Consider the following 55653-nt stretch of genomic DNA (forward strand, 5'->3'; position numbering starts at 1 on the left):
CAATGACCCCGCCCCCGTCGGGACCACTGCCACCGGTGCCCGGCCGGCGGGTCGCGTCGGCGAGCGCGGCGGCGGCCGGCGACGGCGGGGCCGGTGGGGGCGCGTCGAGGCCAAGTGCCCGGGCCACCGTGTCGAAGCGGCCACCCAGGGCCAGCGTGGCCGAGGTGGCCACCACGGTCCGCTCGTCGTAGAGGTGGGTGGCCAGGGTGCCGGCGACCGAGAGCGGCGCCACCACCAGCGCCCGCCGGCCGGTGGCGTCGTTGCGTTCCACCCAGGCCACGTCGTGCTCCACCTCCTCCAGCAGCCGCTGGGCCGTGGTGGAGAGCTCGTCGAGGACGGCCTTGGCCTGCTGCTTGCGTACCGGGTCGGGGTCGTCGGCCTTGATGTCACCGATGCTGTCCAGGGCCGCGCGGGTCGCGGCGTCCAGCAGCGTGCAGGCTTCGCGCAGCGGGTCCGGCAGGCCGCTGGTGATCCGCCCGACCGGTGCCTCGGCCAGCCCGACCGCGAGGGCGTCGCCGGCCGCGGTCAGCGCCTCGGCCGTCTCCGGCCGGAGCAGCGGGCGGGCGCGCCGGGTGGACCGGTCGATCAGCTCCGGGGTCAGCTCGGCCTGCGCCGCCGACGAGACCCGGTCGGCCAGCTCGTGAGCCTCGTCGACGACGAGCAGCCGGTGCGGCGGGACGATGTGCCGCCCGGCGAGCATGTCGACCGCGAGCAGGCTGTGGTTGGTGACGACGAGGTCGGCCTCCCGCGCCCGGGCCCGGGACGCCTCCGCGAAGCACTCCGGGCCGTACGGGCAGCGGGCCGCGCCCACGCACTCCCGGGCCGGCATGGAAACCAGCCGCCACGCCTGGTCGTCGACGCCCGGATCCAGCTCGTCCCGGTCGCCGGTGGCGGTCTCCAGAGCCCAGTCCCGCAGGCGCTGGATCTGCTTGCCGAGCCGGCCCGCCTCGCCGAGCCAGCGGGTGCCGCCGCCGGGCCGCTCGGCCGGAGCGTCGAAGAGAGTGTCCTCCGGCTCGTCCTCCGACGAGTTCTCCAGCCGGGCCAGGCACAGGTAGTGATGCCGGCCCTTGAGCACCGCGAACGTCGGGCGTCGGCCGAGCATCGGCTCGACGGCGTCGGCCAGCCGGGGCAGGTCGTGCTCGACCAGTTGCGCCTGCAACGCCAGGGTGGCGGTGGACACCACCACCGGCCCGTCGACGGTCAGCGCCGGCGCGAGGTACGCCAGGGACTTGCCGGTGCCGGTGCCGGCCTGCACCAGCAGGTGATCGCCGGCGGCCACGCACTCCTCGATCGCCGTGGCCATCTGCTGCTGGCCGGGGCGCGCCGCGCCGCCGGGCACCGCGCCGACCGCCGCGGCCAACAGCTCGGCACCGTCCGGCCGGTCACCCCGACGGCGGGCCTTGTCACGGGTCGGGCCGGTGGCGGTGCGGGGCGGGGTCACCGTGGCACGGTACCCGCCGGGCCCGACGCGAGCCGTACCGATCGGCCGTGTTGCGGCGTCACGGAACGGAATACGTCCCCGCCGTCCGGTAATTTCCCGACGGCGACGCGTGGGCGGAATCGGCTAGGGTGCGAAACATGCCGAGCGATGTGGTCCGCGTGATCTACCGCAAGTTCGACGGCAGCGCCCACCGCGACTACCCGGCCCGTCGGCTGGCCGAGGACGACCTCGGGGTGTGGCTCGGCGTGCCGGCGGGCACCAGCTCGGTCTACCACGGTCGGCCCTCGGTCGAGCAGATCCCGTTCGTGCTTCTGGTGCCGCACCACGCCTGGTGGACCGGCATGTTCAACCCGCCGCCGCGGACCAGCGAGGTCTACTGCGACATCGCCAGCCCGGCCCGCTGGGAGGGCGAGGACACCGTCCACCTGATCGACCTCGACCTGGACGTGGTCCGCCGCCGGGAGACCGGCCTGGTCGAACTGCGCGACGAGGACGAGTTCGCCGAGCATCGGGCCCGCTTCGGCTATCCGGACGACCTGGTGGTGGAGGCCGAGGCGGCGGCCCGGTGGCTGCTCGGCGCGCTGGGCGACGGCACCGAGCCGTTCGCCACCTCGTACCGCAAGTGGCTGGCCCTGGTGGTCTGAGACCGCACGGCCCCGTCCTGATGTCGCCGCGCCGCTCGGCGCCGGCCTGCGGGCGGCCGGTCGGCGGGTGATGATGCACCGATGGTGGACGACGGTGGATTCGACGTGGCGCCGCCGGCCGGCGGCACGGTGCGCGACCTGCTCCGGGCGGCGCCCGGCGGACCGGTGGACCTCGGGGCGATCGGGCCCCGCTCGACCCCCGGGCTGCCCGACCGGCTGGTGACCGGGCCGGACCGCAAGGGCTGGGCCCGCCGGCAGGTCGGTCTGGTGGGTGCCGGGCTGGCCCGCCAGCAGGAGATGCTGTTCGCCGGCGCGAAGGCCGACCCGGACGCCGGGCGGCGCGTGCTGCTGGTGCTCCAGGCGATGGACTGCGGCGGCAAGGACGGCACGATCAAGCGGGTGGTGGGCGCGCTGAACCCGCTCGGTGTGCGCATTCGGGCGTTCGGCCCGCCGACCGCCGAGGAACTGCGCCACCACTTCCTGTGGCGGATCCGGCGGGCCCTGCCGCCGCCCGGCTACCTGGGCGTCTTCAACCGCTCGCACTACGAGGACATCCTGGTGCCCCGGGTGCAGGCGCGGGCGCCGGAGCAGGTCTGGCGGCCGAGGTACGCCGAGATCGAGGACTTCGAGCGGGAGTTGACCGCCGCCGGGGTGGCCGTGGTCAAGATCTTCCTGCACATCTCCAACGCCGAGCAGGCGCGGCGACTGCTGGCCCGCCTCGACGACCCGACCCGACACTGGAAGTACCACCCTTCCGACGTCGACGCCCGGGCCCGCTGGGACGACTACCAGACCGCGTACGCCGAGCTGCTCGGCGGATGTGGCACGGACGCCGCGCCGTGGTACGTGGTGCCGGCGGACCGCAAGTGGTACCGGGACTGGGCGGTGGCGCACCTGCTGCGTGAGACGTTCGACACTCTCGCGCTCGGGTATCCGCCAGCCGACTTCGACATCAGGCGGGAAAGGGAGCGGCTAGTGGCAACTGGGCAGGCGGCGAAGGTGAACGGAAGTTGAACGAGCGGTGAATGACACCTGGCCAGGGGTGGGCCGCCGAATCGTCGGTCGGACGGTTCCCTAGCATTCCCTCAGCAGGGCGCCGGAGCGGCGGCTGCCACCCCTTCCACCGACACGACGAGGTCCTTGCTGTGAGGTTTTCCTTCCGCCCCAACGAGGGCGCCTTCTACGAGCTCTTCACCAGGGCCGCGCAGAACCTGGTCCGGGGTACCGAGCTGCTCAACGAGCTCGCCCTGCCCGATGTCGAGGTGCAGTCGGTCAGCGAGCGGCTCACCGAGGTCGAGCACGACAGCGACCAGATCACCCACGACCTGTTCAAGAAGATCAACTCGACCTTCGTCACTCCCTTCGACCGCGAGGACATCTACCGCCTCGGTTCGCTGCTGGACGACGTGATGGACCACCTGGAGGCGGTGGGCAACCTGCTCTACCTCTACGGGCTGACCAAGTTGCCGTCGCTGCCCCGCGAGATGCACGAGCTGGTGCACGTCCTGGACCAGCAGGCCAAGCTGACCGCCGAGGCGATGCCCCGGCTGAAGTCGATGAAGGACCTCGAGGACTACTGGATCGAGATCAACCGGCTGGAGAACGACGGTGACCAGGCGTACCGGATGCTGCTGGTCCGCCTCTTCTCCGGTGAGTACGACGCGTTGACCGTGCTCAAGATGAAGGAGGTCGCGGACGAGCTGGAGGCCGCCTGCGACGCCTTCGAGCACGTGGCCAACACCGTCGAGACCATCGCGGTCAAGGAGTCCTGATCCTGTGAGTCCCGAGCTCATCGCAGTGTTGGCGGTGATCGGGGTGGCCCTGGTGTTCGACTACACCAACGGCTTCCACGATGCCGCCAACGCGATCGCGACCAGCATCTCCACCCGGGCGCTCACACCCCGGGTCGCCCTGGCCATGGCGGCGGTCGGCAACTTCATCGGCGCCCACTTCGGCGCCAAGGTCGCCAAGACGGTCGGCAGCGGCCTGGTCGAGTTGCCGACCGGCGTGTCCAGCCTCGGCATCGTCTTCGCCGGCGTGATCGGCGCGATCGCCTGGAACCTGATCACCTGGTACTTCGGGCTGCCGTCGTCCTCGTCCCACGCGTTGTTCGGTGGCCTGGTCGGCTCGACGGTCGCCGCGTCGGGGACGGTGCTCTGGGGCGGGATCGGCAAGAGCGTGGTCATCCCGATGATCCTCTCGCCGCTGGTCGGCTTCGTCCTCGGCTACATCGTGATGGTCGCCGTGCAGTGGATCTTCCGCAAGGGGCACCCGGGCAAGCTGAACCGGGGCTTCCGCTGGGCCCAGACCGCCTCCGCGGCGGCCATGTCGGTCGGCCACGGCATGCAGGACGCGGCCAAGACCATCGGCATCGTGGTGCTCGCCCTCTACGTCGGCACCTTCCAGGAAGACCCGACCCACATCCCGGAGTGGGCGTTCTGGACCTCGGCAGCCGTGCTGGCGGCCGGCACGTACGCCGGTGGCTGGCGGATCATCCGGACCCTCGGCCGGAAGATCATCGACCTGCGCCCGCCGGAGGGCTTCGCGGCCGAGACCGTGGCCAGCGGCGTGCTCTACTTCAACGCGCTGGTGCTCGGCGCCCCGATCTCGACCACCCACACGATCACCTCGGCGATCATGGGGGTCGGCGCCACCAAGCGGCTCTCCGCCGTGCGCTGGGGCGTGGCCGGCAACATCGTCGGTGCCTGGATCCTGACCTTCCCGGCCGCCGGCTCGATCGGTGCCCTGATGTACTTCCTGGTCCGCCCCTTCTTCAGCTGACATAAAAGGAAGGGCCCCCTGTCAACGCCTGGCGTTGTACAGGGGGCCCGGCTTAACACTCAGCACCGAGCGCCAGCGGCCATCAGAGGTAGGAGACGCCGATCTGCGCGCGGATGTCGTCGAGCAGGGCCATGATCTCCAGGGTGGCGGCGTGCGGCACCAGGGGACTCTCGGTCAACCCCTCGGCGAGGCAGCGTTGCGCCTCGATGGCCTCGTACTGGTAACCGGAGCCGGCCAGCTCGGCGGTGACCGTCTCCGCCTCGGCGCCGGCCCGGTGCAGGGTGAACGCGCCCGGGCGGAAGAACGGCTCGGGCAGGTCGATCCGGCCGGCCGTGCCGGTGATCGAGGCGGTGAGCCCGGTGGCTCCCACCATGCCGCAGCTCAACGTGGCGACCGCCCCCGAGTCGTACCCGAAGACCAGACCGGTGTTCTCGTCCGTGCCCTCCGGGCCCAGCTTGGCCCACGACCGGACGTGCTGCGGGACGCCGAGCAGCAGGTGGGCCAGGCTCACCGGGTAGATGCCGAGGTCGAGCAGCGCGCCACCGCCCAGCGCGCGGGCCCGCATCCGGTGCTCGGGCGGGAATGGCCCGGCGACGCCGAAGCTGGCCTGCACGCTGGTCACCGTGCCGATCGCACCGTCGGCGATCAGCTCACAGACCCGCAGGATGAGCGGGTTGCACCGCATCCACATCGCCTCCATCAGGAAGACGCCGGCGGCGCGGGCGGTGTCGACCAGCTCGGTGCTGGTGGCCAGGTCGAGGGTGAACGGCTTCTCCAGCAGCACCGGCTTACCGGCGGTCAGGCAGGTCAGCGCCGCCGCGTGGTGCGCGGCGTGCGGGGTGGCGACGTAGATCACATCCACGTCGGTGTCCGCGGCCAGGTCGGCCCAGGAGGCGTACGCCCGGGGTGCGCCGTGCCGCTCGGCGAAGCGCTTCGCGGTCTCGGCGGTTCGTGAGCCGACCGCGACCAGTTCGGCCCCCGGCACCAGCCGGAGATCCTCGGCGAATTGGGCGGCGATGTTGCCGGTGGCCAGGATGCCCCAACGAGTCATGGCGTGACGCTACCGAAGATCACCGGAGGGCTGTACTGGTGATCCACGGGTCGGGAACTAGGCTCGGCGCATGACGATCGACCGCGGGTACCCGGCGCCGCCCGCGCTGGTGGAGCACGCCCGCCGGTTCCAGGCCGCCGGCGGCGTACCGGCGGTGCCCCGGGTGGCGGCCACCGTGCTGCTGCTCCGCCCGGCCGGCGCGGGCTTCGAGGTGTACCTGATCCGCCGCGTCGCGGCGATGGCCTTCGGCGGCATGTACGCCTTTCCCGGCGGCGGCGTCGACCCCTCGGACTCGACCACCCACCTCGACTGGGCGGGACCGGAGCCGGCCGACTGGGGCGTCCGGCTCGGGCAGCCGACGGCCGCCGCGCAGGCGGTCGTGTGCGCGGCGGCTCGTGAGGTCTTCGAGGAGGCCGGGGTGCTGCTCGCCGGCCCGGACGCGAACCGGGTCGTCGGCGACGTCAGCGACGACGGGTGGGAGGCCGCCCGGATCGACCTGGAGCAGCGGCGCACCGGCTTCGCCGACCTGCTCGCCCGTCGCGGGCTCACGCTCCGCTCGGACCTGCTGCTGCCGTGGAGCCGGTGGGTGACCCCGGAGTTCGAGCCGCGCCGGTTCGACACGTACTTCTTCGTGGCGCTGTTGCCGGCGGGGCAGCGGACCCGCGACGTCTCCGGCGAGGCCGACCACACGCTGTGGGTCCGGCCCGCCGACGCGTGCGACCGCGCCGCGGCGGGCGAGCTGACCATGCTGCCGCCGACCCTGGTCACCCTCGGCGAGATCGCCGCCTGCGACGACCTCGCGGCGGTGGTCCGGGCGGCGGCGACCCGGGACGCGGCCACCCCGATCACGCCCTACCTCGACCTGTCCGACGACACCGAGCCCCGGTTCCACCTGCCTCGCCCCGCCGCGTCCTGACCGGCGCCGCGCCCTGACCGGGCGCGCCGGCTGCGTCAGCCCAGCTGGTAGTTGACGTGGGCGGACCAGCGGGCGAAACCGAGCCGCTCGTAGAGCGCCACCGCGCCGGTGTTCGACTCGTCCACGTAGAGCATCACCCGGTCCAGCCCGCGCCGGTCGCGCAGGTACGCCAGCCCCGCCGTGGTCAGCGCCCGACCGAGGCCGCCGCCGTGCGCGGACGGGTCCACCCCCAGCACGTACACCTCGCCGATGCGGGCCGAGCCGGGCCGCTCGTGCACCTTGGTCCAGTGGAAGCCGAGCAGCCGGCCGGTCGTCGAGTCGACGGCGAGCAGGAAGCCGGCCGGGTCGAACCACGGCTCGGCGAGGCGTACCCGTAGGTCGTCGAGGGTCCAGCGGCCCTGCTCGGGATGGTCGGCGAAGGCCCGCGCGTTCAGCGCCAGCCACGCCTCGTCGTCGGCGCCGGGCCGGAACGCGCGCAGGGTGACCCGGTCGGGCAGGCGCGGATCGGTCAGCGGGGCGGTGAGCGGCCGGCGCAGCTGCCAGAGCACGCGCGCGCGGCGGAAGCCGAGGTCGACGGCGATGGCCGCCGCCGAGGGGTGGTCGCCGTGCGCCCACGCCCGCAGCGGCCCGGTGGCGGTCGCCAGCACCCCACGGGCCAGCGCCCGGCCGGTGCCGCGCCGCCGGTACGCCGGGTGGACCACCAGCTCTACCCCGACGCCGGCACCGGGGTCGGTGGTGTCGAGGTGGGCGTACCCGGTGAGCGTCCCGTCGTCGGAGCGGGCCACCAGGTGGGCCGCCGGCGCCTGCGCGTCGCGGAGCCGGAGCAGGACGTGTTCGTCCAGCGGGTCCGCGCCGTCCGCGTCGCCCGCCGTTCCGGCGAGCGTCAGCACCTCCGCGATCTCCGCCGGACCGAGCCGGTCGACGCGGCTCACCTGGTCGCTGGTCGGCTCGCTGCTGCTCATGCCGGCACTCCGCTGCGCTGCGTGCCGTCATGAGGCACCACGGCGCCGAGCCTGATGATTCGCTCGCTGTGCTCGCTCATGCCGGCACTCCGCTGCGCTGCGTGCCGTCATGAGGCACCACGGCGCCGAGCCTGATGATTCGCTCGCTGTGCTCGCTCATGCCGGCACTCCGCTGCGATTTTCGCCCCGCTCGCTCATTGCCGTCACGGTATCCGGATGAACGGGTCGTCGGCGGGACAGGCGGGCGGGATCCCCCTCACATCCCCCGCTTCGGCAGTGCCCGGACGTCGAATCTCGCGGTCAGTTTCGGCAGCATGCGGTACACCGCGTTGACGGTGCCCTGCCGGTCACCGCCCGCGTCATGCATCAGGACGATCGACCCGGGCTGTACGCCGTTCAGCACCGACGCGGTGATCAGGTTCGCCCCCGGCGTACGCCAGTCGGAGGTGTCCAGCGTCCAGTGCAGGGGCATCATGCCGAGTTCCCGGGCGACGGCGATGACCGAGTAGGTCCAGGCGCCCCCGGGTTGCCGGTACCACCCGATCTGCGCGTCGGGCACCGCCGCCCGGATCGCCGCGTTGGTCCGCAGCAGGTCCGCCTGGATCCGCTGCGGCGATCGCGAGCCCAGCGTCACGTCGTGGTCCCAGCTGTGGTTGCACAGCGTGTGGCCCTCGGCCACGATCTGCTGGATGAGCCAGGGGTACGCCTCGGCGTTCTGGCCGACCACGCAGAACGTCGCCGTGACGTGTTCTTCCTTCAGGATCGCGAGGACCTGGGGGGTGTAATCCGGGTTCGGCCCGTCGTCGAAGGTGAGCGCGACCTCGTCGTTGCCGGTGCTCACCCGGGTACCCATCGGGCCGATGTCCGGGTCGTGCCCCGGCCCGTTGCTCGGCGTCGGCTCGGCCGACCCCGGCGGGTGGCTTGAGCCGGTCCCCGGCTCGGCGGACGAAGGCGCGGACTGGTCGGCGTAGTCCGGATGGTCCGCGCCGCCCGCGGTGGCCCTGGAGTCGTGCTGCGGTGGATCGGGCACCATGCTGCGACCGATCAGAAACGTCGCACCGAGCACCGCCGACACCACGAGCGTGATGATCCCGAGCGTCCGTCCCGTGCCCCCGTGGTAAACGCCCACCGCTGCCCCCTCACGTCGGCCAACCCGAAAGTCACCATAAGACTCACGAGTTGCCCAAAAGGGGCATATGGGAGGTGATTAACCCTCGACGGTGAGGGACCGCACCGGCAGCGGCGCGTGCTCGGCCGCCTCGGCGAGCGTCCGCGACGGCGGTACGACGAACTTGTAGCCCACCTGGCGGACGGTGCCGATCATCGACTCGTACTCCGAGCCGAGCTTGGCCCGCAGCCGTCGTACGTGCACGTCGACCGTGCGGGTGCCGCCGAAGTAGTCGTACCCCCAGACCTCACGGAGCAACTGGTCCCGGGTGAACACCCGGCCCGGGTGCTGGGCGAGGAACTTCAGCAGCTCGAACTCCTTGTAGGTCAGGTCGAGCGGGCGGCCCTTGAGCTTCGCGGCGTAGGTGTCCGGGTCGATCATCAGCTCGCCGGCCCGGATCGAGCCGCCTGCACCGGCCGTCGCGTTGCTCAGCCGGCCGACCGCGAGCCGCAGCCGGGCTTCCACCTCGGCCGGGCCGGCGGAGGCGAGGATCACGTCGTCGACGCCCCAGTCGGCGTTCAGCGCGATCAGCCCGGCCTCGGTGACCACCGCCACCAGCGGTACCCCGAGCCCGGTGGCGTGCAGCATCCGGCAGGTGGCCCGGGCCTCGCTCAGCTCGGAGCGGGCGTCGACCAGCACGGCGTCCGGGCTCGGGCCGGCGACCAGGGTGCGGACGTCGCGCGGTGCGGTGCGGACCGAGTGCGGCAGCAGGTCCAGTGCCGGCAGCACTGCGGATGGTTCGCCTGCCCGTGCGGTCACCAACAGCAGGATCTCCACGATCACCTCCGTCCCGGCGGCCTTGTGTGGCCGCGCGCGACCAGCGCACTCCTGCGAATGTGGCGCTGGGAATTTCCGTGGGTCCCGGCGTCGCTGACGGGCGGGGTTTCGGCTTGAGCGTAACCGATTGCCCGAGCCGAGCCCGGGCGAGGTTTCCCGTTTGTCCTTTCTGCCCCTTACCGCGGCTCAGGTTTTAACGTCGCGGAAACCGTGGCACCCGCGTCGGCCGATTGGTCTGGCACGATCGGTGGGTGTTTCCCTCCAACTCGCCCGAGACCGGCCGCGAACCGTGGGCCGACGAGCCGCCGCCGACCGGTGGCTCGGCGCCGCGTACCGGACCGGCCGTGGAAACCGACGAGCGGCGACGCTCCGGCGGCCCACGACGCCTGCGCCGCGGTGGCTCGCCCCGGCGTCCCGAGGACGGGCCGGACGACGACGACGAGGAGGAGCTGGAGCCGCCGGTCGAGGTGCGCCGACAGCTGACGCTCGCCATCGGCGGGTTCGCCGCGCTGCTCGGCATCGGCCTGGTCCTCGCGGCACAGACCTCCGGGCCCGGGCACCGGTTGCCCTTCACCATCGTGGTGCTCACCGTGCAGGTGCTGTTCGTGCTGGCCTGGACGATGGTGACCCGTCCGCCGGCGTTGGCGGTGGTGCTCGGGGCCGGCGTGGTGACCGCGGTAGTGGCCGACACCCTGGCCGTGCGGTCGGCCGAGGCCCGCCTGGGTCCGCTGTTCTTCGTCGCCGTCGGCGGCGTGCTCGTCGCGGTACTCGGTCAGCTGGTCCGCCGGGTGGACCGGGTCCGGGTGACCGACTCGCTGCGGACCACCGCCACCATCGTGTTCGGGGTGGTCGCCTTCGCCACGCTCATCGTGCTCAGCCGGATTCCCGCCGGCACCCAGGCGATCGCCGTCTGCCTCACCGCGAGCGCGGTCGCGCTCACCGTCGCCCGGGTCGCCGACGCCGCCGGCGCCTGGCCGCGGCTCGCTCCCCAGGTGCCCCGGGGAGCCGCGGGCGTGGTCGGCGGGGCTATGGTCGGCACCCTGGTCAGCGCGCTGCTGGGCAGCTACCTGGTCACCCCGTTCACGCCGACCAGGGCCGCGATCATCGGCCTGGTCACGGCCGTGGTGGCCGTCCTGGCCGACCTCGCCGTGGGGTACGCGGAGGCCGGCCGGCTGATGGCGGGCGAGCTGCCGTCCGTGTGGGCGGCCCGGCACATTCAGGGTCCCCTCGGCGGCTTCGCGATGGCGGCGCCGGCCGCGTACCTGATGTGCCGGCTGGTGTTGTGACCGGCTGGTCGGGCGAGCGGCGATTGAGGAAACCGGACTCCGGGTAACACCGGTGCGCGCTGGGCGGCAATCACGTACGACAAGACAGGAGGCGGCGTGGACCACGAGTACACGGACGAACGGCGACCGCGGCGACGGGGACGCAAGGTACTGATCGGGTTCGCTGTCCTGCTGCTCGTCCTCGCCGGGTTGCTCGCCATCGCCGACCGGGTGGCGGCCAGCGTCGCCGAGCGCACCATCGCCGACGAGGTCCGCAAGCAGGTGGTACAGCAGGGCGCGCAGTCCTCGCCGCCGGAGGTCGAGGTGGGTGGTTTCCCGTTCCTCACCCAGGTGCTCGACGGCCGCTACGAGCGCATCTCGATCAGGTTGCGTGACGTGCGGGGCTCGGTGCAGGGTGACGCGGTCGCGCTGCCCAGCCTGGACGTGGACGCCCGCAACGTACGGGCATCGCTGGACACGCTCCGCTCCGGCCGCGGCGAGGTCGTGGCCGAGACGGTCAACGGCACCGGCACCATCAGCTACCAGAGCCTGGCGGCCCTGCTCGACCGGGAGGGCCTGACCCTCGGCGAGCGGGACGGGAAGCTGGCCGTCACCGCGCCGGTGGACATCCTCGGCCAGCGGCTCACGGTCACCGGTACCGCCGACATCGTCATCGGTGAGCAGGGGCAGATCTCGCTGCGGTTCGACAACCTGGACGCCGAAGGGCTGCCCACCGCGCCGCTGGCCCGCACCCTGCTGAACAACTTCGCCCGCAGCATCTCGGTCGCCGTACCCCTGCCGGAGTTGCCGTTCCAACTGACTGTCCGCGAGGTCCTGCCGAAGCCCGAGGGGCTGACGGTGACCGCCGACGCCCGGGACGTACCGATCAACTCGGCCGGCTGACCTCGGGACCCGTGTCCCGGATGCTGGTCGGCCCGGTGGAGATAACTGGGATGGCTGGTAGGCTCGCTGACCATGGGGACGCTCCTCACCAAACGGCGCGCGGTCGACCTGTGCCGCGTGGCCACCTGCCTGTGTCGCCCCGTCATCTGACGGCGGGGCTGTAACGGGCCGCCTAGCGGCCATCGGCACTCGGGGTACGCGTACCTACATCCCGGTGCACCCCACCGGACGCCCGGCAGCGGCGCCGTCGCACGAACCCGTGATCCGTTCCTAGCTATGGGTCCCGCGCGTGGTGCGACACCTCCACATTCTCGACCTCCGCGCGCTGGCTCACCATCCATCCTCACCAGGGAGTGATCTGATGAGTCGCGACACCGCACTGGTCTCGGCCGAGTGGGCCGAGAAGAACCTCGACGCCGCGGGCGTCGTCTTCGTCGAGGTCGACGAGGACACCTCGGCCTACGACACCGGCCACATCGCCGGCGCTATCAAGCTCGACTGGAAGAACGACCTGCAGGACCCGATCCGTCGGGACTTCGTCAACAAGAGCCAGTTCGAGGCGCTGCTGTCCGAGCGGGGCATCAGCAACGACGACACCGTCATCCTCTACGGCGGCAACAACAACTGGTTCGCCGCGTACGCGTACTGGTACTTCAAGCTCTACGGCCACGGCGACGTCAAGCTGCTCGACGGCGGTCGCAAGAAGTGGGAGCTGGACGCCCGGCCGCTGGTCGCCGACGCGGTGACCCGCCCGGCAACCCAGTATGTCGCCCAGGAGCCGGACACCGGCATCCGCGCCTTCCGGGACGAGGTCGTCGCCGCGATCGGCACCAAGAACCTGGTCGACGTGCGCAGCCCCGACGAGTACGCCGGCCGCCTGCTCGCCCCCGCCCACCTGCCGCAGGAGCAGGCCCAGCGCGGTGGCCACATCCCGACCGCGATCAGCGTGCCGTGGTCCAAGGCGGCCAACGAGGACGGCACCTTCAAGTCCGACGACGAGCTTCGCAAGATTTACTCCGAGGCCGGGTTGGACGACGGCAAGGAGACCATCGCCTACTGCCGCATCGGCGAGCGCTCCTCGCACACCTGGTTCGTGCTCCAGGAGCTGCTCGGCCACAGCAACGTGAAGAACTACGACGGATCCTGGACCGAGTACGGCTCGCTGGTCGGTGTGCCGGTGGCGCTGGGCGATGAGCCGGGGGAGGCCTGAGATGACCGCACCCACCGCAGCAAGCGCTGCCACCGCCGCCGGTTGCGCGGCGCCGGACCAGGCCGCGCCGCTGCCCGCCAGCCTCGACCTGGAGAAGGAAACCGTCATCACCGGTGTCGTCCGCTCCGCCGAGGGCGAGGCGGTGCCCGGCGCGTACGTCCGCCTGCTCGACTCGACCGGTGAGTTCACCGCCGAGGTGGTGACCTCGCCGGCCGGCCAGTTCCGGTTCTTCGCCGCGCCCGGCACCTGGACCCTGCGGGCGCTCTCCCGGCACGGCAACGGGGACACCGCCGTGACGGCCGGCCGGGGCATCAACGAGGTGACCGTAACGGTCGTCGACTGACCCACGCTCTGATCGGCCTCGTGGCCCGCGTCCCTCGTTCCGTGGGGGATACGGGCCACGAGCCGTCTGTGACGCACGCGTCCACCTCACCCGCGTCTAGCCGAGCATGTGCGGCGCCGAGCGGCCCGCGGTGGTACGCCTGCTCGATCCCGGATTGAGTGGCCTCCGAGTCGATCTGAGTCCACCCAATCCTGGATCGAGCGTGATCATGGCCGGTGGCCGACGCCGAGCGACGGTCAGTTATTTGTCGATGATCTTGGCGAGGTCCACGCCGGTGAGCGTGATGGTGTTGCCGGGGGCGGACGCCGGGTTCCCGTCCGCATCGAGTTCGTATTTCGCCTGGAGTGGATTCAGTAGCGACGCGGGGGAGTCGGGGTAGGTCTCCAGGAACAGCAGATAGGAGCGTCCGGTCGCGATCGGCGCGCTGTCCGCGTTTTCGTACCGGACCCCGTCGAGGGTGCCGCCCATTTCCTTGACCTCGATGATGTCGCCCGGCTTGACCGGCCCCTTGTGCACCTTCTCGACCGTTGCCCGGTGCACGGTGACGACCGGTCCGGTCCGGTCCTTCAGCTGCTCCTGCTCCGGAACGCCCGCGTTGGGGTTGAGCTGGGGATCGGTGATGTCCGAGGCGTCGGACGGGAACTCCATCTCGACCCGGGGTTCCTCGTTGAATCGTGCCTCGACGATCAGGGTCGCTTGTTGGGCCAGGTCGCCGGCCGTCCCATAGGAGGGATAGTCGGCCTGGTAGACCACGGTGCTCGGCGGGGCCGAAGTCAGGCCGCCGCAGGCGGCCGACAGGAGGAGCGCCGCGGTGCCGATGGCGAGCGAGTTCGACATCCGCCGGAGGTTACGCATGGCCACCGCCCTTTCGCCGATGCTCCTTTCCGATGGTAGGCGTCGATGTCGAGGGACGGTGGCCGCCGGTCCTCAGCGAACCGGCGGCCACCGTTGTTCAGGACGGGTCAGATGCCGGTTGCTCTGGTGCAGGTGGAGGCCGGGTCCAGGGCGAAGTCGAGCGTGCCGACGATGCCCGCCTCGACCTGGTGACGCTTCACCTGCGGTACCCAGCCGTCCTTGGCCACGATCACCTCGTAGCGGCCCTTCGGCAGCCACCAGGCGTACCGACCGTTGGGCTCTGCGGTCAGCGTGGTGCCGGTGCCGGCCGAGATCAGGTTCACCCGGACGGTCGCCGGTATCCCGACGGTCACGCCGCCGCAGGTCGTACCGGTAACGATGCCCTGGATCTTGCCCCAGCTGGCCGGTGGTGACACGTTCATCTCCACCGAGACCGGGGTGACCGGGTACGGGGTGTCCGAGGCGACGGCCAGTTCGCCGGCGTACCGGCCCGGCTGGGCGACGCCCGCCGCCGCCGTGGCGGTGAGCGTGACGGTCACCGTGCGGGACGCGCCCGGGGCGAGGGTGAAGGTGGCCGGGGAGTTGTCCAGCCAGGGCAGGTCCGCCTCGGCCGCGCAGAGTTCCAGACCACCGAGCCGCTCGCTGTCCGCGCTGCCCACGAACGAGCTGGGCGAACCACCGATCTTGTAGGCGCCGCAGGCGGCGGCACCCCGGTAGCGGCCGTACCGGGCGTTGGGCAGGTCACGCCAGGCCCCGGTGGCCGGGTCGAAGGCGACCGTGCGGTTGGTGACCGCCGTCGACCCCGCGGTCACGCCGCCGGCCAGCACCAGCAGCCCGCCGGCCGCCGTGTACTGGGAGCCCCACAGCTCCAGCGGCAACGCCGGCAGCGGACTCCAGCTGTCGCTCGCCGGGTCGTACCGGTAAGCGTCGGTGTACTCGGTGCTGCCGGTGCCACCGGCGCAGTAGACCCCGGCGCCGATGCCGCCGCAGGCCAGCCACGCCACCCGGTGCGGGTAGGCGGCGCCGGTGCGGAAGGCGCCCGCCTTCGGGTCGAACACCACCAGCCGGTCGGTGTCGGTGCAGGTGCTGTCGGCACAGCCGCCCACCAGGTACACCTTCCCGCCGAGCACGGCCGCGCCGGCCGCCGCGACCGGTGCCGGGTTGGTCGCCCCGGGGACGGTGCTCCAGGTTCCGGCGGCCGGGTCGAAGACGTCGACCGTGGCGTTGGTGCCGCTGCTTCCCCAGCCGCCGATCACGTAGAGCTTGCCGTCGACCGCTGCCACGGCCGGCTTGGAGCGTGCGGTCGGCAGGTCGGGCAGGGCCGTCCAGGCGTTGGCTCCCGGGTCGTACGCCCATGCCTTACGCTCGGTGCCGGTGCTGCCGCCACCGCCGACGGAGTAGACCTTGCCGTCCAGCCACGCCGCCGCGTTGTCGTAGATCGCCGCCGGCAGCTTGGCGATCTCGCTCCACGCGTCGTCGGCGGCGGTGCCGGCCTCGGGTGCCGCCCCGCCGTACGCGACTCCGGTCCGCTCCTTGCTGATCCCCTTCATCTTCTGCTCGACCAGCGGCGCGCCACCCTGCTTGAGCAGTTCGAACCGGCCGGATCGTTCCAGCAGTTCCACGGCGGCCGGCGCGCTTCCGGTGTTCTTCACGGTCAGCCGGGTGGTGCGGGTGCTGCCGTACGGCTGGTGCGACACGACCGTCGTCGGGGTGACCGTGAGCCGGCCGGCGCCCAGGGCGAAGTCGGCCCGCTTCACCCCGTCGGCGGCCACCGCGACGTCCTTCGTGGCGGGCTGGTACGGCGTCCGGCTGGCGGTGAACGGGTGGGTGCCGGTCAGGCCGGAGAAGAGCCAGTAGAAACCGTCCGGCTGGTTCGGGTCCTCCGGGGTCGCCGCCGACACCGCCCGGTCGTCCGGCCGGTCGTCGCTGACCACCGTCACCCCGTTGACCGGGGCGCCGGTGTTGCGGTCGGTGGTGGTGCCGACCACCAGCCCACCGGGCACCGGCGTGCAGTCGCGGTTGACCACCTCCACGTCGTCCACCTGCCACCACCAGGCGAAGGTGCCCTTGAAGCGGAAGCGGACCAGCGCGGACGCGGCGTTCGCCGCCGGGGTAAGTGGTACCTCCTCGACCCGCGGGCCGCGCCGGCTGGCCGTCTGATGCCAGACGTTGGTCCAGGTGGCGCCCGCGTCGGTGGAGACGTCGATGTCGGCGGTGTCGGTGATCCCGACCGCCCGCCAGTCGCTGCGGAAGCGCAGCACCGGTGCGGCCGCGCCGGACAGGTCCAGCGGCGGGGCGATCAGATCGGTGTCCTGGGTGTTGCCGGAGCCGAGGGCGTCGCTGTCGATGATGGCGAACCCGCCGGAACCGCCGGTGAGGTTGCCCCGCGAGCGGAGGTCGGTGAAGACCCAGCCGCCGGACGCGGTCCGGTTGGTCACCGTCCAGCCCGACGGCGCGCTGGTGCCGTCGAAGCTCTGGGTCAGCAGCGGCGTGCCGAACCGGCCGGAGTAGCCGGTGGCGGTGCAGGCGGCGTCGACCGGTACGGCCACGTTGACCGTGGCGGCGGCGCCGGCCACCGGCACCTCGCGGGTGACGGTGCGGTAGCCCGGGTACCGGGCGGTGACGCTGAGCCGGTACGAGCTGTTGCCCGGCACGGTGAACGAGTAGCGGCCGGTGACCGGGTCGGTGAAGACGGGCGCACCGGGCCGGCCGGCCACCTCGATCTTCGCGTACAGCGGCCAGCCGTGGCCGGAGCCGTCGGTGACCTTCCCGCTCACGGTGACCGTCGGGTTCGCCACCAGGGCGAAGTTCCTGGTGACAGCGCCACCCTCGGACACCGTGACGGTCGCCGACTGGCCGGCGTAGCCGTACGCGCTCACCGCGAGGGTGGTCTCGCCGGCCGGCACGCTCAGCGCGTACCGTCCGTCGGCCCCGGTGGTCGCGCTGCGGGTGCCGTCGGTAACCGTCGCTCCGGCGACCGGGTCGCCGGCGCCCGCGCCGGTGACCACGCCGCTGATCCGGCCCACCGGGCCCCGGGGAGCGTCCCGCACCGCCGCGTACGCGTCGAGGCGTCCCTCACCGAACACGTTGTTGTCGGCCGGGGTGCCGCCGCAGGCGGTGGCGTCGACGTCGCGGGCCGTACGGTCGAGCAGTTCCTCGGTGGCCGTCACGTCCCCGCGTAGGCTCGGCGCCGCCGCCCAGACCAGCGCCACCGTGCCGGCGACGTGCGGGGCGGCCATCGAGGTGCCGCTGAACGAGGCGTACCCGCCGTTGCGGACGCTGGAGCGGACACTGCTGCCGGGCGCGGCGATGTTCGGCTTGATCAGGGCAGTGCCGGAGCCGCGGCCGGAGAAGCTGGCGATGTTGTTGTTCACGTCGTACGCCCCGACCGCGTACGCGTTCGGGTTGTCGCCGGGCGAGCCGGCGCTGCCGCAGGCCGGGCCGTCGTTGCCGGCGGAGAAGACCGGGAACATCCCGGCGGCCCGCCAGGCGGCGATGGTCTGCTGGTACCACGGGTCGCCGCCGTCGCCGCCCCAGGAGTTGTTGACGATGTCGGGCCGCAGGTCCGGTCGCGGGTTCTGGCCGTTCGCGTCGGTCGGGGCGAGCACCCACTGACCGGCGGCGAGCAGGGACGCGTCGGAGCAGGTGTTCGACTCGCAGCCCTTGGCGGCGATCCACCGGGCGCCCGGGGCGACGCCGATCTGGTTGCCGGCACCGTCGTCGCCGACCATCGTGCCCATCGTGTGGGTGCCGTGGTCGTTGTTGTCACAGGGCGCTGTGCCGGCACAGACGCCGGCCGGGTCGAACCAGTTGTACGCGTGGTCGAAGCTGCCCCCGAGGTTGCCGCGATAGGTGCCGACCAGGGCCGGGTGGTCGTACCGCACGCCGCTGTCGATGTTCGCCACCACGACGCCCTCGCCGCGGTCGCCGAACTCGTCCCAGACCCGGGGCGCGCCGATGTTGGTCAGTCCCCACTCGACGGCGGTGGTGCGGGCCCGCGTGGCGTCGCCGGTGGTGGGCCGGACCAGGGGATAGCTGCGGCTCGGGGCGATCCGTGCCACCTCGGGCCGGCGCGCGATCTCGTCGAGCAGCGCGTGGTCACCCTCCACCCGCACCGCGTTGGCGATCCAGTACGCCGTGTGCGGTGCCTTCCGTTCGTCGAGCAGCGTCCGCAGGTCGCGCTGGGTGCGGGCGGCCGTGCTGGTGAGCAGTTTGTGCACCTCGCTGGCCCGACCGTCGGGGTCACGCAGCTTGCCGGCCTGGGCGAGCGGTGCGGTCTCCCGCAGGTACACCAGGAACGTCGTGGTCGGCGTGGTGCTGAGATGGTCGAGCACGCCCTGGTCGACGGCGGCCCGTTGTGACGCCGGCTCCGGGGTCGGCGCGGCGACCGCGGGTTGGGCGGTGACGCCCAGTACGGCGGCGGTCAGCACCGCCACCGCCCGCCAGCGTGGCGATCGTGCGGATGGTCGTGTGAACAATGTTCCTCCCCACGTCGTCGGTCCCGATCCGTTCGGGGCCCGGACATCCGCGCGCCGGGCTGCGACGCCGCGGAGCGGTCGGGCGATGTGGGTGGCTGGTGGCGGTGCCCGCCCGCTGAGAGCCATGTTTCTTGCCCGTACAGGCAGTGATCAATGGATGGCGTCAGTCAGTACTCGGTCAGTGACGAGGCGCGATCCTGACCGCTAGGCTGAGCGCGACGCTATCGGTGACCATCGTTGTCGATGGGCGGGAAATCGCAGGTCAGCGTGTTTCTGCGGGGAGGAAGTGTGTCCGGTGGAGAGATCCCGATCCTGGTCTGCGTCAGCTCCGACGTCGCCGTCCGTCAACGGGTGGTGCAGCGGCTGGACGATGTCGGCCCGGTGGTGATCTGCGCGGACCTCGCCCAACTCCGCGCGATGTTTCCCGCCCCGGCAGCGGAGGCCGCACCGGGCGGTGCGGACGAGGAGGCGGCGGGTCGCCCGGCGGGACGAGCGGCCAGCTGGGGTGACCTGGTGGTCGACCGGGCCGGGCACCTGGTCACCTGGCGGGGTGTGCCGCTCGGGCTGACGCGTACCGAGCGGGAACTGCTCGCCCGGTTGGTCAGCCCGCCGATCACGCTGTGGAGCTACGAGCAGCTCTTCGCCTCGGTCTGGGGCGGCGCCTACCTCGGCGACACCGCGATCCTGCACTCGGCGGTCAAGCGCCTCCGGCGCAAGCTGCGCGCGCTGTCCGACGGGCCGCAGGTGCAGACCGTGCGCGGTGTCGGCTACCGGCTGGCCGCGCCGCCGCAGCTGGTGGACGGCCGCCGCCCGCCCGCAGGCCCGCCGGATAGCGCCGACGGCGAGGGCTGACGCCGGGCGGTGGCGACGGCGAGGTGTACCGCGCGTGACACCATGGCCCGGTGAGCGGTGCAGTCCAGACGGGGTACGTCCCACCCACAGGTCCCCCACCACCGGAGTCCGGCTACCGGTGGCCGCGTTGGTTGGTGGCGTTGACCGTGGCCTGGGTGGTGCTGTTGGCCGGTCTCACCTGGATGTCGGCGCGCAACGACCCGCCGACGGTCCGCGAGCAGCGCACCCTGGTCCAGGCCGGGCCGGTGGTCGACGGCGCGATCGGCGAGCTGGTCGCGGCGGCCTCCGGTGCCGTGCCCGCACTGGTCCCGCCCGAGGTCGACCGCGGCTGCCGGGTCACCCCGTTCACCGACGGGGCGACGCTGAAGCGCCAGGTCGAGCTGGCCGTGCCCGGGGGTGAGGAGCGGGCCCTGCTGGAGCGGATCGCCGATCGGCTGCCCCCGGCGTGGCGGGCCGGCGTCCGGGTCACCTCCGACGGGCCCCGGCTGCGCGCCGACGCGGGCGAGTTCGTCACCGTACAGGGGCGGCCGGTCGCGGACGGCCGGGTCCGGTTGACCGTCGACACCGGTTGCCGGCTGATCGGCAACGATTACGTCGCTTCCGCGTTGGGCGCCGCGGGCACCGAGGTCCAGGCGCTGACCGAGGCGCTGCGCGCCCTCGGTGCCTCGGCGACGGACTCCGAGGTGCTGGTCACCGCGCCCTGCCCCGGCGGCGGGGTGGCCCGTACCGTCCGGTCCGCCGCCGGTTCGGTGTCGACGTCGCCGCAGGCCGCGCTCGCGCCGCTGGCGGGCGGCACGCCGGTGGTCGAAACCCCCGAGGTGTACGCCTACCGGCGCGACGGCGTGGCGGTGCTGGTCGACCTCCACCCGGACGAGATGCTGCTCTCCGCCACCACCGGCTGCGCCGGCTGACCGCCCCGGGTCACCTACTGGCTCGACTCGTCCTCGCGGGTGCGGCTGCGGCCCAGCGCGTCCACCCGGCCCCACCGGCCGGGAATGTCCAGCAGCTCCACCCGCCCCATCCCGGGCGGCACGTACGGGTCGATGATCAGGTGCTCGCCCTGCGGTTCGAGTCCGAGCATGACCCGCAGCAGCAGCAGTGGGGTGCCCGCCGACCAGGCCTGCGGGCTGCACGCGGTCGGATACTGCACCGGATACTCGGTGAGGTCGCGCTCGTAGCCGGCGAAGGCCTCCGGCAGTCGGCCGTCGAAGTAGCGGGACGCGGCCAGCATCGCCTCGCAGATCCGGCCGGCCTCCGCCCGGAAGCCGTACTTCCACAGCCCCCAGGCGATGATCGAGTTGTCGAACGGCCAGACCGTGCCGACGTGGTAGCCGATCGGGTTGTAGCGCCCCTGGTCGTCGGCGAGGGTCCGGACGCCCCAGCCGGAGAAGAGCCGCGGGTTCAGCAGTTGCTCGGCGACCCGGGGGGCCCGCGACTCGTCGACGATGCCGCTCCACAGCAGGTGCCCGATGTTGGAGCTGAGCGCGTCCACCGGGCGCCCGTCGGCGTCCAGGGCGAGCGCGTAGTACTCCTTCTCCGGCAGCCAGAAGTCCCGGTTGAATCGCTCCTTCAGCTCGGCGGCCTCCCGTTCGAGCCGCTCGGCGTACTGCGGGTCGTTCCAGACCTGCCGGGCCAGCCGGGCGCCGCGCAGCTTGGCGTCGTAGGCGTAGCCCTGCGTCTCACAGGTGGCCCGGGGAAAGCTCGGCAGGCGGCCGTCGGAGTAGGAGATCGCGTCCCAGGAGTCCTTCCAGCACTGGTTCTCCAGCCCGTTGCGCGGGTTGCGGGTCTGGTACCAGAGGTACCCGGTGCCGAGCAGGTCGCCGTACGTGTCGATCCAGGTCAGCGCGGCCCGGGCGGCGAACTCCAGCCGCTTGACGAGTTGGGCGTCGCCGGTCCACCGCTCGTACTCGTCGAGCAGGATCACGAACAGCGGGGTGGAGTCGACCGCGCCGTAGTAGGGCGAGTGCGGCTGTTCCTCGAAGCCGGCGGCCTCGCCGTAGCGCAGCTCGTGCAGGATCTTGCCCGGTTCCTCGTCGCGGAAGTCGTCCAGCCGGACACCCTGGAGGCCGGCCAGCATCGTCAACGTCGGCGGGATCAGCTCCGGCAGGAACGGCAGTACCTGGAGCGAGGTGATGATGCTGTCCCGACCGAACAGCGTCATGAACCAGGGCAGCCCGGCGGCCATCAGCCGGACGCCGAGCGAGATCGACTCGTACCGCAACGCGGCCAGGTCGCTGAGGCTGCGCCGGTACGCGCCGGCCAGCGGCTCGCAGTCGCAGCCGAGCTTCGGTGCCTTGGCGACGAACTCGGCGTGCTCGGCCTGGATGGCCGCCGTCGTCCGGCTGCCGCCGAGTGGTAGTTGGGTGCGGGCGTCCTCGCCCCGGGCGCCGTAGATGATGGTGGAGACCGTCAGCCGGGTGGTCCACTCGCCGTGCGGCCCGATCCGGATCGGAAAGGTCATCCCGGTCTTGTCGATCTCCGAGGGTTCGCTGCTGCGGATCACCGTCTCGCGGTGGAACGCCTCCCGGCGATACGCCAGGCGAAGCGCGTTCGCCTCGACCTTGACGGTGTGGTGGCCCTTCTTGCGCTGGGGGTCCTTGATCTCGAAGAGGTCCCCGAAGTCGGCGGCCATCTCGACCCGGACGGTGAAGGTCGCTTCCTGCCCGGAGTGGTTGAGCACGGTCAGTTCCTCGTCGAAGCCGCCGCCGATGGCCCGACTCCTGATCACCGAGACCTTCGTGTCGAGAAAGTGGGTGGGCTCGCCCGGCACCAGGAAGTAGCGGGTCCGGTAGGACTCGGCGTCGTCGATGGAGAGGGCGCTGAGCCGCTGACCGTCGAGGAGCAGCAGCCAGGCGGAGAGGAAGCGGGTGTCGAAGGTGAACAGCCCGGTGGGGAAGTCCAGCGACGGTTCGATGTCCCCGCGGCGGTCGCTGACCAGGAAGGTGTTGCCGTCCAGGATGCTGACCAGTTCCTTCACCGCTTCTGCCTGACGTGCTCGCGGGCCACGTCACGCGGGTCCCGGGTGCCGGGCGGGGGTGGGAAGAAGCGCCGGAAGGCGAGCAACAGCACCACGTTTCCGGTGTAGGTGCTCTCGTTGCGGAACAGCGCGGCCAGTGCCTGTGCCCGGCCGGTGACCAGCCGGTCGAAGAGGTCCACGCTGCAATACCACACGGCGTCGGCCGGTTCCGGGTCCTGGCTGACCTCGGCCGTGCCGGGGCCCATCCGGACCAGCCAGTGCTCGGTGCGGTGGCCGTCGGAGAGTTCGATCCGCAGCGCGCCGCCGATCGGGGTACGCAGGATCTCCGGGGCGCGGGCGGGCAAGGACGCAAAGAACTGCTCGGTCGCCTCGGTCACATCCGAATCGTAGGCATTGGCCCGACTTGCCGGGCGGGTTCGGCTCCCTTGCCCTGACCTGCCCAAACCCTCAGTAGACGAGCGCCTGCGCGCCCTCCGCCATCGTCTCCTCGACGAAGACCGCGGCGCCGGCGATCCGGACGCCCGGGATCACGTCGCCCGAGCCGATGTCCCGGCGGGCGGCGCACTGGGTGCACGCGGTCACCGTGCCGGTGGCGAGGATCACGTGCAGCAGCTCGGCCAGCGGCGCCGAGTGCGGCAGCTCGAAATCCTGGGCCCGGCCGGGCAGGGCGAACCAGGTCGATTCGCCGGTCAGCCAGAGCGAGACGTGCACCCCGGCGGCGGCGGCCGTGGCCGCCACGGTGAACGCCTGGGCGCAACGCTCGGGCGAGTCCATGCCGGCGGTGGCCTTGACGACGAGAGTGCGGGCCATGCCGCCCAGCATAGGATGACCCGGATGGTCACCGAGATCGGGTTCGTCAGCCTGCTGGTCGCTGGCCTGGGCGCGCTCGCCGGTGGCCTGGTCTACCTGGCTGTCCGCATTTCGAGAGGTAAGTGGTGAGCGCGTGAGTGACGACAATCCGCTGGCACCGCCGCCGTGGCTGAACGCGCCGCCGGTCGACCCGTACCCGTTCGAGGAGAGCCACGACCTGCGGGTCGGCCCGAAGCTGCACCCGGCGCTGGACGGACTGCTGCCGTACATCGGCGTGTGGCGGGGTCGGGGCCGGGGTGGCTTCCCCACCATCGAGGACTTCGACTTCGCCCAGGAGATCCGGATCAGCCACGACGGCCGGCCGTTCCTGCACTACGAGTCGCGGGCCTGGATCCTCGACGAGCAGAGCCGTCCGGTACGCCCGGCGGGCCGGGAGGTCGGCTGGTGGCGGCCGGTGCTGGACGGTGACCGGGTCACCGACGAGCTGGAAGCCCTGCTGACCGTCCCCACCGGCGTGATGGAGTTGCACGTCGGCCGGCGCAAGGGCACCCAGATCGAGTTCGTCACCGACGCCGTGGTGCGTACCGCCACCGCCAAGGAGGTCACCGCCGGGCACCGGCTGTTCGGCATCGTCGAGGGCGCCCTGCTGTACGCCCAGGACATGGCCGCCGTGGGCCACCCGTTGTCCCCGCACCTGTCCGCCCGCCTGACCCGGGTGGCCGGCTGAGCCGGCGTCCCCGGCCCGGGCTCAGGGCAGCGGGAAGGCGAGCAGTTCCTGGAGCGCGCTGGTCCGCAGGGTGCGCGGCAGCGGCTCGCCGTCGAGGGTGCGCACCTCCACCAGACCACGTACGGACGAGGTGAGCCAGACGCCGTCGGCGTCGCGCAGCCCGGCCGGGGTGACCATGCGTTCGGCGGCGACGCAGCCCACCTCGGGGGCGTGGGCGAGCAGCCAGGCGACGGTGGTGCCGGGCAGGATGCCGGTGCGCCGGGCCGGCACCGTGCAGAGCGTGTCGCCGTCCAACCAGACCACGTTGGCGGTCGGCCCCTCCAGCGCGTACCCGTCGGAGGAGACCCAGAGCACGTCGTCCACGCCGACCCGGGCCGCCCAGCGGCGGGCGGCGGTGCTTGCCCCGTACGACGTCGACTTGATGCCCACCGGGAGCCAGCCCAGCTCCGGGCGGGCCTCGGCGGGCACGCCCAGCGAAAGGGTGGCCACGCTCACCCCGTCGCGCCGGGCCTGCCGGGCCGCCGGAGTGACCTCCGACAGGGTGGCGTAGACGGTGGGCGGCCCGCCGCCCGCCGGCCCTCGGGTGCAGACCAGCCGCAGCGCCCCCTCGACCTCGGCCGGCCACCCGGCGGCGACGCCGTCCAGCAGCTCGACCAGGGCCGCGTCCGCCGGCAGGGTCAGCTCCACGGTCGCGGCGCCGGCCCGCAGCCGGGTCAGGTGCTGCTCGCGCAGCCAGGGCCGCCCGCCGCGCAGGTGCATGGTCTCGAACAGCCCGTCGCCGCGCAGCACGCCGAGGTCGTCCCCGCGCAGCACCGGCTCCCCGGCCGGCAGCAGGCCCCGGCCCAGCACGCCGATCCGCGACGCCACCATGACGGCCGAGCATAGTGCGCACCGGTCGCGCCGTGAGGCGCGCGGATTACCGAACTATGATCGGTGGGTGTCCGAATCCTCCCTCGCGGAACTGCTCCGCGCCCGTGGGCTGCGGCTGACGGCGCAGCGGCAGTTGATCCTCCAGGCGGTGCTGGACCTGGGGCACGCCACCCCTGAGCAGGTGCACAACGCGGTACGCGAGGTGGCCGCCGGGGTCAACATCACCACCATCTACCGCACGCTGGAGCTGCTGGAGCGGCTCGGCCTGGTCACCCACACCCATCTGTCGCACGGTTCGCCGACCTACCACGCGGCCGGCGAGGATCAGCACGTCCACCTCGTCTGCCGGGAGTGCGGCGCGATCGACGAGATGGATCCCGAACTGCTGCGCCCGCTGGCCGACCAGTTGGCGCGCGAGCGGGGCTTCCGGGTGGACATCGGCCACGTCTCCTTCTTCGGCCTGTGCGAACGTTGCGGAAACGGGGACCAGAAATGATCGACATCGCGGGTGCGGTGGCAGTGGAGAGCATCGACGAGGCCAGCCGCGACCAGCCGGAGCCGGCCCACGCGGCGGCCGGGGTGCGCGGAGTGGCCGCCCACTACGGCGACCCGATGCGTGAGCAGCGCCTGCTGGACACCGAGGTCGGCCTGGTGGACCGCTCCCACCGGGGCGTCGTCGCGGTGCCGGGTGAGGAACGGATCTCCTGGCTGCACACCCTCACCACGCAGCACCTGGCCCAGCTGAGCGCCGGGCAGGGCACCGAGCTGCTGGTGCTCTCCCCGCACGGGCACGTCGAACAGCACGCCATGGTCGCCGAGGACGGCATCACCACCTGGCTGGACACCGAGCCGGGGGCCACCGAGGGCCTGCTGACCTACCTGGAGAAGATGCGCTTCTTCAGTCGGGTCGAGCCCCGCGACGCCACCGCCGATTACGCGCTGTTGTCGCTGGTCGGGCCGAAGGCGGCCGAGGCGGTGGCCGCGCTCGACGTGCCCGCGCTGGCCGAGCCGGACGTGGTCGGTCTGCCGGGGCCGAAGTTCCGGTCCGGTGAGCTGCCACCCCGTCCGACCGCCCGGTACGACGTCAAGCCGTTGCCGGTCGGCGGATGGGCCCGGCGCGGGCCGCTGGGGGTGGACCTGCTGGTGCCCCGGGCAGCGATGGACCAGGTGGTCACCCAACTGCGCGGCAACGGGGTGCCCCCGGTCGGGCTGTGGGCGTACGAGGCGGTGCGGGTGGCCGCCCGGCGGGCCCGGGTCGGCGTCGACACCGACCACCGGACGATCCCCGCCGAGGTGGACCTGATCGCCCCGGCCGTGCACCTGGACAAGGGGTGCTATCGGGGGCAGGAGACGGTCGCCCGGGTGCACAACATGGGCCGCCCGCCGCGCCGGCTGGTCCTGCTGCACCTGGACGGCGTGAGCACCGATCAACTGCCCGCCGCCGGCACTCCGGTCACCCTCGACGGCCGGACCGTCGGCTTCGTCGGCACCGCCGTGCACCACTACGAGCTGGGTCAGGTCGCGCTCGCCGTGGTCAAGCGATCCGTGCCCGACGACGCCGCCCTCCGCGTCGCCGACAGCGCCGCCGCCATCGACCCGTCGTGAGGAAGGACCCCTTCTTAACGCCTCCGGTAGAGGAAGGGCCCCCTGTTAACGCCGGTGCCCGGACCGGGCGTTCTAGGATCGCCGGCATGACAACAGGGACGTTGATCACGGTTGCCCCCACCGGCGCGGAGTCGGCCAAGACGGAGGTGCCGGCGCTGCCGGTGACCCTTGACGAGCTGCTGCTCACCGCGAAGGAGTGCGAGGCGCTGGGCGCCTCCGTGATCCACGTACACATCCGGGACGACGAGGCGCGGCCCACCCTGGACCAGGGTCGGCTCCGCGCGACCGTGGCGGCGTTGCGGGAGAGCACCGACCTGATCGTGCAGCTGTCCACCGGCGGCGCGGTCACCGACCCGGAGGCTGACCGGCTCGCCGTGCTGGACGCGGGGCCGGACATGGCCTCGTGCACGATGGGCACGGTCAACTTCGGCGAGGACGTCTTCCTCAACCGCTGGGAGTTCATCGTCGACCTGCACACCCGGATGCAGGAGCGCGGCATCGTGCCGGAGTACGAGATCTTCGACCTCGGCCACCTGACCGCGTTGCAGCGCCTGCTCGGCAAGTACGGTCTGCCGCACGGCGGCCACGTCCACGTCGACTTCGTCATGGGTGTGCCCGGCGGGATGCCGGGCACCACGGCGACCCTCGTCGCGGCCCAGCAGATGCTGCGCGACCTGCCGGAGGGCACCACCTTCTCGGCGACCGGCATCGGCCGCACCAGCATCCCGGTGATGCTCGCCTCGCTGTCCGCCAGCGGTCACCTGCGGGTCGGGATGGAGGACACGGTGACGTACGCCAAGGGCCGTCCGGTGGAATCCAACATGCAGCTGGTCGCCCGGGCGGTCGGTTTCGCCCAGCTGGCCCAGCGTCCGCCGCTGAACACCACCGAGGCCCGAGAGCTGCTCGGGCTGTAAGGGCTATCTCACCCGACACCCCTGTACACCCGGAGGTTGAATCCCTGTTCACCCCGGCGGCGGCCGGGTCCGGTGCATCGGTACCGTCCACGTCGTGGGAAAGACGTACCAGGGCGGCGCGCCGCTCGCCGAGGTGGTCCGGTCCGGCTTCGTGGAGGGTGTGCACCGAGGCTCGGTGGTGGTGCTGGACGCCACCGGCGCGGTGCTGGCCGCGGCGGGTGACGTAACCTCGCCGGTCTTCCCCCGCTCCTCGAACAAGCCGATGCAGGCGGTCGGGATGATCCGTGCCGGGCTGCCGCTGACCGGGTCCGCCGACCTGGCCCTGGTGGCGGCCAGCCACGCGGGGGAGGAGTTCCACCTGGCCCGGGTCGGTGGGCTGCTCGCCGGTGCCGGGCTCGGTGAGGACGACCTGCACTGCCCGCCGGAGCTGCCGGTCGGCGAGGAGGCGCGGGTGGCGGTGTTGCGGGCCGGTGGTGGCCCCACCCGGATCCAGATGAACTGTTCCGGCAAGCACGCCGGGATGCTGTTGACCTGCCGCTCCGCCGGCTGGCCGGTGGACGGGTACTGGCGGCCCGAGCACCCGCTCCAGCAACGACTGCGGGACGCGGTCGAGGAGTTCACCGGCGAGCAGGCAGCGGCGGTCGGCGTCGACGGCTGCGGAGCCCCGGTGCTGGCCGCGTCGTTGACCGGGCTGGCCGGGGCGTACCTCCGGCTGGTCACGGCCGAGCCCGATACGGCGCCGCGCGCCGTGGCCGACGCGATGCGGGCGCACCCGGAGATCGTCGGCGGTACGCAGGCCGACGACACCCGGCTGATGCGCGGCGTACCCGGGCTGTTGGCGAAGGTGGGCGCGGAGGGTGTCATCGCCACGGCGCTGCCCGGCGTCGGCGCCGTGGCCCTGAAGATCGACGACGGAGCGGGCCGGGCCCGGATGCCGGTGCTGGTCTCCGCGCTGCGCCGGCTCGCGGTCGACGCGCCGGTGCTGGAGGAGTTCGCGGAGGTGCCGCTCTTCGGCGGCGGCCTACCGGTCGGTGCCGTACGCCCGCTCTGGTGACCATCCGCGCTGCCCGCCCGCGAACCCGGATGTCCTGCCGGCCTGGCCCGGCCGGTGGCCCAGACGGATCGCGGGCGGGTCGATCCTCGACCGGTCGATTCCGGCAGATGCTCAGGGCAGGAAGTCGAGCAGCGCGGCGTTGACCGGGGCCGGGCGCTCCAGCGGCAGTAGGTGGGCGGCGTCCGGTACGTCGGGCAGCCGCACCGCCTGTGGTGCCTCGGCCGCGATGCGATCGGCCAGTTGCCGGATGTCGGGTACGTCCGCCGCGCCGACGCCGACCAGCACGGGAATGCCCAGCTCGCCGAGCCGGTCGACGGCCGGCGGGTCCAGTTCGGTGATGTCCACCGCGCTGAGCGCCAGCTCGGCGGCGAGCGCCCGTTCGTCCATCGCAGTGGCGAAGGCGATCAGTTGCGGGTCGACGTCCTCCGGGCTGCGCTCCGGGCCGACCACCCAGAACCGCACCTCGCCCGCGGCGGTGGCGGCGAAGTCCTCCGGGTCGACCTCGCCGACCAGCGTCTCCCACAGGTCGTTCGTCTGCTCGGACCATTCGTGGCCGGACACGGCGGTGCCGAGCAGGGCGAGCGCGCTCACCCGATCCGGGTGAGCGAGGGCGGTGTCGATCGCCACCGCCCCACCGAACGAGCAGCCGACCAGGGCGGCACGGGTCAGGCCGAGCGCGTCGAGCAGGCCGGCCACGTCGTGGTGGTGGGCGAAGGGGGTGGGCGGCAGTTCGGACTCGCCGTAGCCACGCAGGTCAAGGGCGATCACCCGGTGCCGGGTAGCGAGCGCGTCGATCTGCTCCCGCCACATCCGGCGGTCGGCGATGCCGGCATGGAGCAGGACGACCGGGGATCCGCTGCCAACCTCTTCGTACGCCAGCAGGGCGCCATTTACTTCGATCATGGTCACCGCAGGACGGTACGACCGGGTACGAGTGGCGCGCAACCGGACAGTGAGACCGTGCTAACTCCGGCTAGCGTTCCGCTTGCAGTTGCTAGCAGGCCGCGCTAGCGTTGAGTCATGGCCACTCCCAAAGACCTTCCCGACGTCGGCGGGTTCATTCGTGATCTGCGGCGAAACGCGAAGATCTCGCTGCGGCAGCTCGCCGAGCAGGCCGGAGTCAGCAACCCCTACCTCAGTCAGATCGAGCGCGGCCTGCGCCGGCCCAGCGCCGAGGTGCTCCAGCAGCTCGCCAGCGCGCTGCGGGTCTCCACCCCGGCGATGTACCTGCGGGCGGGGCTGCTCGACGACAAGGAGGGCCAGGGTGTGTTGGCGGCCATCGCGGTCGACCCGGACCTGACCATGGCCCAGAAGCAGTCCCTGACCCAGATCTACGAGACGTTCCGCCGGGAGAACGCCCGGCTCGCCGAAGCGACCGCCGCCGCTGCCGCGAGCGAGGCCGCCGCCGGTCAGGGCCCGGGCCCTGCCGATACGGGCACCGCAACCGCCACCGACGTCACCGCGCCCGACGTCACCGCGCCCGACGTGGCGAACCTGGCCGCGACCGGGCCCACCACCGTTGAGGGATCGCCGACCGAGGCCGTCCTTGAGTCGGTCGCCGTGACCGAGGCGGGTGCGGCCGCCGCGCCGACCCGTACCCCTGCCAGGAAGGCCGCCCGCAAGGTGGTCCGCAAGGCCGCCGCCGCGGCCGAAGAGGAGAAGTCATGACCCAGCCGAAGACCAACCGCATTCCCGCTCCGATCTACGCCGCTGCCGGTGCGGGCGAACTGGCCCTGGAGCAACTGCGCAAGCTGCCCGCCGTGGTCGGTGAGCTGCGCGACCGGGTCGTCGCCGACGGTGGCCGGGTCGTCAACGACCTCGGTGGCAAGGCCGTCGTCACCGGCTTCGAGCTGCGCCAGAAGGCCAACGACGCGCTGCGCAACGCCAACCTGACCGCCGAGTCGCTCCGGCAGAAGGCCGCCCCGGCCGCCGACTTCGACAAGCTCCGCGAGGCCGCCGATTTCAACAAGCTCCGCGAGTCCGCCGACCTGGCGAAGCTCCGCGAGGCCGCGGACTTCAACCGGCTCCGTGAGGCCGCCGACTTCGACAAGCTCCGTGAGGCCGCCGACCTGGACCGGCTGCGCGAGGCGGCGACCCGCAACGCCGCCGTAATCGTCGCCGGCGCCCAGGCCGCGCAGGAGCGGGCGCTGGCCGCGTACGGCGCGCTGGTCGCGCGGGGCGAGCGGGTGGTTGGCGCGGGCGTGCTGGAGGCCGCCGACACGGTGAACGCCGACATCGAGGCCACCGAGGCGCCCGAGGCGATCGCCCCGGCCGCAGTGACCACCGAGCCGGCCGCGCAGCCCAAGCCGGCCGCGCAGCCCAAGGTAGCGAGCAAGCCGGCCGCGCAGGCCAAGCCGGCCAAGCAGGCCAAGGCGCCGAGCCCGGCGGAGGTGGCCGAGGTCGCGGCGGCCAAGCCGGCTGCTGCCAGGAAGAACACTCGCGCCAAGGCGACCACCCGGGAGGCCGCCGCCAAGCGGACCGCCACCCCGTCGGCGAAGCTGCCCCGAGCCACCAAGCGGAGCCGCCCGGCCGCCGAGTGACGGTCCGGCTCAACTGCCGGCGATCCCGGTCACCGTCCTGTCGGACGAATCCGGGGTCGCCGGCATAAGCTTGCCGGCATGGCCAACGCCGCGCCGATCTTCGCCTTCGATGTCCGCTACGTGATCGACCTGATCCTGTTCGTCTTCGCTCTGGTCGTGCAGGGGGTGGCCCTCGTGCACGCCATCACGCAGCGCTCGGACGCCTTCCCCGCCATCGGCACCCTGCCGAAGGGTGGCTGGATCGCCATTCTCGCGGTCACCCTCCTGCTGACCCTGCTCACCCAGAGCACGCTCAGCATCTTCGGGCTGATCGGCATCGCGGCCGCGCTCATCTACCTGCTCGACGTCCGGGTCGGCCTGCGCGACCTGGGCGACAACAGAGGGTCGTGGTGAGGGCCTTCCGCTGGCCACCACCACCGGACGGCGGACCTCGGACCTGGGGTCCCGGCCCGGGCGGGCCGCGTAGCGGCCGACCGCCGCTGCCCGAACCGGAGACCGAGCTGGTCGCCACGCCACACGGGGTACGCCTGGAGCGGCTGGTCACCGGCACCGGTGATCCGGTCACCGTGTTCGCCCACGGGCTGGGCAACGGCATCGCCACCACCCGCCCCTTCGGCAGCGGTGTCACCGGTCGCAAGGTCTTCTTCCAGTTCCGTGGCCACGGTCGCTCCGACGCACCCGACGGCCGGTGGGACTACCTCGATCTCGCCCGGGACCTGCGAGCGATCGCGGACCTCGGCGGGGCGACCCGGGCCTTCGGGGTCAGCCTCGGCGCGGGCGCGCTGTGCCGCCTGCTCATCGAGAGCCCGGAGCGCTTCGAGCGGCTCGTCTTCTTCCTGCCCGCCGCGCTGGACCAGCCCCGCGGGCCGGTGGCCCGGGCGCGGCTGACCGAGCTGCTGGAGGCGGTGGAGAGCGGGGACGCCTCGGCGGTGGCCGACGTCGTGGCGGCCGAGCTGCCGCCGGCCGTACGCAACACCCCGGCCGGGTGGGCGTACCTGCGGCAGCGGCTGGACCACCTGCTGCGGGACGGGCTCGCCTTCGGGTTGGCCGACCTGCCGGAGCAGGCACCGCTGGTCGACGCCGGTGCGCTCGCTGCGGTGACCGCGCCAGCCCTGGTCATCGCCGCCGAAGGGGACGACCTGCATCCGGTGGAGGTCGCCGAGCAGCTCGCCGCGGCGTTGCCGGGGGCGACCCTGCACCGGTACGCCCGCCCAGGTGTGCTGTGGACGGAACGCGCCGACCTGCGTGGCCGCATTTCCGAGTTCCTCAACGGGTAGCCTGCGCTGTCATGGGCGTCACACATCACGGCCGTACGCACCGTCTGGACCTGGCCGACCCGACTCTGCGGGAGTGGGAGTGCACGGTCCTGCACAGCGACCCCGAGCAGGGCATCGTGCTGGACCGCTCGGCGTTCTACCCGGGCGGTGGCGGCCAGCCGCCGGACCACGGCGTCCTGCTCTGGCAGGGGGTGCAGACCCGGATCGTGGGCACCCGCAAGGCCGACGACCTGTGGCTGATCCCCGCCGAGGATGACCCGCTGCCGCCGGCCGGCACCACGGTCACCGGCGCGGTCGAGGACGAGCGGCGCACCCAGCTGATGCGTACCCACTCCGGGTTGCACGTGCTCTGCGGGGTGGTGTTCCGCGACTTCGGCGCGCTGGTCACCGGTGGCAACATGGAACCGGGCGAGGCCAGGATGGACTTCAACCTGCCCGAGGTGCCGACCGACTTCAAGACCCGCATCGAGGAGCTGGTCAACGCCGAGGTGGCCGCAGACCGGTCGGTCGCCACCCGAGTGCTGCCGCGGGCGGAGGCGCTGGCCCTGCCGGACATCATCCGTACCCAGTCGAACCTGATCCCGGTCGACGAGGCGGAGGTCCGCATCGTCGACATCGTCGGGCTGGACGTGCAGGCCGACGGGGGGACGCACGTCGCGTCGACCGCGCAGATCGGCAAGGTGCGGGTGGTCAAGGTGGAGAGCAAGGGCCGGGCGAACCGCCGGGTCCGCATCCGCCTCGCCGACTAGCCGCCGGTCAGTCGGCGCCGGTCGGTTTCTGGCGGGCGCGGATGGCGCGTACCTTCTGTCGGTTGCCGCAGCGTTCCATCGCGCACCAGCGGCGGCGACCGGGCCGCGAGGTGTCCACGAAGATCAGGTAGCAGTACCCCGCGCACTCGCGGATCCGGTCGGCGTACGGGCCGGAGAAGAGGTCCACGGCGTCGCGCGCGATCGTGGCGAGTGCCGAGGTGCCCGTCGCCGGCAGCGCCCAGGAGTGGACGGTGTCGGCGCCCGTGCCGGCGGTCAGGCGCGGCACGAGCGGAGCGGGCCCGGCGAGGTCGTTGACCGTCGCGAGGTCGGCGGCCGGGGTGGACTGGCCGGCGACCCGGGCGCGGGCGAACCGCCAGAGCGCGTCGCGCAGCCGCCGGGCGGCGGCCAGCTCGTCCGCGCTCACGGTCACCTGGGCCGGGTCGAGCCGTAGCTGGGACTGGGCGAGCCAGGCGGCCAGGTCGCCGGGTTGATGCAGGACGTCCCACCGAGCCAGTTCGCCCGGCCCGCCGGTGGTGAGGAATTCCAGGCAGAGCGCGCCGGGGTCGAAGAAGAACCGGGATCCGTCGTGGGAGACCAGGGTGAGTCCGCTTGCCCGCGCCGCCATGTAACCACTATAACTGGTTACAGGATGGTCGACGGCGAGGAGGATTCGATGGCCGTGCAGTGGAAGCTCGTGGTGGACTGCGCCGACCCGCACGCCCAGGCGCGGTTCTGGTCGGCAGCCCTCGGCTACCAGGTCGAGGACAACAGCGTCCTGATCGAAGGGCTGCTCGGCGCCGGCGTGATCGGCCCGGAGGCGTGCGTCGAGTTCGACGGGCGGAAGGCGTTCCGCGAGCTGATCGCGGTGCGCCACCCCGACGACCCGGTCGACCCGGCCAGCGGCACCGGTCTGGGGCGTCGGCTGCTGTTCCAACTCGTGCCGGAGCCCAAGACCGTGAAGAACCGGCTCCACCTCGACCTGCACTTCGGTCCGGAGGCCCGGGAGGCGGAGGTCAAGCGCCTGGAAGGGCTCGGCGCGACCATCCTGCGCGAGGTCGCCGATCCGGGCAGCCGGCACACCACCATGACCGACCCGGAAGGCAACGAGTTCGACGTGCAGTGAGCCACCGTCAGCCCGCTGCCGGCGGCAGGTGGGCGGCGCGCACGTCGAGCAGCCAGCGCTCCACCCGCGCCTCGTCCGGGCGGTCCGGCAGCGGGGTGCGGGTGCGGTCGAAGTCGCGCTCCACCTCCGCCAGCAGCGTCCGGGCCTCGGTCAACCGGCCGTCGGCCACCCGCTCGCCGAAGGCCCGGAACCAGCCCGGGTCGGCGAGTCGGATCTCCAGCACGCCGGTCGCGTAGAGCAGCCGGCCCTGGTGCACCAGCCGGGCCAGGTGCCGGGCGTGCTTCGCGGTGCGCCGCCGGGTGTCCGAGGAGAACGTGCCGTCGCTACGCGACTCCAGCTTGCGGAACTGCTGTCCGGCGTACCCCAGGTAGGCGTCGCGGACCCGGGGCGCGCTGAGGAACGCGGACCGGATGGCGATCAGCCGCTCACCGAACTCGGTCCGGGTCTCGTAGCAGTCGTCCGGCAGCCAGGCCAGTTCGGTGGCGGTCGGGTTGCCGCTCAACGCCAGCCGACACCATTTGCGCGCCTCGTGCAGCGTGGTGTCCGGGTCGGTGGTCACCACCGACTCCGTCGGCGGGTGCAGGCCGTGGAAGGCGACCGTGGGCGCGGCGAAGACGCCGATCCGGTCGACGTCCGAGCTCGGGCCGGCCAGCCCGTACGCGACCGAGCCGACGATGCCGGAGAGCAGCAGATGCATGCCGGCGAGCATGACCGATGACACGTTGCCGCGAAACCTGACTTCGATTGTCGGGTATCGCTGGCAGCGTGAGGTCCATGACGAAATCGCTGACAGGGAAGGTGGCGCTGGTCGCCGGGGCGACCCGGGGTGCCGGCCGGCAGATCGCGGTGCAACTCGGGGCGGCGGGTGCCACGGTCTACGCCACCGGCCGGAGCAGCCGGGCCGGCCGCTCCGAACTGGACCGGCCGGAGACCATCGAGGAGACCGCCGAGCTGGTGACCGCGGCCGGCGGCACCGGAATCGCGGTCCGGGTCGACCACCTGGTGCCCGACGAGGTGAAGGCCCTCGTCGAGCGGATCGACGCCGAGCAGGGCCGGCTCGACGTGTTGGTCAACGACGTCTGGGGCGCCGACCGGCTGATCGCCTGGGAGAAGCCGGTCTGGGAACAACCGCTGGACGCCGGCTTCCGCACGCTGCGGCTGGCGGTCGACACCCACGTCATCACCAGCCACTTCGCGCTGCCGCTGCTGATCCGTCGCCCCGGTGGCCTGGTCGTGGAGATCGGCGACGGCACCAAGGCGTACAACGACGACAACTATCGGCTGTCGGTCTTCTACGACCTGGCCAAGACCTCGGTCAACCGGCTCGCCTTCACCTGGGCCCACGAGCTGAAGCCGTACGGCGGCACCGCCGTCGCGCTCAGCCCAGGGTGGCTGCGGTCCGAGGCGATGCTGGAACACTTCGGCGTCACCGAGGAGAACTGGCGCGACGGCGCCGTCAAGGACCCCCATTTTCTGATCTCCGAGACTCCGGCGTTCGTCGGGCGGGCGGTCGCCGCGCTCGCCGCCGACGAGGACCGCAACCGCTGGAGCGGCCAGTCGGTCTCCGCCGGTGACCTGGCCAAGGTGTACGGCTTCACCGACGTCGACGGCAGCCAGCCGGACGCCTACCGCTACATCATCGAGGTGGTCGACGCCGGCAGGCCCGCCGACGTCACCGGTTACCGCTGACCGTCACGGCGGTCGCCCGCGTTCCCGCCGGAGTCGGTAACCGCGGTGTCGGCGTCGCTGGCGCTGGCGGCGTAGAGCGCGGCGGCGCGGGTGGCCGCGTCGGCCAGCAAAGCCCGCAACTCGGGCGGGTCGAGCACCTCCGCCTCCGGACCCAGCCCGAGCAGTTGGGTGTACGCCACCTCGACGGACTCGACGGGCAGCCGGGTCGTCACCCAGCCCTGCCCGTCAGGTCCGGTCGCGGCGGCGACCGCCTCCTCGTACCCGAACGGGGTGTCGGCCAGGTGTCGGAGCTGGCGCAGGCCGGTGGGGCTCAGCCGGAGCGTCACCTCGGCCCGCAGCATGCTCCGCAGAAACGACTCGGCCTGTGCCCGCCAGTGGTCCGCCAGGTCGAAGCCGGGTTCCCGGTCGAAGGTCTCCTCGTGCGGCTCGACCGCGGTCACTCGGTCCACCCGGTAGGTGCGCAGGTCCTCGCCGACCCGGCCGACCAGATACCAGATCCCGCTCTTGAGGACCAGGCCGTACGGGCAGACCCGCCGGGTGACCTCGCGGTCGCCGCGTCGGTAGTGGATCGTGACCACCCCGTCCCGCCAGACCGCGCCGGCCAGCTCGGCCAGCCACGGCGGAGGCGCGGTCTGCCGGTACCAGCCCGGCACGTCCAGGTGGAACCGCTGCCCGGTGCGCGCGGGCGCGTCGCGCAGGCTCGGCGGCAATGCCGCGAGGACCTTCAGTTCCGCCGCCGCCACCGCGTCGGCCAGCCCCATGTCACCGGCCGGGCCGGGCAGCCCGGCCAGGAACAGGGCTTCCGCCTCGTCCCGGGTCATCCCGGTCAGCCGGGTCCGGTAGCCGCCGAGCAGCCGGTAGCCGCCGGCCCGACCTCGATCGGCGTAGACCGGCACCCCGGCGGCGGAGAGCGCCAGCACGTCCCGGTACACCGTCCGCTCGGAGACCTCCAGCTCCCGGGCCAGCTCCGCCGCCGTCATCATTTCCCGCGCCTGCAACAGCAGCAGCAACGAGATCAACCGCGACGCCCGCACCCGCTCACCTACCGCCGGGGGTGAGCAGACCCCGGTCGTACGCGGCGGCCACCGCCGCGGCCCGGTCGTTGACCCCGAGCTTGGCGTAGACGTGCAGCAGGTGGGTCTTGACCGTGGCCTCGCTGATGAACAGCCGGGCGGCGGCCTCCCGGTTCGACGAGCCGCGGGCCACCAGGGTGAGCACCTCCAGTTCGCGCTGGCTGAGCGGCTCCTCGGCCGGCTGGCGGGGTGCGCGCAGGCGGCCCATCAGCCGGCCGGCCACGCTGGGCGAGAGGACCGACTCGCCCCGGGCGGCGGCCCGTACCGCCCGGACCAGTTCCTCGCGGGGAGCGTCCTTGAGCAGGTAGCCGGTGGCGCCGGCCTCGATCGCCGGCAGTACGTCGGCGTCCGTGTCGTACGTGGTCAGCACCAGCACCTTCGCCGGGCTGCCCGAGCGGGCCAGCCGGCCGATCGCGGTCACCCCGTCCATCCCGGGCATCCGCAGGTCCATCAGCACCACGTCCGGGTGCAGCGTCGCGGCCAGGGCCAGCGCCTCGGCACCGTCCGCCGCCTCGCCGACCACCTCGAACCCGGGGTCGCCGGTGAACATGCCGCGCAGACCGTCCCGCACCACCGGGTGGTCGTCGACGATCAGCAGGCGTACCAGCTCGGTCACCCGGCACCTCCGGGAAGCGCGGGCACGGACGCCGAGACGGCGGTGCCGCCGCCCGGCTCGGACTCGACATCCAGCTGACCGCCGACCCGGCTCACCCGCTGCCGCATGGCGGTCAGGCCGTAGCCGCCGTCCGGCTCCCGGGCCGCCGGCGCATTGGCGACGTCGAAGCCCGTCCCGTCGTCGCGGACGTCCAGGGTCACCACGTCCTCCATGTACGACAGGGTCAGCCCGACCCGGCTCGCCGCGGCGTGCCGGGCCACGTTGGACAGCGCCTCCTGGGCCGCCCGGAGCAGGGTCACCTCGATCTCCGGGTGCAGCGGGCGGGGCGTGCCGGTGGTGCTGACGTTGGCCCGTACCCCGTGCAGGGCCGACCAGCGCCCGCCCAGCTCGGTGAGCGCGTCCGGCAACCGGGCGGTTTCCAGCGGCTCCGGGCGGACCGCCCGCACCGACCGGCGTGCCTCGGTGAGGCTCTCCCGGGCCAGGCTCAGCGCGTTGTCCACGTGCCGGCGCCAGTCGGCCGAGCGGTCCCGGGTCTGCTCGGCCGCCTCCAGCTGGGTGATGATGCCGGTCAGCCCCTGGGCCAGGGTGTCGTGGATCTCCCGGGCCATCCGCTGGCGCTCGTCCAGCACACCGGCCTCCCGGGCCTGGGTGATCAGCTGGGCGTGCAGCCCCTCGTTCTCGCGTACCGTCTCGGCGAGCTGGCGATTGGCCGTGGCGAGCTCCTCCACCAGCAGCTTGCGGTGCGCGCTCTGCTGTTCGGTGACCAGGCGGAACCAGCTCACGCCGCTTGCTACCAGCACGTTGAACAGCACCAGCACCAGCCAGAGTGGCCAGTTCGCCGCGGCGCTGGCCAGGCCGCCGCCCTGTGCGGTGGCGACCAGGACGGCGGTCGCGACCACCCCGGCGAACGCCCACCTGCCGGGCAGCACCAGGAAGGCGTGCAGGAAACCCACCCAGGCGAAGAAGGCGTACCACGGGTTGGCGATCACCAGGGCGGTGGCGAACGCGAGCAGCCCGACGTAGTAGACCACCATCAGCCCACGCCGGCTCTGCCACTCCGGGTGCAGGGTGAGGAACCAGGCGACCCAGCACCCGGCCGCCGCGGCGATGGCCAGGGTGGGCATCGCCGGGAGGCCGCTGGGGGCCGGGGTGACGGTGGCCAGCAGCGTCCCGACGGCCAGCCCTCCGTAGGGCAGCACCCGGTACAGGCTCGCCTCCCGCGCCTGCCAACTGTCCAGCCGGTCGGCCTCGTTGCAGCTGCTGGTCATCCCGACCCCCGCTCACTCCCAGCGGAACAGTTTCGCCGCGCCGGCGCTGGCCGCCACGGCGATCACCGCCATTATCCCCAGGTGCAGCGGGTGCGGCGCGGTGCCGGTCCAGGCGTCGAGCAGCGCCTGCACACCGGGCGGGGTGTAGGCGCCGATCTCGGCCAGGAAATCGGGCAGCAGGAACCGCGGCAGGTAGACCCCGCCGAAGAACATGACCACCATGAACAGGGGTACGGCCAACGCCTGGGCCGACTTGGCCGTCGGGGCGACCGCCGCGACCAGCAGCCCCAGCGCGAGCAGTGCCGCCGTGCCCAGGACGAGGGCCGCCGCGAATCCAAGCGGGCGCTGCGGTAGCGGGGAGCCGAACGCGAGTCGGGCGACCAGGGCGAGCAGTACCGCGCTGGTCAGGATGGCGACGAGGGCGAGCACGAGCTGAGCGGCCAGCAGCGCCGCCGGGCTGGCCGGAGTGGTGGCCAGCCGCCGCAGGATGCCCCTTTCCCGATACGTGGCCAGCACGGTGGGCAGGGCGTTCACCCCGACCATCGCCAGCGTCAGCACCAGCAGCGACGGGGTGAAGTACGTGACGAAGGACTGCCCGTCGAAGTTCGGGTCGGGCTGGCGGAGCGTGGGGATGAGCCCGAGCACCACCAGGATCAGGGTGGGCAGTCCGATGGTGAGCACCAGCGTCGGAATGTCCCGCAGGTAGAGCTTCGCCTCAGTCTTGAGGATCTGGCCGAAGGCGTGCATCGTGAGTCCCCTCAGTCGGTGAGCCGGTGCCCGGTCAGCTCGACGAACGCGTCGTCCAGCGTGGCCTGCTCCAGCCGTAGCTCGGCGGCGATGATCTGGTTGCGGGCGAGCACCGAGGTCACCGCGTGCAGCACGTCGCCGGTGCCGGTCACCACCACCTGGGCGCCGCTGCGGGTTACGGCGGTCACCTGCGGCAGGTCGGTGAGGAGCCGGTCGTCCAACGGCGTCGACGGGCGGAACCTGATCCGCTGCTCCGGCGCGACGGACGTCACCAGCCCGGCCGGGCTGTCCAGCGCCACCACCCGCCCCTGGTTGATCAGCGCCAACCGGTCGCAGAGCCGCTCGGCCTCCTCCATGAAGTGGGTGACCAGCACGATCGTCACGCCGCTGTCGCGTACCCGTTCGATGAGACTCCAGGTGTCCCGCCGGGCCTGCGGGTCGAGTCCGGTGGTCAGCTCGTCCAGGATGGCGATCTTCGGGTTGCCGACCAGCGCCAGCGCGATCGACAGTCGCTGCTTCTGACCGCCGGAGAGCTTGTCGTACGGGGTGTTCCGCTTCTGCCCCAGGCCCAGTTCGTCGATCAGCCGGGCTGGGTCGGCCGGGTCGCGGTAGAACGACGCGTACAGTTCCAGCGCCTCCGCGACCCGGAGCCGGTCCGGCAGTTGGCTCTCCTGGAGCTGCACCCCCACCAGTTGGCGGAGTCGGTTGGCGTCCCGGCGGGGGTCGAGCCCGAGGACCGACACCCCGCCCCCGTCTGGGACGCGGAGCCCGGCGACACACTCCACGGTGGTGGTCTTGCCAGCGCCGTTCTGGCCGAGCACACCGAAGATCTCGCCGGCTTCGACGGTGAACGACACGTCGTCCACGGCCACCGTCTCGCCGTACCGCTTGTGCAGGTTGGTCACCTCGATGACCGGCATGGCGTCGCCTTTCGCCGTCGGTGTTTCGCGTACCTGTCCAGGGTCGCGGTGGCGGCCCGGCGGCGAATCGACCAGCCGTCGGTGATCACGGTGGCCCCGGTTGACTCCGGTGATCCGTCAACCGGTTGATGCGGCAACGGGTGACTAGGCTCTCCGACGTGGACGCATCCGGGATCCCGGGCACCGCCGTGAGCGCCGCATGCCGGTTCGCCGGTGGGGCTGCGCTGCTGCTCCGCGGCGTCGGCCTCTACGTACGCAGCCCTGGGCTGATGCTGCTCGGCGTCGTACCGGCACTGATCTCCGGGGTGATCTTCGTCGCCGCGTACGCCACCCTGGTGTTCTTCGTCGGCGACCTGGCCGCCGCGGTGACCCCGTTCGCCGACGACTGGCCGGCGGTGGCGCGGAGCCTGGTCCGGGGGATCGCCGCGCTGGCCTTCCTCGGCCTCGGCGGCCTGCTCACGGTGCTCACCTTCACGGCGGTCACGCTGGTCATCGGCGACCCGTTCTACGAGAAGATCTCGGAGCGGGTGGAGGAACGGTACGGCGGCGCCGCCGACGCGGTCGAGGTGCCGTTCTGGCCGTCGCTGCGGCGCAGCACCGCCGACTCGATCCGCCTGGTGGCCCTGGCCGCGCTGGTCGGCATCCCGCTGTTCGCCGCCGGCTTCATCCCGCTGGTCGGGCAGACCGTGGTTCCGGTGATCGGTGCCACGGTGGGCGGCTGGCTGCTCGCCGTGGAACTGGTGGGCGCGCCGTTCTACCGCCGGGGCAAGCGGCTGCCGGACCGCCGGGCGGCCTTGAAGGCGGACCGACCCACCGCGCTCGGCTTCGGGGTGGCGGTCTTCGTCTGCTTCCTGATCCCGCTCGGGGCGGTGCTGCTCATGCCGGCGGCGGTGGCCGGCGCCACCCTGCTGGCCCGCCGTACGCTCGGCCAGCCGATCACGGAGGACTGACGTGGACATCACCCTGGTCGAGGGAGACCTCACCGCCGAGCGGGTGGACGTGGTGGTCAACGCCGCGAACTCGTCGCTGCTCGGCGGCGGCGGAGTGGACGGCGCGATCCACCGCCGGGGCGGGCCGGCGATCCTCGAAGAGTGCCGCGCGTTGCGCGCCTCCCGGTACGGCCGGGGCCTGCCGACCGGGCAGGCGGTGGCGACCACCGCGGGTGACCTGCCGGCGCGCTGGGTGGTGCACACGGTCGGCCCGGTCTGGTCGGCCACCGAGGACCGCTCGGCGCTGCTGCGCGACTGTTACGCCAACAGCCTCACCGTCGCCGACGGGCTCGGCGCGGCCACCGTCGCCTTCCCGCTGATCTCCGCCGGAATCTACGGCTGGCCGGTCGAGGACGCGGTGGCCCAGGCGCTGTCGGTGCTGCGCGCGGCAGCCCCGCTGAGCGTCACCGAGGCCCGACTGGTGCTGTTCGGTGCCGACACCTTCGCCACCGCCGAGCGGGTGTACGCGGGCGGCTGACCTCGCGCCGCACGGGCCGGCTCAGCCGGCCGGCCGCAGCTCGCGTACGCAGGACCACTGGCTGGCCACCGGCCGGTAGCCGAGCCCGGTGTTGACCGCCAACATCGGTGCGTTCGCCGCGTCGTTCCCGGTGAACGCGACGGTGATCCCGCGATCCACCGCCCGGTGCAGCGCGGCCAGCTTCACCAACCGGGCCAGCCCCCGCCCCCGGTGCGCCGGCACGGTGCCTGTGTAGTCCGACCACATCCGCTCACCGTCCCGCTTCACCAGGCTGATCGCGGCCAGCTCGCCGTCGACCTCGGCGCCCATGCTGGCCTCCCGGTCCAGGCCGACGTTGTCCCAGGTGTCGGCGCACCAGTCGGCGTAGCCGATCGCGCCGCAGAGCACGTCGCCCGGCTCGTCGGCGCTGGCCGCCACCTCCACCCGGTGCACGTGGCGCGGATCGACCTGGGTCAACGGCACCAGCCGTACGTCCGCCGGGGCCTCCGGCAGGGGTGGCAACGAGCGCAGCTCCAGCATCGAGAAGCGCTCCTCACGGCTCGGCACGAAGCCGTGCCGGCGGGCGAACGGCAGCGCATCCGGCAGCGCGCGCCCGCGCAGCCGGCGCAGCCCGAGCGGGGCGAGGTGTTCCAGCGCGTTCGCCAGTAGCGCACTGCCGATCCCGCGCCTCGTGTGGTCGGGGTGTACGTGCAGCAGCGAGACCTCGCCGATCGGCTCGTCGGTGTGGACATTGCGCGAAGCCGAAACCCAGCCGACCACCTCCCCGTCGACCTCGGCGACGAAGGCGGCCCAGTGCACACCCGGCGACGGCGTGGTGATCATCTGCCGGGTCGACGCGACACCGCGGACCAGGAAGGGCAGCACGAGCGTACGCAGCGCCACCACCGCCGGCGCATCGTCAGGGCGAGCAGTGCGGATGAGCACAGGCGACGTAGCCGGACCGATCATGCGCCGCAGGCTAGCCCCTGCCGCCCCCTCCCGCCTCGCCTTTTCCACCGCCCCTTCCGGTGGCTCACCGACTGACTGACGCGCTCACCGCGCGGCGGGGCACTGACGCGCTCTCCGCGCGGCGGGGCGAGGTCGTGCGGCTCAGGCGGATTCGCGGATGACCAGCTCGGTGGGGAGGATGAGGGCCGGCTCGACGGCCTCGCCGGCGGCGAGGCGGAGCAGTAGCCGGGTGCCCTGCCGGCCGAGTTCCAGTATCGGCTGCCGGACGGTGGTCAACGGCGGGTCGGTGTACGCGGCGGTCTCGATGTCGTCGAAACCGATCACCGCCACGTCGTCCGGCACCCGCCGCCCTGCCTCGCGCAGCGTACGGAGGGCGGCGTGGGCCATCAGGTCCGACGCGGCGAAGACGGCGTCCAGGTCGGGGTGGGCGGCGAGCAGCTCGCGCATCGCCGCGGCCCCGGACTCCCGGGTGAAGTCGCCGACCGCCACCATCTCGGGCAGCCCGGCGGCGGCCACCGTGTCCCGGTAGCCGGCCAGCCGCTCGATCCCGGCGACCATGTCCTGTGGACCGGCGATGGTGGCGATCCGGCGGCGCCCGCCCTCGATCAGGTGTCGCACCGCCCGGGTCACCCCGCCGACCTGGTCGACGTCGATGTACGGCACGTCCGAACCGTCCAGCGGCCGGCCGCTGCACACCACCGGGATGCCCAGCGCGGCGAGTTTGGCGGGCAGCGGGTCGGCGCCGTGCAGCGAGGCGAACAGCACCCCGTCGACGTGCCGGCCGGTGGTGTACCGCTCGACCCGCTCGTGCCCGGCCGGCGAGCCGGCGAGCATCAGCACCAGCTGCTTGTCGGCGGCCTCCAACTCCTGCGCGGCGCCCCGGATGATGCCCGGGAAGACCTGGTCGTCGGAGAAGACCCGGGTGGCCTCTTCGGGCATGACCAGCGCGATCGAGTCGGTCCGCTGGGTGACGAGGGTACGGGCGGCCAGGTTCGGCACGTACCCCAGTTCGGCCACCGCCTGGCGAACCGCCTCCCGGATCGGCTCGGCGACCGTGGTCGAGCCGTTGACCACCCGGGAGACGGTGGCTCGGGACACCCCGGCCCGTCGTGCCACCGCTTCCAGAGTGGGCCGCTGCGCCCCCGTCATCGGAGATACCACCTCGCCGTCAAAGCCCGTTCCGGGAGATCACCTCCTGGTACCACCGGGCACTGGATTTCGGTGTACGCCGCTGAGTGAGGTAGTCGACGTGCACGATGCCGAACCGCTTGCGATACCCCTCGGCCCACTCGAAGTTGTCCAGCAATGACCATACGAGATAGCCGCGCAGGTCGACGCCCCGGGCGATGGCCTCGTGCGCGGCGCGCAGGTGGCCGTCGAGGTACGCGATCCGGTCGGCGTCCTGCAACGGGCTGGTCACGTCGGCGGCGGTCTTGTCCGGGAAGGCCGCACCGTTCTCGGTGATCAGCAGCGGCACGGCCGGATAGTCGGTGGCGATGCGCTCCAGCAGGCGGGTCAGCCCGGCCGGCTCGATCATCCAGCCCATGTCGGTCAGCGGTCCGACGGGCGGCAGGAACTCCACCGCGCCCTCGGTGCCCGGGTACGCGCCGCCACCGGCGCCGTCCGGCCGCCCGGCGACGTAGGTCGGCGCATAGTAGTTGACCCCGAGCAGGTCGATCGGCGCCGCGATGATCTTCTCGTCGCCGTCCTGGACGAACGTCGGCTCGACGATCCGGGCGACGTGCTCTCGGACGTCGTCCGGGTACCCGCCGAGCAGCAGCGGGTCGAGGAAGATCCGATTGTGCAGGCCGTCGACCAGGCGTACCGCGGCGGCGTCGGCCGCACTGCTCGCGTCGGCGGGGCGTACGTCGGCCGGGTTCAGGGTGATGCCGACCCGGCCGGCGCCGCCCGCGCGCAGCGCCTGGGCGGCCAGGCCGTGCGCGAGCAGCAGATGGTGTACGGCCGAGAAGGCCGCGCCCGGATCCTGCACGCCGGGAGCGTGCACCCCGTTGCCGTAGCCCAGGTACGCCGAGCACCACGGCTCGTTGAGCGTCGTCCAGGTGCCGATCCGGTCGCCGAGCCGGGCGTACATGGCGGACGCGTAGGTGGCGAAGTGCTCGGCGGTCTCCCGGGCGGTCCACCCGCCCCGGTCCTGCAAGGTCTGCGGCAGGTCCCAGTGGTAGAGGGTGATGATCGGGTCGATCCCCCGGCCCAGCAGCGCGTCCGTCAGCCGGTCGTAGAAGTCCAGGCCGCGCGGGTTGACCGGGCCGGTGCCGTCCGGCTGGATCCGGGGCCAGGACGCCGAGAAGCGGTACGCCTGGAGGCCCAGCTCGGCCATCATCGCCACGTCGTCGGCGTACCGGTGGTAGTGGTCGCAGGCGACGTCGCCGGTGTGCCCGGCGTGGACCTTGCCGGGGGTGCGGCTGAAGGTGTCCCAGATCGACTCGCCGCGCCCGTCGTCGCGGGCCGCGCCCTCGATCTGGTACGCCGCGGTGGCCGCGCCCCAGAGAAAGTTGTCAGGAAATCGAAGCTCAGTCACGCCTTGACCGCACCTTCCATGATCCCGCCGATGATCTGGCGGCCGAACAGGACGAACACCAGCAGCAGTGGCAGCGTGGCGATGGCCGTACCGGTGAACACCTGGGACATGTCCTGGTAGTAGCCGTCGGACAGGGCCCGCAACGACAGCTGCACGGTGGGATTCTCCGGGTCGTTCAGCACCGCGTACGGCCACAGGAAGTCGTTCCAGGTGGTCATGAAGGTGAGCAGGCCGAGCACCGCGGCGGCCGGACGCAACGCGGGCAGCACCACGTTCCAGTAGATCCGCGCGGTGCCGCAGCCGTCCACCCGGGCCGCCTCGATCAGCTCGTTGCTGACCGCCTGGCCGGCGTACTGGCGCATCATGAACACCCCGAATCCGGTGACCAACGCGGGCATGATCACCGCCGGCAGCCGATCGTTCAGGTTCAGCTTCGTCATCAGCATGTACAACGGGATGATGCCGAGTTGGGTCGGCACCATCATCGTCGCGATGATGACCATCAGCAACGCGTTGCTGCCCCGGAAGCGCAGCTTGGCGAAGGCGAACCCGGCCAGGCTGGAGAAGAACACCACCGAGACGGTGACCGTGGTCGCCACGATCGCCGAGTTGATCAGGCCGGTCAGGAAGTACGCGTCGGCGTTGGCGAACAACCGGGAGATGTTGGCGCCCAGGTTGCCCCCGGGGGTGACCGGCGGCGGCAGCTGTCCCATCGCGTCGCTGGAGCGGCTGGCCACCACGAACATCCAGTAGATCGGGAAGACCGACAGGACCGCGGCGGCGATCAGCGCGCCGTACGTCAGCGGGCTGGCCCGCCACAGCCGGCTCATCGGGAGCCTCCCTTCCTGCCGGTGTCCGGCTTGGCGCCGGCGCCGAGTCGCCGGATGATCAGTACGTTGATCGCCGCCACGATGGCGATCAGGGCGAAGAGCAGCCACGCCACGGCCGAGCCGTAGCCGAAGTTGTAGTAGGGCGCGAAGGCGTTCTCGAACATGTACATGGTCACCGTCTGCGACTCGCGCAGCGTTCCGCCCCGGATCGGGTTGGTGCCGGAGTGGAACAGCCGGGGCTCGGTGAACAGCTGGAGCCCGCCGATGGTGGAGATGATGACGCAGAAGATGATCGTCGGCTTGAGCAGCGGCACGGTGATGGTCCAGAACTGCCGGGCCCGGTTCGCTCCGTCGATCGCCGCCGCCTCGTACAGGTCACGGGGGATGGCCTGCATGGCGGCCAGGAAGATCAGCGCGTTGTAGCCGGTCCACCGCCAGTCGACCATGGCCGAGATGGCCACCCAGGAGGCGAACCGGTTGGACTTCCACCCGATCGGGTCGACACTAACCAGGTCGAGCAGCCAGTTGATCATGCCGAACTCGCGGCCGAACAGCACCCCGAACACGATCGCCACGGCGGCGGTGGAGGTGACGTTGGGGACCAGCACCGCCATTCGCCAGCCGGTGCGGAACCGCAGCTGCCGGTTGAGCATGTTGGCCAGCCAGAGCGCCAGGAGCAGCTGCGGCACCGTGCTGATGACGAAGATGCCGAGGGTGTTGACCACCGAGTGCCAGAAGTCGCTGTCGGCCAGCAGTTGGGTGTAGTTGTCCGCACCGATGAAGGTGGGGTTGCTGCCGAGCAGGTCCCAGTCGTGCAGCGAGACCCAGAGGGTGTAGGCCAGTGGCCACGCCCCGAAGACCGCGAAGACCAGGAAGAACGGGGCGATGTAGAGGTAGGGCGAGTACTTCGCGTCGATCCGGCTCAGCCGGCCGGCCCGCCGCAGGCGGGTGTCGCGCGGTCCCGGTGTGGCCGGCGGTCGCGCGTCGAGCTGCAACGCCATGACCCGTTGACTCCTTTCCACGCCCCCGCCCCGCGCCGATCCAGGGCTGGTCGCCGCGCGCGTCCGGTGGAGGCGGCGGGTCCTGGATCGGCGGCGGGGTGGGGCCCGTCGGGCCGGTTACTTGGCGGCGGCCTTCTTGGCGTTCGCGATCGCGTCCTGCCAGCCCTGGTCGGGGGTGCGCTGTCCCAGCTCGACGGTGCGCACGGCGTTCTCCACCTCGGTACGGACGGCCTGGTTCTTCGGGCCCATGTAGACCGGCTTCAGGGTCTTCGCGCCGGCGGCGAAGATCGTGCCGATCGGGGCGTCGGAGAAGTACGGGTTGGTGGCCTCGGCGATGGCCGGGTCGTCCAGCGCCTGCGGCGAGGACGGCAGCGGGCCCTTGGCCTTGAAGGCGCCGATCTGGCCCTGCGGGCTGGTCAGGAACTTGGCCAGCTTGATCGCCTCTGCCTGGTGCTTGCTCTGCGTCGGCACAGCCAGGTGCGTACCACCCCAGTTACCGCCGTCGCCCGGCACCCGGGCGATGTCCCACTTGCCCTTGGCCTCCGGCCCGGCGTTGCCCTCGATCACGCCGGTCATCCAGGCCGGGCAGGCGATGGTGGCGAACTTGGCCTGCTTGAAGGCCGAGACCCACTCCTCCGACCAGGAGCCGTACTTGCCGGACAGACCGGCGTTGATGATGCGCATGGTGGTGTCCCAGGCCTGCTTCACCGCCGGGTTGCTGTCCACCACGAGGTTGTTGCTGGTGTCGTAGTAGTGGTAGCCCTGCGCGTTGCCGGCGGTCTGCAGCACGATGGTGTTGAACGTGTTGGTGGCCGCGTCCAGGAACGAGGCGCCGGTGTTCGCGGCCTTGAACTTCTCGCCGGTGGCGATGTAGTCCGGCCAGGTCGGCCAGAGCTTGGAGACCTCGTCGCGGTCGGTGGGCAGCCCCGCCTTCTCGAAGAGGTCGGTGCGGTAGCACATGGCCATGCCGCCCACGTCGGTGCCGAGCCCGATCAGCTTCTGGCCGTCGGCGGTGAGCCCCTGGTTCCACTTCCACTCGAGGAAGTTGCCCTTGAGTTCGGCGGCGCCGTGGTCGAGCAGGTTGACGAAGTTGTCCGGGTTGGCCTTGTACTCGACCATCAGACCCTCTTCGATGGCCACGATGTCGCCGGCGCCCTTGCCCGCGGCGAGCCATTGGGTCAGCTTCGGCGAGTACTCGTCGAGGTTGCCGCCGGTGCCCCGCTCGACGATCTTCACGCCGGGGTTGGCGTCCTCGTACTCGCGGTAGAGCTGCTCGTAGCCGAGCTGCCCGAAGACGTCGACGGTGAGCGTTATGTCGCCGTCTCCGGCGTCGTCGCTGCCACCGCAGCCGCTGGTGACGAGCAACGCGCCGGCGGCGGCCAGGGCGACCGCCGCGAGGCGGTGGCGCGGGAAAGTGCCCATTGTCTGGTGACCCCTCTCAGGTAAGGGTGGTGGTGGATGGGTCTGAGAGCGCTCTCACGTAGCCTGCGGTCCACCCCGGACCGGTGTCAAGAGAGCGCTCTCTCGGGGAGGGTCACAGAATGGCCACGAGCGGCCCTCCCGATCGGAAAGGCCGCTCGTGGTGGATCGTCGGGCTCAGCCGGTACGCACCCCGTCGAGCAGGGCGCGGTCGCCGGCGACCGTCAGGGTGTCGAAACTGACCCGCCCCCACAGCGCCAGCAGCAGATCGCTCGCCGTGCCGCTGACGTGCACCCGGGCATGGTGGTCGTCGTGGTCGAAGATGGTGCCGGTGTCCAGCAGGGCCACCCCCTCGCCGCGCAGCCGCAGGAACCACTCATGTGCCGCGTCGGTCGCGCTCAGCCGGACCACCCCGTGCCACTGCCCGGTCGCCTTCCGCCGGCCGGCCGGCAGCCAGGTGTCGAGCACCTCGCTCACCCCGTCGGCCGCGAGCTTCGACTCGATCGGCTCACCGGCGGCGATGGCGAGCTGGGCGTCCCAGCGGTGCACCGCCGTCTCGTGCGCCATCCGGCGTGGCCAGAAGGCCGCCTTCTTCGGCTGCGGGGCCCAGTTCCACGCCGGTGCCTCCGGGTCGAGGGTGTCGAACAGGGCCATCAACTCGTCGTACGCCTGCTGCCACTGCTGCGCGACGGTGACCCCCGGCGCCGGCTCGGCCGGCTGCGACCGGCTCTGCTGCGGCGCGGTGGACTCGCCGGAGCCGGCGACGGAGCGTACCCACTGGTAGATGCCGGCGAGGTGCAGGGCCAGGTCGGTTACCGTCCAGCCGGGGCAGGACAGCACAGGTGTCTCGGGCGGAGCCTCGGCCACCGCCGCGGCGAAGGCCGGGCCCTCCGCCCGCAGTGCCCCGATCCAGAAGTCTTTGGTGCCATGCAATCTGCTCATCGCCATCCTCCCGGGGGTGACCGGGCCACCAGTGGGTGCCGCGGCTGTCCCTCAGCCTAGGGTGAAAGGCGTGTCTGACGTCTACGCCCAGCCGGCAGCCGCCGCTCAACCCGTCACCACGGGTGATCTGTCGCAATACACCACATTACGCCTCGGTGGACCGGCTGGACGGATAGTTACCGCTACCAGTGCGGAGGAGATTGTCGCCCGGGTACGCGAGGCGGGGGAGGAGATCCTCCTGCTCGCCGGCGGCAGCAACGTGGTGATCGGCGACGTCGGCTTCCCGGGCACCGTGGTCCTCGTCCGCTCCCGGGGCCTGCGGGTACTGGCCGAGGACGAGCAGACCGTGACGGTACGGGTCGAGGCCGGCGAGCCGTGGGACGACCTGGTCGCCGCGACCGTGCAGAACGGCTGGTCCGGGCTGGAGTGCCTGTCCGGCATCCCCGGCTCGACCGGGGCCACCCCGATCCAGAACGTCGGGGCGTACGGGCAGGAGGTCGCCGAGACCATCACCGGCGTGCAGGTCTACGACCGGGACGCCGGCGCGGTCGGGCGGGTCGCCGCGGTGGACTGCGGCTTCGCCTACCGGTCCAGCATCTTCAAGTACAGCGAGCGGTGGGTGGTGCTCTCGGTCGACTTCCGGCTGGCCCGCTCGCCGCTGTCCGGCCCGGTCCGCTACGCCGAGCTGGCCCGGGCCCTGGACGTCGGAGTCGGCGACCGGGTGCCGTTGGCGCAGGCGCGGGCAACCGTGCGGCGGCTGCGCGCCGGCAAGGGCATGGTGCTCGACCCGGCCGACCCGGACACCCGCTCGGTCGGCTCCTTCTTCACCAACCCGGTGCTGGACGGCGCCGGGTACGAGCTGCTGCGCCAGCGGGCCGCCGATGTCGGGGAGCCGCCGGCCTGGCCGGGCGCCGGTGACATGGTCAAGGTCAGCGCGGCCTGGTTGATCGACAAGGCCGGCTTCGGCAAGGGCCACGCCGGCCCCGAGGGCGTCGCCATCTCCAGCAAGCACACCCTGGCCCTGACCAACCCCACCGGCACCGCCAGCACCCAGGCCCTGATCACTCTCGCCCGCGACATCCGCGACACCGTCCACGCCCGCTTCGGGGTAACCCTCCACCCCGAACCCGTGCTGATCAACTGCACCGTCTAGCCCACCTCACCCACGATCAACGGGGCTGGGTGGGCGAGATGGTGGGCCACGGGAGGGTTAGTTCGCCCAGGCGCCAACGGCGGGGACGGTCGAGGATGGGCCAGCCCTGGGCGCGGATGGTGGCCACCGCGTGCAGCCAGCGTTGGCGGGGACCGAAGGGGGCGTAGCTGGCGGCGGCGCGCCAGGCGTCGTCCAGGGCTCGGATCAGGTCGTGGATGGGTTCGCCGGGGACGTTGCGGTGGATCAGCGCCTTGGGTAGCCGTTCGGCCAGCTCGGCCGGGCTGTCGAGGGTCGCCAGCCGGGCGGCCAGGGTCAGCGAGCGCGGGCCGGCGGCGTCGAGCAGCACCCAGCCGCCGAGGCGGCCCAACTCGTCGCAGGTGCCCTCCACCAGCAGCCCGCCGGGTGCCAGCCCGGCCGTGATCGTGGCCCAGGCGCCGGCCACCTCGCCCTCGTCGTACTGACGTAGCACGTTGAACGCGCGGACCAGGGCGGGACGATGGCCGGCCAGCTCGAAGCCGCCCCGGGCGAAGGTGAGCCCGGGCGGGTCGGCGGCGGGCTGGGCGTCCGCGACGCGTACCGGATCGATCTCCAGCCCGACCACCCGCACGTCGGCGCGGACCCCGGCGGCGAGCCGGGCGCGCAGCTCCACCGCGGTGACCGGGGTCGCGCCGTAGCCGAGGTCGACCACCAGCGGATCCGGCGCGGCCCGCAGCACGTCGGCGCAGGTCTCCACGATCCAGTTGTCCACCCGGCGTAGCCGGTTGGGATTGGTGGTGCCCCGGGTCACCACACCGAGGGGCCGGGACGCCCGTGTCGCCATCGCGCGATCCCGGCTCAGCTCGCCCGGTGCACCTTGTGCTGGGCGGCCTGGGCCAGCGGCCGGACGACGAGCCGGTCCACGTTGACGTGTTGCGGGCGGGTCGCGCACCAGGCGATGCAGTCGGCGACGTCCTCGGCGACCAGCGGTTCGGCGACCCCGGCGTAGACGGCCGCGGCCAGGTCGGCGTCGCCGCGGTACCGGACCAGTCCGAACTCGTCGGTCTTCACCATCCCGGGGTCGATCTCGATCACCCGGACCGGGCGGCCGCAGAGCTCCAGCCGTAGCGTGCCGGCGATCGCGGTCTGCGCGTGCTTCGCGGCGGTGTAGCCGCCGCCGCCCTCGTACACCGTGAAGCCGGCGGTCGACGAGACGACGACGATGGTGCCGGCGCCGGAGGTCTCCAGGGCCGGCAGCAGCGCCTGGGTGACCCGCAACGTGCCGAGCACGTTCACGTCGTACATCCACTGCCAGTCGCCGATGGCACCGGACTCGACCGGGTCCAGCCCGCGTGCCCCACCGGCGTTGTTCACCAGCAGCGTCACCGGCCCGGGAGCCTGCTGTGCGGCCTGCGCGAGACCCGCCACCGACTCGTCCGAGGTGACGTCGCAGGCCACCGCGGTGGCGGCGCCACCGGCGGCGGTGATCTCCGCGACCAGGTCGGCCAACCGGTCGGTACGCCGCGCCGCGGCCACGACGTGGAAACCCTCGCTGGCGAGCCGCCGGGCGGTGGCGGCGCCGATCCCGCTGGACGCTCCGGTGACGATGGCGACAGGACTCATCGGGCCATTCTCGCCCCCGCTCACGGCCGTCGGGCACCGCCCTCGTGATGAGGTCGGTCACGCCGGCGGGGCTGGCCGACGTATTTCCCGCGGGCGATCGGGAAGATGACATCCGGCGTCGAGGTTGACGCAGGAGCGCCGGTCGTGCGGGACGGCATCAACCGTGGCAAAGGGAGCGGACGTGGCGGAAATGCACTCCGGTGTCGGTCGTCAGCGAGGTTCCCTGCCGTGGCCGCGGCCCCGGCGGATCGCGACGCTCTCGGTGCACACCTCGCCGCTGCACCAGCCGGGCACCGGCGACGCGGGCGGCATGAACGTCTACATCCTGGAGGTCGCCCGGCGACTGGCCGAGGCGGACGTCGAGGTGGAAATCTTCACCCGGGCCACCTCGGGCGATCTGCCGCCGGTGGTCGAGGTGGCTCCCGGGGTGCACGTGCGGCACGTGATGGCCGGTCCGCTTGAGGGGCTGACCAAGGAGGAACTGCCCGGCCAGCTCTGCGCGTTCACCGCCGGCGTGCTGCGCGCCGAGGCGGCCCGGCCGCCGGGCCACTACGACCTCATCCACTCCCACTACTGGCTCTCCGGGCAGGTCGGCTGGCTGGCCAAGGACCGCTGGGGGGTGCCGCTGGTGCACACCGCGCACACCCTGGCCAAGGTGAAGAACGCGCAGCTCGCCGCCGGGGACCGGCCGGAACCCAAGGCCCGGGTGATCGGCGAGGAGCAGGTGGTCGCCGAGGCGGACCGGCTGGTCGCGAACACCCGGGTCGAGGCACGGGACCTGGTCGGCCGGTACGACGCCGACCCGACCCTGGTCGCGGTGGTCGAGCCGGGGGTGGACCTGGACCGGTTCCGCCCGGCCTCCGGCGACCGGGACGCCGCGACCACTGCCGCCCGGGTCCGGCTGGGCCTGCCCACCCGCGGTCACCTGGTGGCCTTCGTCGGGCGGATCCAGCCGTTGAAGGCCCCGGACGTGCTGATCCGTGCGATCGCCGCATTGCGTGACCGGGATCCGGTGCTGGCCCGCGAGGTCGGCGTGGTGATCTGCGGCGGCCCGAGCGGCACCGGGCTGGACCGGCCCACCGCCCTGATCGAGCTGGCCGCCTCGCTCGGTGTCGCCGACCGGGTGCACTTCCTGCCGCCGCAGACCGGCACCGACCTGCCCCTGCTGTACCAGGCGGCCGACCTGGTCGCGGTGCCGTCGTACAACGAATCCTTCGGCCTGGTCGCGCTGGAGGCCCAGGCGTGCGGTACGCCCGTGGTGGCCGCCGCCGTCGGCGGCCTGGTGACCGCGGTACGCGACCAGGTCAGCGGGGTTCTGGTGCGCGGCCACGACCCGGTCGACTGGGCCCGTACGCTGGGCCGCCTGCTGCCCGACCGGGGCCGCTTGGCGGAGCTGTCCGTCGGTGCCGCCCGGCATGCACGCAACTTCTCCTGGCACCGTACGGCCGACGGCCTGCTCACCGTCTACGGCGAGGCGATCGCCGCCCACCGGGCCCGTCTCACCTCCGAGCTGGCCGGCTCCCGTTGCTGGTGACCGGTGCGGCGCTCATCAGCGGCGGTGCGGAGGCAGCGGCCGTAGAGTTGACCCGATGAGCGACCTTGGGGCCCTGATCGAGTCGGTCTGCGCCGAACGGGAGCTCGCCTGCGAGCGCACCGGCCCGGGGTCGTACGCGGTGACCCTGCCCGGCACGCACAAGCTCAAGACGATCTGCAACCTGATCGTCGGTGAGCACGCGCTACGGGTCGAGGCGTTCGTGATGCGCCAGCCGGACGAGCGGCGCGAGGAGCTGTGGGCCTGGCTGTTGCAACGCAACGCCCGGATGTACGCCGTGTCGTTCTCCGTCGACGCGGTCGGCGACATCTACCTCACCGGCCGGGTCAACCCCGCCGGAGTCGACGCCGACGAGTTGGACCGGCTGCTCGGCGCGGTGCTGACCTACGCCGACGAGTCCTTCGACACCATGCTGGAGATTGGTTTCGGCAGCTCGATCCGCCGGGAGTGGGAGTGGCGGGTCAAGCGGGGTGAGTCCACCGCGAACCTCGCGGCCTTCGCGCACCTTTTCGAGCCGTCGGGCGGCGCGGGCGGTCCGGGCCAGACCTGAAACGGGGTCCGTTGACCGGCGGGACGGTTCAGAGCGCTATTGCTGGGTAAGCCGCACCACGCGGTGCGGCGTTGGGACCCGCCGCGTGCCGAGACTGAGTGTCGAGGAGCGTGAGCGTCCATGGCTCAGCGAAACAGCTCGGGTCGCGGCGGGACCGCGACCAGGACCAAGCGGCAGGCCGGCAACCGGACCCCGAACACGCCACAGATCTCCGAGTCGGAGATCTCCCGGATGCGGGTGGACGACATCCGCGGACAGTTGCGCCGGTACGGGGTCTCCGGCATCTCCGCCCTGCGCAAGCCGGAACTGGTGAAGACCCTGGTGAAGACGCTTCGGTCGGGCGGTGCCGCCCGCCGGAGCACCGGTCCGGCCGGCCGCGCCAGCGCCACGAAGGCGGCCGGGACGAGACAGGCGGCGGCGGGTCGGACCGCCCCGGGCCGGGCAAAGGCGGCGCCGGCGAAACGGGCCGTATCGGCGCGGAAGGCGGCGGGCGGCACCGCGCGCAAGACGACCACCAGTGCCGCGCGCAAGACGACCGGTGCGGCGCGGAAGACGACGACTAGTGCCGCGCGCAAGACGACCGGGGCGGCGCGGAAGACGACGGCCAGCGCGGCGCGGAAGACGACGCCGGGCACGGCGCGAAAGGCCGCGACGGGCACCGGGGCGAGGAAGGTCGCTCCGCGGAAGGCGGCGGCGAAGAGCACGGCGGCGCGGAAGACCACGGCGGCCAGAAAGACCACGACCGCGGGTAAGGCCGGCACTGCGGCTCGCAAGTCGACGGCGGGGCGGGCCACAGCGGCACGTGGAGCGGCCAAGGCGGCACCGGCGCAGGGTGCGGCCAGGGCGGCACCGGTCGGCAGTTCAGCGGTGCGGACCGGGCGGGGGACCGCGCGGTCGTCCCGGTCGTCGCAGGTGATCGCCACGATCCAGGACCAGCCGGAGCGCCCCGGCCGTAGTCTGGTGACCACCAACCACGACGTCATCCGGCGGTGGGCCCGCGAGCGTGGCGCCAAGCCGGCGACGATCACCGGCACCGAGCGGGACGGCC

58 protein-coding genes and 1 pseudogene (1 of these 59 only partly in view) are annotated in these 55653 nt (G+C 72.5%); 31 read left to right on the plus strand and 28 right to left on the minus strand.

The genetic code is table 11. The annotated features are described in order from the left end of the window. The coding region (locus C1I95_RS01705; protein WP_438941270.1) for an ATP-dependent DNA helicase at positions 1–1513 on the minus strand (1513 nt) is incomplete at its 3' end. Between the two features lie 65 nt (positions 1514–1578). On the opposite strand from C1I95_RS01705, the gene C1I95_RS01710 reads away from it, so the two are divergent. The 4 genes from C1I95_RS01710 to C1I95_RS01725 all read left to right on the plus strand — a co-directional run bounded on the left by C1I95_RS01710 (position 1579) and on the right by C1I95_RS01725 (position 4866). After that, on the plus strand, positions 1579–2085 hold the full coding sequence (locus tag C1I95_RS01710) for a ribonuclease FAU-1 family protein (RefSeq protein WP_111211961.1): 507 nt from the start codon (positions 1579–1581) through the stop codon (positions 2083–2085). A gap of 81 nt (positions 2086–2166) precedes the next feature. Further along, complete coding sequence (locus C1I95_RS01715) at positions 2167–3099, plus strand: PPK2 family polyphosphate kinase (RefSeq protein WP_111211962.1); 933 nt, start codon at positions 2167–2169, stop codon at positions 3097–3099. 131 nt (positions 3100–3230) lie between these two features. Further along, entirely contained in the window at positions 3231–3857 is a 627-nt protein-coding gene (locus C1I95_RS01720) for a DUF47 domain-containing protein (protein WP_111211963.1), read from the plus strand. 4 nt (positions 3858–3861) lie between these two features. Next, positions 3862–4866, plus strand: a complete 1005-nt coding sequence (locus tag C1I95_RS01725; RefSeq protein WP_111211964.1) for an inorganic phosphate transporter — start codon at positions 3862–3864, stop codon at positions 4864–4866. An 82-nt stretch (positions 4867–4948) separates the two neighbouring features. On the opposite strand, the gene C1I95_RS01730 is transcribed toward C1I95_RS01725, so the two are convergent. Then, complete coding sequence (locus C1I95_RS01730) at positions 4949–5917, minus strand: Gfo/Idh/MocA family protein (RefSeq protein WP_111211965.1); 969 nt, start codon at positions 5915–5917, stop codon at positions 4949–4951. 70 nt (positions 5918–5987) lie between these two features. Here C1I95_RS01730 and C1I95_RS01735 point away from each other — a divergent pair, with 70 nt between their 5' ends. Continuing rightward, a complete protein-coding gene (locus C1I95_RS01735; protein ID WP_111211966.1) occupies positions 5988–6833 on the plus strand; it encodes an NUDIX hydrolase in 846 nt (281 codons plus the stop codon). 35 nt (positions 6834–6868) lie between these two features. Here the strand turns inward: C1I95_RS01735 and mshD are convergent, their stop codons facing one another. The 3 genes from mshD to C1I95_RS01750 all read right to left on the minus strand — a co-directional run bounded on the left by mshD (position 6869) and on the right by C1I95_RS01750 (position 9746). Beyond that, positions 6869–7795: a mycothiol synthase gene (gene mshD / locus C1I95_RS01740; RefSeq protein ID WP_111211967.1), complete on the minus strand. Its 927-nt coding sequence runs from the start codon at positions 7793–7795 to the stop codon at positions 6869–6871. A 256-nt stretch (positions 7796–8051) separates the two neighbouring features. Continuing rightward, positions 8052–8924 (minus strand): polysaccharide deacetylase family protein, encoded by an 873-nt coding sequence (locus C1I95_RS01745; protein ID WP_233513239.1) that lies wholly within the window; start codon positions 8922–8924, stop codon positions 8052–8054. Between the two features lie 78 nt (positions 8925–9002). After that, positions 9003–9746, minus strand: a complete 744-nt coding sequence (locus C1I95_RS01750; protein ID WP_199523555.1) for a winged helix-turn-helix transcriptional regulator — start codon at positions 9744–9746, stop codon at positions 9003–9005. Between the two features lie 245 nt (positions 9747–9991). Here C1I95_RS01750 and C1I95_RS01755 point away from each other — a divergent pair, with 245 nt between their 5' ends. The 5 genes from C1I95_RS01755 (at position 9992) to C1I95_RS01770 (ending at position 13461) form a co-directional block, all read left to right on the plus strand. Then, positions 9992–11026, plus strand: coding sequence for a hypothetical protein (locus tag C1I95_RS01755; RefSeq protein ID WP_111212027.1), 1035 nt, complete (start codon positions 9992–9994; stop codon positions 11024–11026). Positions 11027–11122: 96 nt separating this feature from the next. Further along, complete coding sequence (locus C1I95_RS01760) at positions 11123–11908, plus strand: LmeA family phospholipid-binding protein (protein ID WP_111211968.1); 786 nt, start codon at positions 11123–11125, stop codon at positions 11906–11908. Positions 11909–11980: 72 nt separating this feature from the next. Then, a complete protein-coding gene (locus C1I95_RS37025; RefSeq protein ID WP_311202345.1) occupies positions 11981–12058 on the plus strand; it encodes an Ms5788A family Cys-rich leader peptide in 78 nt (25 codons plus the stop codon). 211 nt (positions 12059–12269) lie between these two features. Beyond that, entirely contained in the window at positions 12270–13118 is an 849-nt protein-coding gene (locus tag C1I95_RS01765; RefSeq protein WP_111211969.1) for a sulfurtransferase, read from the plus strand. Between the two features lies 1 nt (position 13119). Further along, positions 13120–13461 (plus strand): DUF1416 domain-containing protein, encoded by a 342-nt coding sequence (locus tag C1I95_RS01770; protein ID WP_111211970.1) that lies wholly within the window; start codon positions 13120–13122, stop codon positions 13459–13461. A 240-nt stretch (positions 13462–13701) separates the two neighbouring features. On the opposite strand, the gene C1I95_RS01775 is transcribed toward C1I95_RS01770, so the two are convergent. Beyond that, positions 13702–14298: a hypothetical protein gene (locus C1I95_RS01775; protein ID WP_111211971.1), complete on the minus strand. Its 597-nt coding sequence runs from the start codon at positions 14296–14298 to the stop codon at positions 13702–13704. Between the two features lie 125 nt (positions 14299–14423). Beyond that, on the minus strand, positions 14424–18794 hold the full coding sequence (locus C1I95_RS01780) for a S8 family serine peptidase (protein WP_111211972.1): 4371 nt from the start codon (positions 18792–18794) through the stop codon (positions 14424–14426). A 288-nt stretch (positions 18795–19082) separates the two neighbouring features. On the opposite strand from C1I95_RS01780, the gene C1I95_RS01785 reads away from it, so the two are divergent. Both C1I95_RS01785 and C1I95_RS01790 read left to right on the plus strand, forming a co-directional pair. Beyond that, on the plus strand, positions 19083–19646 hold the full coding sequence (locus C1I95_RS01785; RefSeq protein ID WP_111211973.1) for a winged helix-turn-helix domain-containing protein: 564 nt from the start codon (positions 19083–19085) through the stop codon (positions 19644–19646). Between the two features lie 146 nt (positions 19647–19792). Further along, positions 19793–20557, plus strand: coding sequence for a hypothetical protein (locus tag C1I95_RS01790; RefSeq protein ID WP_233513279.1), 765 nt, complete (start codon positions 19793–19795; stop codon positions 20555–20557). Between the two features lie 14 nt (positions 20558–20571). Here the strand turns inward: C1I95_RS01790 and C1I95_RS01795 are convergent, their stop codons facing one another. The 3 genes from C1I95_RS01795 to C1I95_RS01805 form a co-directional block, all read right to left on the minus strand. Next, positions 20572–22623, minus strand: coding sequence for an amylo-alpha-1,6-glucosidase (locus C1I95_RS01795; RefSeq protein ID WP_111211975.1), 2052 nt, complete (start codon positions 22621–22623; stop codon positions 20572–20574). Further along, the gene (locus C1I95_RS01800; RefSeq protein WP_111211976.1) at positions 22620–23000 is read right to left on the minus strand and encodes an SCP2 sterol-binding domain-containing protein; all 381 of its coding nucleotides are present in this window, start codon (positions 22998–23000) and stop codon (positions 22620–22622) included. Before C1I95_RS01800 ends, C1I95_RS01795 begins: the two co-directional genes overlap by 4 nt. 70 nt (positions 23001–23070) lie before the next feature. Continuing rightward, positions 23071–23445, minus strand: a complete 375-nt coding sequence (locus C1I95_RS01805; protein ID WP_111211977.1) for a DsrE family protein — start codon at positions 23443–23445, stop codon at positions 23071–23073. A gap of 12 nt (positions 23446–23457) precedes the next feature. On the opposite strand from C1I95_RS01805, the gene mtfM reads away from it, so the two are divergent. Continuing rightward, the gene (gene mtfM, locus C1I95_RS36870) at positions 23458–23562 is read left to right on the plus strand and encodes a small membrane protein MtfM (protein WP_046570768.1); all 105 of its coding nucleotides are present in this window, start codon (positions 23458–23460) and stop codon (positions 23560–23562) included. Positions 23563–23566: 4 nt separating this feature from the next. Further along, positions 23567–24160, plus strand: coding sequence for a heme-binding beta-barrel domain-containing protein (locus C1I95_RS01810; RefSeq protein ID WP_111211978.1), 594 nt, complete (start codon positions 23567–23569; stop codon positions 24158–24160). A gap of 21 nt (positions 24161–24181) precedes the next feature. Here C1I95_RS01810 and C1I95_RS01815 read toward each other — a convergent pair whose 3' ends face one another. After that, positions 24182–25030 (minus strand): aminotransferase class IV, encoded by an 849-nt coding sequence (locus tag C1I95_RS01815; protein WP_111211979.1) that lies wholly within the window; start codon positions 25028–25030, stop codon positions 24182–24184. A gap of 67 nt (positions 25031–25097) precedes the next feature. Between C1I95_RS01815 and C1I95_RS01820 the strand changes: the two genes are divergently transcribed. The 4 genes from C1I95_RS01820 to C1I95_RS01835 all read left to right on the plus strand — a co-directional run bounded on the left by C1I95_RS01820 (position 25098) and on the right by C1I95_RS01835 (position 28603). Continuing rightward, positions 25098–25526: a Fur family transcriptional regulator gene (locus C1I95_RS01820; protein WP_111211980.1), complete on the plus strand. Its 429-nt coding sequence runs from the start codon at positions 25098–25100 to the stop codon at positions 25524–25526. Further along, a complete protein-coding gene (gene ygfZ / locus C1I95_RS01825; RefSeq protein ID WP_111211981.1) occupies positions 25523–26635 on the plus strand; it encodes a CAF17-like 4Fe-4S cluster assembly/insertion protein YgfZ in 1113 nt (370 codons plus the stop codon). Before C1I95_RS01820 ends, ygfZ begins: the two co-directional genes overlap by 4 nt. A gap of 86 nt (positions 26636–26721) precedes the next feature. Next, a complete protein-coding gene (locus tag C1I95_RS01830; RefSeq protein ID WP_111211982.1) occupies positions 26722–27549 on the plus strand; it encodes a beta-keto acid cleavage family enzyme in 828 nt (275 codons plus the stop codon). A 94-nt stretch (positions 27550–27643) separates the two neighbouring features. After that, the gene (locus C1I95_RS01835; protein WP_111211983.1) at positions 27644–28603 is read left to right on the plus strand and encodes an asparaginase; all 960 of its coding nucleotides are present in this window, start codon (positions 27644–27646) and stop codon (positions 28601–28603) included. 111 nt (positions 28604–28714) lie between these two features. Here C1I95_RS01835 and C1I95_RS01840 read toward each other — a convergent pair whose 3' ends face one another. Next, positions 28715–29506: an alpha/beta fold hydrolase gene (locus tag C1I95_RS01840; RefSeq protein WP_111212028.1), complete on the minus strand. Its 792-nt coding sequence runs from the start codon at positions 29504–29506 to the stop codon at positions 28715–28717. 117 nt (positions 29507–29623) lie between these two features. Between C1I95_RS01840 and C1I95_RS01845 the strand changes: the two genes are divergently transcribed. The 5 genes from C1I95_RS01845 (at position 29624) to C1I95_RS01865 (ending at position 33169) form a co-directional block, all read left to right on the plus strand. After that, positions 29624–30271 (plus strand): helix-turn-helix domain-containing protein, encoded by a 648-nt coding sequence (locus C1I95_RS01845; protein WP_111211984.1) that lies wholly within the window; start codon positions 29624–29626, stop codon positions 30269–30271. Beyond that, entirely contained in the window at positions 30268–31143 is an 876-nt protein-coding gene (locus C1I95_RS01850; protein WP_111211985.1) for a hypothetical protein, read from the plus strand. The genes C1I95_RS01845 and C1I95_RS01850 overlap by 4 nt, the downstream gene beginning before the upstream one ends. 78 nt (positions 31144–31221) lie before the next feature. Further along, entirely contained in the window at positions 31222–31536 is a 315-nt protein-coding gene (locus C1I95_RS01855; RefSeq protein ID WP_111211986.1) for a DUF2516 family protein, read from the plus strand. After that, positions 31533–32420, plus strand: coding sequence for an alpha/beta fold hydrolase (locus tag C1I95_RS01860; RefSeq protein WP_111212029.1), 888 nt, complete (start codon positions 31533–31535; stop codon positions 32418–32420). Before C1I95_RS01855 ends, C1I95_RS01860 begins: the two co-directional genes overlap by 4 nt. Before the next feature lie 11 nt (positions 32421–32431). After that, positions 32432–33169, plus strand: coding sequence for an alanyl-tRNA editing protein (locus tag C1I95_RS01865; protein WP_111211987.1), 738 nt, complete (start codon positions 32432–32434; stop codon positions 33167–33169). 7 nt (positions 33170–33176) lie between these two features. On the opposite strand, the gene C1I95_RS01870 is transcribed toward C1I95_RS01865, so the two are convergent. After that, positions 33177–33794: a CGNR zinc finger domain-containing protein gene (locus C1I95_RS01870; protein WP_111211988.1), complete on the minus strand. Its 618-nt coding sequence runs from the start codon at positions 33792–33794 to the stop codon at positions 33177–33179. Positions 33795–33842: 48 nt separating this feature from the next. Here C1I95_RS01870 and C1I95_RS01875 point away from each other — a divergent pair, with 48 nt between their 5' ends. Then, entirely contained in the window at positions 33843–34292 is a 450-nt protein-coding gene (locus C1I95_RS01875) for a VOC family protein (protein WP_111212030.1), read from the plus strand. Positions 34293–34299: 7 nt separating this feature from the next. On the opposite strand, the gene C1I95_RS01880 is transcribed toward C1I95_RS01875, so the two are convergent. Continuing rightward, positions 34300–34989, minus strand: coding sequence for a nucleotidyltransferase domain-containing protein (locus tag C1I95_RS01880; protein WP_111212031.1), 690 nt, complete (start codon positions 34987–34989; stop codon positions 34300–34302). Between the two features lie 77 nt (positions 34990–35066). Here C1I95_RS01880 and C1I95_RS01885 point away from each other — a divergent pair, with 77 nt between their 5' ends. Then, positions 35067–35981 carry an SDR family oxidoreductase gene (locus tag C1I95_RS01885; protein WP_111211989.1) on the plus strand — a complete coding sequence of 305 codons (915 nt, stop codon included), beginning with the start codon at positions 35067–35069 and terminating at the stop codon, positions 35979–35981. Here C1I95_RS01885 and C1I95_RS01890 read toward each other — a convergent pair. Genes C1I95_RS01890 through C1I95_RS01910 form a run of 5 tightly spaced genes read right to left on the minus strand, consistent with a single transcriptional unit; the run spans position 35972 to position 40605 of the window. Beyond that, positions 35972–37015: a helix-turn-helix transcriptional regulator gene (locus C1I95_RS01890; protein WP_111211990.1), complete on the minus strand. Its 1044-nt coding sequence runs from the start codon at positions 37013–37015 to the stop codon at positions 35972–35974. The two genes, C1I95_RS01885 and C1I95_RS01890, sit on opposite strands and share 10 nt — an antisense overlap. A 4-nt stretch (positions 37016–37019) precedes the next feature. Further along, positions 37020–37661 (minus strand): response regulator, encoded by a 642-nt coding sequence (locus tag C1I95_RS01895; protein WP_111212032.1) that lies wholly within the window; start codon positions 37659–37661, stop codon positions 37020–37022. Between the two features lie 5 nt (positions 37662–37666). Next, a complete protein-coding gene (locus tag C1I95_RS01900; protein WP_111211991.1) occupies positions 37667–38938 on the minus strand; it encodes a sensor histidine kinase in 1272 nt (423 codons plus the stop codon). 12 nt (positions 38939–38950) lie between these two features. Further along, complete coding sequence (locus tag C1I95_RS01905; protein WP_111211992.1) at positions 38951–39685, minus strand: ABC transporter permease; 735 nt, start codon at positions 39683–39685, stop codon at positions 38951–38953. 11 nt (positions 39686–39696) lie between these two features. After that, entirely contained in the window at positions 39697–40605 is a 909-nt protein-coding gene (locus C1I95_RS01910) for an ABC transporter ATP-binding protein (RefSeq protein ID WP_111211993.1), read from the minus strand. A gap of 158 nt (positions 40606–40763) precedes the next feature. Between C1I95_RS01910 and C1I95_RS01915 the strand changes: the two genes are divergently transcribed. Together C1I95_RS01915 and C1I95_RS01920 are read left to right on the plus strand one after the other, a co-directional pair. Then, on the plus strand, positions 40764–41555 hold the full coding sequence (locus tag C1I95_RS01915; protein WP_438941268.1) for an EI24 domain-containing protein: 792 nt from the start codon (positions 40764–40766) through the stop codon (positions 41553–41555). Between the two features lies 1 nt (position 41556). Then, positions 41557–42072 carry an O-acetyl-ADP-ribose deacetylase gene (locus C1I95_RS01920; RefSeq protein ID WP_111211995.1) on the plus strand — a complete coding sequence of 172 codons (516 nt, stop codon included), beginning with the start codon at positions 41557–41559 and terminating at the stop codon, positions 42070–42072. Between the two features lie 21 nt (positions 42073–42093). Here C1I95_RS01920 and C1I95_RS01925 read toward each other — a convergent pair whose 3' ends face one another. From C1I95_RS01925 to C1I95_RS01955, 7 genes are all read right to left on the minus strand, one after another. Continuing rightward, positions 42094–42996, minus strand: a complete 903-nt coding sequence (locus C1I95_RS01925) for a GNAT family N-acetyltransferase (protein WP_111211996.1) — start codon at positions 42994–42996, stop codon at positions 42094–42096. Between the two features lie 165 nt (positions 42997–43161). Further along, entirely contained in the window at positions 43162–44169 is a 1008-nt protein-coding gene (locus C1I95_RS01930; protein ID WP_111211997.1) for a LacI family DNA-binding transcriptional regulator, read from the minus strand. A gap of 19 nt (positions 44170–44188) precedes the next feature. After that, on the minus strand, positions 44189–45559 hold the full coding sequence (locus C1I95_RS01935) for a GH1 family beta-glucosidase (RefSeq protein ID WP_111211998.1): 1371 nt from the start codon (positions 45557–45559) through the stop codon (positions 44189–44191). Beyond that, complete coding sequence (locus C1I95_RS01940; RefSeq protein WP_111211999.1) at positions 45556–46389, minus strand: carbohydrate ABC transporter permease; 834 nt, start codon at positions 46387–46389, stop codon at positions 45556–45558. The genes C1I95_RS01935 and C1I95_RS01940 overlap by 4 nt, the downstream gene beginning before the upstream one ends. Next, complete coding sequence (locus C1I95_RS01945) at positions 46386–47390, minus strand: carbohydrate ABC transporter permease (protein ID WP_111212000.1); 1005 nt, start codon at positions 47388–47390, stop codon at positions 46386–46388. The genes C1I95_RS01940 and C1I95_RS01945 overlap by 4 nt, the downstream gene beginning before the upstream one ends. 117 nt (positions 47391–47507) lie before the next feature. Next, entirely contained in the window at positions 47508–48812 is a 1305-nt protein-coding gene (locus C1I95_RS01950; protein WP_111212001.1) for an ABC transporter substrate-binding protein, read from the minus strand. 174 nt (positions 48813–48986) lie between these two features. Further along, the gene (locus C1I95_RS01955; protein WP_111212033.1) at positions 48987–49751 is read right to left on the minus strand and encodes a maleylpyruvate isomerase family mycothiol-dependent enzyme; all 765 of its coding nucleotides are present in this window, start codon (positions 49749–49751) and stop codon (positions 48987–48989) included. Positions 49752–49821: 70 nt separating this feature from the next. On the opposite strand from C1I95_RS01955, the gene C1I95_RS01960 reads away from it, so the two are divergent. Beyond that, positions 49822–50904 carry a UDP-N-acetylmuramate dehydrogenase gene (locus C1I95_RS01960; protein ID WP_111212002.1) on the plus strand — a complete coding sequence of 361 codons (1083 nt, stop codon included), beginning with the start codon at positions 49822–49824 and terminating at the stop codon, positions 50902–50904. Between the two features lie 16 nt (positions 50905–50920). On the opposite strand, the gene C1I95_RS01965 is transcribed toward C1I95_RS01960, so the two are convergent. Together C1I95_RS01965 and C1I95_RS01970 are read right to left on the minus strand one after the other, a co-directional pair. Then, complete coding sequence (locus C1I95_RS01965; protein WP_111212003.1) at positions 50921–51724, minus strand: class I SAM-dependent methyltransferase; 804 nt, start codon at positions 51722–51724, stop codon at positions 50921–50923. Between the two features lie 14 nt (positions 51725–51738). Next, a complete protein-coding gene (locus C1I95_RS01970; protein WP_111212004.1) occupies positions 51739–52503 on the minus strand; it encodes an SDR family NAD(P)-dependent oxidoreductase in 765 nt (254 codons plus the stop codon). Between the two features lie 181 nt (positions 52504–52684). Here C1I95_RS01970 and mshA point away from each other — a divergent pair, with 181 nt between their 5' ends. The 3 genes and pseudogenes from mshA to C1I95_RS37030 form a co-directional block, all read left to right on the plus strand. Then, the gene (gene mshA, locus C1I95_RS01975) at positions 52685–54037 is read left to right on the plus strand and encodes a D-inositol-3-phosphate glycosyltransferase (RefSeq protein WP_111212005.1); all 1353 of its coding nucleotides are present in this window, start codon (positions 52685–52687) and stop codon (positions 54035–54037) included. Positions 54038–54092: 55 nt separating this feature from the next. Continuing rightward, on the plus strand, positions 54093–54605 hold the full coding sequence (locus C1I95_RS01980) for a type III secretion system chaperone family protein (protein WP_111212006.1): 513 nt from the start codon (positions 54093–54095) through the stop codon (positions 54603–54605). A 414-nt stretch (positions 54606–55019) separates the two neighbouring features. After that, a pseudogene (locus C1I95_RS37030) lies at positions 55020–55653 on the plus strand (hypothetical protein); its annotated part runs 188 nt beyond the window's last position; the annotation flags it as partial.

This window comes from Micromonospora craterilacus (assembly GCF_003236315.1).
Lineage (GTDB): Bacteria > Actinomycetota > Actinomycetes > Mycobacteriales > Micromonosporaceae > Micromonospora > Micromonospora craterilacus.

Excerpts from the sequence above, each read along its gene's own strand:
- C1I95_RS01870 (WP_111211988.1), bottom strand. The coding sequence starts at position 33,794 with ATGGCGGCGCGGGCAAGCGGACTCACCCTGGTCTCCCACGACGGATCC.
- ygfZ (WP_111211981.1), top strand. The coding sequence starts at position 25,523 with ATGATCGACATCGCGGGTGCGGTGGCAGTGGAGAGCATCGACGAGGCC.
- C1I95_RS01865 (WP_111211987.1), top strand. The coding sequence starts at position 32,432 with ATGGGCGTCACACATCACGGCCGTACGCACCGTCTGGACCTGGCCGAC.
- C1I95_RS01850 (WP_111211985.1), top strand. The coding sequence starts at position 30,268 with ATGACCCAGCCGAAGACCAACCGCATTCCCGCTCCGATCTACGCCGCT.
- C1I95_RS01765 (WP_111211969.1), top strand. The coding sequence starts at position 12,270 with ATGAGTCGCGACACCGCACTGGTCTCGGCCGAGTGGGCCGAGAAGAAC.
- C1I95_RS01905 (WP_111211992.1), bottom strand. The coding sequence starts at position 39,685 with ATGCACGCCTTCGGCCAGATCCTCAAGACTGAGGCGAAGCTCTACCTG.
- C1I95_RS01775 (WP_111211971.1), bottom strand. The coding sequence starts at position 14,298 with ATGTCGAACTCGCTCGCCATCGGCACCGCGGCGCTCCTCCTGTCGGCC.
- C1I95_RS01945 (WP_111212000.1), bottom strand. The coding sequence starts at position 47,390 with ATGGCGTTGCAGCTCGACGCGCGACCGCCGGCCACACCGGGACCGCGC.
- C1I95_RS01845 (WP_111211984.1), top strand. The coding sequence starts at position 29,624 with ATGGCCACTCCCAAAGACCTTCCCGACGTCGGCGGGTTCATTCGTGAT.
- C1I95_RS01840 (WP_111212028.1), bottom strand. The coding sequence starts at position 29,506 with ATGATCGAAGTAAATGGCGCCCTGCTGGCGTACGAAGAGGTTGGCAGC.
- C1I95_RS01715 (WP_111211962.1), top strand. The coding sequence starts at position 2,167 with ATGGTGGACGACGGTGGATTCGACGTGGCGCCGCCGGCCGGCGGCACG.
- C1I95_RS01880 (WP_111212031.1), bottom strand. The coding sequence starts at position 34,989 with ATGCATCTGCTGCTCTCCGGCATCGTCGGCTCGGTCGCGTACGGGCTG.
- C1I95_RS01950 (WP_111212001.1), bottom strand. The coding sequence starts at position 48,812 with ATGGGCACTTTCCCGCGCCACCGCCTCGCGGCGGTCGCCCTGGCCGCC.
- C1I95_RS01940 (WP_111211999.1), bottom strand. The coding sequence starts at position 46,389 with ATGAGCCGGCTGTGGCGGGCCAGCCCGCTGACGTACGGCGCGCTGATC.
- C1I95_RS01735 (WP_111211966.1), top strand. The coding sequence starts at position 5,988 with ATGACGATCGACCGCGGGTACCCGGCGCCGCCCGCGCTGGTGGAGCAC.
- C1I95_RS01930 (WP_111211997.1), bottom strand. The coding sequence starts at position 44,169 with ATGACGGGGGCGCAGCGGCCCACTCTGGAAGCGGTGGCACGACGGGCC.
- C1I95_RS01855 (WP_111211986.1), top strand. The coding sequence starts at position 31,222 with ATGGCCAACGCCGCGCCGATCTTCGCCTTCGATGTCCGCTACGTGATC.
- C1I95_RS01730 (WP_111211965.1), bottom strand. The coding sequence starts at position 5,917 with ATGACTCGTTGGGGCATCCTGGCCACCGGCAACATCGCCGCCCAATTC.
- C1I95_RS01910 (WP_111211993.1), bottom strand. The coding sequence starts at position 40,605 with ATGCCGGTCATCGAGGTGACCAACCTGCACAAGCGGTACGGCGAGACG.
- mshD (WP_111211967.1), bottom strand. The coding sequence starts at position 7,795 with ATGAGCAGCAGCGAGCCGACCAGCGACCAGGTGAGCCGCGTCGACCGG.
- C1I95_RS37025 (WP_311202345.1), top strand. The coding sequence starts at position 11,981 with ATGGGGACGCTCCTCACCAAACGGCGCGCGGTCGACCTGTGCCGCGTG.
- C1I95_RS01770 (WP_111211970.1), top strand. The coding sequence starts at position 13,120 with ATGACCGCACCCACCGCAGCAAGCGCTGCCACCGCCGCCGGTTGCGCG.
- C1I95_RS01805 (WP_111211977.1), bottom strand. The coding sequence starts at position 23,445 with ATGCTGGGCGGCATGGCCCGCACTCTCGTCGTCAAGGCCACCGCCGGC.
- C1I95_RS01815 (WP_111211979.1), bottom strand. The coding sequence starts at position 25,030 with ATGGTGGCGTCGCGGATCGGCGTGCTGGGCCGGGGCCTGCTGCCGGCC.
- C1I95_RS01965 (WP_111212003.1), bottom strand. The coding sequence starts at position 51,724 with ATGGCGACACGGGCGTCCCGGCCCCTCGGTGTGGTGACCCGGGGCACC.
- C1I95_RS01710 (WP_111211961.1), top strand. The coding sequence starts at position 1,579 with ATGCCGAGCGATGTGGTCCGCGTGATCTACCGCAAGTTCGACGGCAGC.
- C1I95_RS01875 (WP_111212030.1), top strand. The coding sequence starts at position 33,843 with ATGGCCGTGCAGTGGAAGCTCGTGGTGGACTGCGCCGACCCGCACGCC.
- C1I95_RS01970 (WP_111212004.1), bottom strand. The coding sequence starts at position 52,503 with ATGAGTCCTGTCGCCATCGTCACCGGAGCGTCCAGCGGGATCGGCGCC.
- C1I95_RS01900 (WP_111211991.1), bottom strand. The coding sequence starts at position 38,938 with ATGACCAGCAGCTGCAACGAGGCCGACCGGCTGGACAGTTGGCAGGCG.
- C1I95_RS01830 (WP_111211982.1), top strand. The coding sequence starts at position 26,722 with ATGACAACAGGGACGTTGATCACGGTTGCCCCCACCGGCGCGGAGTCG.
- mtfM (WP_046570768.1), top strand. The coding sequence starts at position 23,458 with ATGGTCACCGAGATCGGGTTCGTCAGCCTGCTGGTCGCTGGCCTGGGC.
- C1I95_RS01955 (WP_111212033.1), bottom strand. The coding sequence starts at position 49,751 with ATGAGCAGATTGCATGGCACCAAAGACTTCTGGATCGGGGCACTGCGG.
- C1I95_RS01980 (WP_111212006.1), top strand. The coding sequence starts at position 54,093 with ATGAGCGACCTTGGGGCCCTGATCGAGTCGGTCTGCGCCGAACGGGAG.
- C1I95_RS01885 (WP_111211989.1), top strand. The coding sequence starts at position 35,067 with ATGACGAAATCGCTGACAGGGAAGGTGGCGCTGGTCGCCGGGGCGACC.